Source organism: Mesorhizobium sp. M0772, from assembly GCF_040320135.1.
Classification (GTDB): Bacteria; Pseudomonadota; Alphaproteobacteria; order Rhizobiales; family Rhizobiaceae; genus Mesorhizobium.
In genome coordinates this window covers 1-57,671 of sequence record NZ_JAMYPB010000038.1, presented here as the reverse complement: position 1 = coordinate 57,671, position 57,671 = coordinate 1, and the positions used below count along the sequence as shown (strand labels likewise).

The following is a 57,671-nucleotide window of genomic DNA, read 5'->3' as shown; positions in this document are numbered from 1 at the left end:
ACTGTGTTCGCTTCGACATCGTGTTCGGCCTGAAAGAGCTCGCCCAACTCATCGCGCTCTTGGAAAATCTGCTCATCTGGCCGGTAAAGGCACTCGATCGCCGGCCTGTTCCACCACTCCGGGAAGAATGGACCAGGGAAGGAAACGTCGTTGATCCGGTCGTCGGAAATAGCCGGCACCCCAGCGATGTCATTGATCGGCTGGAAGAACACCGGAAACGCATTTGTGAAGGGTTGGTCGAGGTAGCAGGCCCCCCGCCAGTCGATGGCTAGAGTTCGTCCCGACCGCTGCGCGTAGCGCCAAGCGGCCGCCAACGACCACAGACAATCACCGAACCCCGTACGCCTCCGAGAGACGACGAACCGGCGCTTTTCCAATCCACTAACATGCATTTTCGGAAATCTCGTTTCGGAGAGGAGGTTGCATCCGGTTTGGAATCCTTAGTCGACACTAGTAGACCCTGACGCCGGGCCCTTGGCAGAGGCCGGGCCATAGGGCAGAAGAGCTCACTCAGCACTGCCCACTAATCCCGTGACGCTCGCAAAGCTTGAAGCCGATGCCCTCGCTTGGGGTTGCCCTCGCTTCCGGTTCAGCCTTCTCTACTGGGCCTCCGCCGCATATGTAAAATCTATTGAGTGGATGCCGGCCATCCATGTGTTGGATGCCATGATGAAGGGGCTCGGCTGACGCGGGCCCGGTCAATAGAGCCGAAAGAGCCGGAAACGCTACGACACTGCCTGCCGAAGCGAATCATTCCGTCGACGCCGTACGCCAAGGGTGCAAGGCTGCATACAGCAACCGGTACCGGGCGAGATGAGGTGGACGGCTCGACGCGCCTGGAACCAGCTGATCGACAGAATCCGCAGTCGGCTCCCAAAGTTCTGCACGACCTGTGCCGGATGCTGTGGTGACGGCTCGCGGCCACGAACTTTGTCCTCGCCCCGAACGGAAGCTCGCGCTACGACTCCGGGCCGGCGATGCGCCCCCGCTGCTCGCTCAGACCATCCATTCTGTGGATGCACTTTATCCAAACAATCGATTTCACGGATCCAAACAATTCCCATTAGAAGACGCTGAAGCAAGAAAGAAAGGCGTCCTCACTCGCTAATAGAAGAGCAAATCAGCTGCAAGGTGCTGGGAGTACATGTCGCTCAGGGCGTGAGCTGAGCGGCACTCAGACCGCATGTACGAGTCCGACAGGTTAGCGGCGCGACTCTATTTTTGCTCGTGACTCTAAGCAGAGCAGGTGTGCTCGGCTGGCGGACCGTCAATGACGATCTTCGCGCCGCACCTTGTCGAAGTGCTCCATAGGGCACCGGGCGGGCCGCACATTGTGTCGGCGTGGCGAGCCGGAGCCGAAACTTTAAACTTTAATAGAGCAGGAATAGAATGGGTGATAGCAGGAAAGTTGCTCTTATTACGGGCATAACTGGACAGGATGGTGCCTATCTTGCCCGTCTTCTTCTCAAAAAAGACTACATCGTTCATGGGATTAAGCGACGTTCCTCTTCCTTCAACACCGGTCGTATCGAAGACCTCTACCAAGACCCGCACGAATCCGATCCGCGCTTAATCTTGCATTACGGTGATCTCACTGATTCGACTAACCTCATCCGCGTGGTTCAGGAATCTCAGCCAGACGAAATTTACAACTTGGCTGCTCAGAGCCATGTCCAGGTGTCGTTCGAAACACCTGAGTACACAGCAAACGCGGACGGTATCGGTACATTGCGACTTCTTGAGGCGATTCGCCTCCTCGGTCTGACGGACAAGACCCGCTTCTATCAAGCCTCGACGTCAGAGCTATACGGCCTCGTGCAGTCCGTACCGCAGAACGAAACGACGCCCTTTTATCCGCGCAGCCCTTACGCCGCCGCCAAGCTCTACGCCTACTGGATGGTCGTCAATTATCGCGAGGGCTATGGTATGCACGCCTCCAACGGCATTCTTTTTAATCACGAAAGCCCCCTTCGTGGCGAAACTTTTGTGACGCGCAAGATCACCCGCGCTGCCGCTGCTATTTACCTGGGCAAGCAGGACAAGCTTTATCTCGGCAATCTCGATGCTCAACGCGATTGGGGCCATGCGCGTGAGTACGTGCGAGGTATGTGGATGATGATGCAGCAGGATCAACCGGATGATTACGTGCTGGCTACGGGCAAAACGACTCCTGTCCGCCAATTCGTCGAGTGGGCTTTCGAAGATGTCGGCGTCGAGATCGAATGGCGTGGCAAGGGTGTCGACGAAAAGGGCTATGATCTAGCGAGCGGCAGATGCCTAGTCCAAGTGGACCCACGCTACTTCCGCCCCACGGAAGTCGATCTTCTCCTGGGTGACGCTACCAAGGCGAAGGAGAAGCTCGGCTGGGTGCATGAGATATCCGTGCGCGACCTTGCTGCGGAAATGGTCCGCGAAGACCTGAAGGTCATGCAGACATCTGTAGTCATGAAGGAAGCGTAATGTATGATCTGAACGGAAAAACCGTGTGGGTCGCTGGCCATAAAGGTATGGTGGGCAGCGCTGTTGTACGCCGCCTCGCGTCCGAAGACTGCAAAGTTGTGGCCGCCCCTCGGGGAGAGCTAGATCTTAAGCGACAGACCGAAGTTGAAAACTTCGTGGCAGTGATGAAACCGGACGCTATCGTCATGGCGGCGGCAAAGGTAGGCGGCATTCTCGCGAACGCCACCTATCCGGTCGACTTTCTTTACGACAATCTGATGATCGAGGCCAATATCTTCGCGGCAGCCCACGAAAACAATGTCGACCGCGTCCTCTTCCTCGGCTCGTCTTGCATCTATCCGAAGATGGCACCACAGCCCATTCCTGAAAGCGCGCTTTTGACCGGGCCACTAGAGCGCACCAACGAATGCTACGCCGTCGCCAAGATCACCGGCATCAAAATGGCTCAAGCCTATCGCGAGCAATATGGCCGCGATTACATCTCCGCTATGCCGACGAATCTCTACGGGCCAGGCGACAATTATGACTTGCAGTCAGGCCACGTCGTCCCAGCGCTGATCCGGAAAGCGCATGAAGCTAAGCTCATAAGTGATAAGCAAATCACCATCTGGGGCACGGGCACACCACGTCGGGAATTCATGCACGTCGACGACTGCGCCGACGCATTAGTCTTCCTTCTGAAGAACTACTCTGACCATGAGCACGTCAATCTCGGCTGCGGACAGGACATCACGATCCTAGAGCTGACAAGAGTGATCTGCCGTGTAGTCGGATTTACTGGGGAGATTGCGCATGATCACTCTAGACCTGACGGTACACCGCGAAAGCTGATGAGCGTCGACAAGCTGCGCACTTTGGGATGGGCAGCAAAGATCACTCTCATGGAAGGCATCGAGAGTGCCTATCATGCATTTCTGAACGGGAGCTACACCGAACGGCGATAAATAAAAGGATTTGCTGCGCCTCAGGCCTGTACGCGCTTTCGGGACCCAGAGCTAATGTGGACTGAGACAATCACTCGATGGCGAGCGCTCATGTGAGCCAGCCGCGAGGAGCCCTGCCGGATCTCAAGCCCATCCGCTCCAACCTCGTCGCCATGAAGGTCACGGTGCGCTGCCCACGACGACGCCGACCGCGCCAATCCTCACAAGGGTAACCGTACAGAACCGAACGCGTCTACGCTAACGGAATGTACTTCTTGTTCTCGTCCGAGGAATCTGTCGATGGGCATTCCGGACGAGCTAAGGTTTGAGCATGTCACCTTTAAAAACCAGTTAGCAACGTCGGATTTGGTATGAAATTCGGAACAAGTGGATTACGGGGCCTAGCGACAGAATTGGCAGGGGCCGCCTCTGCCCTATATGCAACGGCATTCGCGACATTCCTGCTGGAATCCGGCCTGGCCAGAATTGGCGACGAGATACTCATAGGGCGCGACTTTCGCGCCTCGAGTCCGGCCATCGCCGCCGTCTGTGCGGCGGCACTGTCGGCGCTCGGCTTCATCGTAGTCGATTGCGGCGCAGTCCCCACCCCTGCCCTGGCACTGTATGCTCAGGCGCGTAAGAGTGGTTGTTTGATGATCACAGGCTCGCACATTCCGGCCGACCGTAATGGAATAAAATTCTATCGACCCGACGGTGAGATCGACAAAGGTGATGAGCGGGAGATAACGCGCATCGCCTTGCAGTTGGAGAAGCGCGGATACGTCCTTGAAGGTGCTGTTGCACGTCGGCAGCACCGGGAGGCCGAATGCAAGGCTTTTTTCATGGCGCGCAATCGAAAGCTTATGGAGAATAATGCTCTAAAGGGCTTAACGGTGGGCGTATATCAGCACAGCACAGTCGCGCGCGATCTCTTGGTTGACATTCTCTCATGTCACTGTGCGACGGTCGTAACCCTGGGACGTTCGGAAGGTTTCATTCCTGTCGACACTGAAGCGGTCTCTGACGAGACTGCTCAACAGTTCAAGCTCTGGGCCAAAGAGCATCGGCTTGATGCGGTCGTCTCGGCAGATGGCGATGGTGACCGCCCACTGGTAGCTGACGACCACGGAGACCCCCTTCGCGGTGATTTGTTAGGCCTGATTTCGGCGAACTTCCTGCAAGCGAAGGCAGTCGTCACGCCGGTCACATCAAACTCTGGTATCGAGACCGCAGGTTCTTTTAAAGTCGTGCGTACCAAGGTTGGATCGCCATTTGTTATTGCTGCCATGCTCGATTTGGTTGCGTCGGGTCACGAGCGCGTGGTTGGTTTCGAAGCAAACGGTGGTTTATTGACAGGCACGGACTTTGACCCGAACGGAACTAAACTGCCGGCGCTACCTACACGCGACAGTTTTCTCCCCATCCTCGCGGCACTTTCCCTTGTTAATACAAGTGGGCAGCCACTGTCGGAGATTGGCAGTTCCTTTCAATTGCCGGCGGCGGCGGCGGATCGCTTGGAAAATTTTTCCGTCGAAAGCAGCACTCGCCTCATGACATACCTTCGTACAGCGGAAACTAACATCGCCGCCTTCGTCGGGTCGATTGGAGTGGTAAGCAAGGTTAGCGATGTTGACGGACTTCGTATCACTCTCGCGGATAAGCGTGTCTTGCATTTGCGTCCATCCGGAAATGCCCCGGAAATGCGGTGCTACGTCGAAGCCGAAAATCGGGAGGATGCGGAGCTTTTGCTCCGGACTGGATTGGATCGAATTCGTAATTGGGCGCAAGGCTAAATAAAAGCCGCATCCCTGCGTATTCCCAGGTGACCCTGGGGGTCGCACAAGCTACTCAAGCGCGATCAGAACGTCCACAGTGTCCCGGCCCTGTCCGCTTTGAAGCGAACCGGAACGCCCGTGGAAACAGCCGATCCGTACCAGCCACGGAGCATCCGGTCGCTCATGGTCAAGGCAGCGCCTTGCGGTAGCGAACAGCCGGTCCCGCACTGACCGCCTGCGCCGCATGTACGATGGCGTTGGTGTCCAGGCCGTGGTGACGGTATAGGTCCGCAATAGTCCCCGTCTGGCCGAACTGCTCGACCCCGAGCGCCTTCACGCGATGCCCGTTAACCCCACCGAGCCACGCGAGCGTCGCCGGGTGGCCGTCGATCACGGTGACAATGCCGCAGTCACGCGATAGCGGCGCGAGCAGCCGCTCGATATGACTCAGGGCGCCAATCGCGCCACGCTGCCGGGCACGTTCCGCCGCCTGCCAGCCCGCATTAAGCCGGTCCGCGGAGGTGATCGCGAGCAGCCCGACATCGCGCCGGTCCTCCGCCAGAAGACCCGTCGCGGCAATCGCCTCCGACGCGACGACGCCTTGATAAGCAATGACGACACTCGCGTTGGGCCCAGGCGGACGCAGCCAATAGGCGCCATTGACGATGTCCCGCGCGAGCGCCGGGTTCATGTCGCGCAGCGGCTGCTCGAGCGGCCGGGTTGACAGGCGAAGATAGACCGATCCTCCGGTCTGATCACGCAGCCACGTCATCTCATCCGGATCCCCCTCGCCATTACGTTGCATGTAATCGAAGGCAAAGCGCATGATCACGGACAGTTCGTCGACGAAGGCCGGTTCGAAGGCGCAAAGCCCATCCTGCGCCATGCCGATCAATGGGGTGCCGATCGACTGGTGTGCTCCGCCCTCGGGCGCTAGCGTCACGCCCGAGGGCGTTGCGACCAGCATGAAGCGCGCATCCTGATAGCAGGCGTAGTTTAGCTGGTCGGCCGATCGGTAGATGAAGGGATCATAGACTGTCCCGATCGGCAGCAGGCGCACGCCATTGATCGAGTGCGAGAGACCGAGTGCCCCGAGCATGATCATCAGGTTCGACTCGGCGATCCCGAGCTCGAGGTGCTGCCCCTTCGGCCCAAATTCCCAGGTAAAGGTCGACGGAATGCGTTCGGCCTTGAAGGTGTCCGCCATGCTCTCCCGGGCGAAAAGGCCGCGCCGGTTGACCCAGCCACCGAGATTGGTCGAGACCGTCACATCGGGCGAGGTGGTGACAATGCGGTCGGCAAGCAGACTGCGCTCGCGTGCGATGTCGTTCAGGATCTGGCCGAACCCCATCTGGGTCGAGAGCGGCTTGCCGGGCTGCCCCGGTGACGGAAGGGTTTCAGGCACCGGCACCGACGGCGCAGACAGCCTCCTACGCCCCTCACTGAAGAACGGCGCCTTTGCGAAGAAGGCGTCAAGTTCCGCTTCCGGCAAGGTGGCGGCCGCCCATTTGTCCCACTCCTCACCCCGCTTTACGCCCATTTGCAGGCGGTAGTCTTCCATCTGCGTGGGCGTCATCTGCCCCGCGTGGTTGTCCTTGTGTCCGGCAAGCGGCAGACCGTAGCCCTTGATGGTGTAACAGATGAAGCAGACGGGACGGTCATGCCTGGACGCCGCCTCGAAGGCTTCGAGGAGGCTCGGCATGTCATGCCCGCCAAGGTTCGTCATCAACGCCTGCAACTCGTCGTCGGAGCGGCGTTCGATCAGAGTGGTGACCGGCCCTTGGTCTCCGATCTCGTCGAGCAGCCGCTTGCGCCAGGCAGCACCCCCTTGGAAGGTCAGCGCCGAATAGAGCTGGTTCGGACAGCGCTCTATCCACTCGAGCAGCTTCTCGCCCCCCGGCTCGGCAAAGGCAGCCTCTTGCAGAGCGCCGTGGCGCAGGACCATCACGTCCCAGCCGAAGTTGCGAAAAATCTGCTCGAAACGCTGCCAGAGGCCCTCCCGGATCACGGCGTCGAGCGACTGGCGATTGTAGTCGACCACCCACCAGCAGTTCCTGAGCCCGTGCTTCCAGCCTTCGATCAGGGCCTCGTAGATGTTGCCCTCGTCCATCTCGGCGTCGCCGATCAGGCTGACCATTCGGCCCTCGGCACGCTCCTTCATCCAGCCGTGACCCGAGACGTAGTCCTGCACCAGCGACGAGAACAGCGTCTGAGCAACGCCGAGACCCACCGACCCGGTCGAGAAGTCGACATCGTCGACATCCTTCGTCCGCGAAGGGTAGCTCTGCGCGCCCTTGTAGCCGCGGAAGTTCATGAGCTTTTCGGGGGTCTGGTTGCCCGCCAGATACTGAAGTGCATGGAAGATCGGCGCCGCATGGGGTTTGACCGCCACCCGATCCTGCGGGCGCAGGACCGAACCGTAGAGCGCGGTCATGATGGTACTCAGCGACGCGGACGAGGCCTGATGCCCCCCGACCTTGATCTCATCGCCCTCGCGGACGTGGTTGGCGTGGTGGATCGTCCAGGCTGCGAGCCAGGAGACGCAGCGCTCGATCTCGTTCAGATATTCCAGTTTCCTCGTCATTCAGTTTCCCGCAAATCAGCTGCCGGTCTCACAGGACCCCCGCCCAAATGGTCAAAGATCGAGTTTCAACACACCTGTCGCGCGCGACACACAGGGGATGAAGCGGTGGCCGCGTGCCTCCTTGGACAGGACGGCATCCCGATGGATCGGCTGTCCCGCCAGCATTGCGCATTCGCAGGTCCCGCACACCCCGTTCTCACACGAGGCCATCAACGGCACACCGGCCGCACGCAAGGCGGCCAGTGCCGTGGTCTCAGCCGAAACCTCAACCACCCTGCCCTCAGCCAGTTCTATGACGAACGGTTCCGGTGGCGCGCCATCAAACTCGGGAGGCTGGAAAGTTTCGAAATGAACAGTACCCTCGGGCCAGTGTTGAGCCGCGCGCCCCACAACCGCCATGAAGCCAGGCGGTCCGCAGTAGTATGTCTGCGCGTCGTCCGAACGGTTCGCCAGCAGCGCGGCGATGTTCTGCCGGGTCTGAGGCTCGTCGTCGAAATGGATCCGCACATTGCCGCCAGGAAGATCGCTCCCGATCGCCGCCAAGAGTGGCGTGAGCGCCCGGCTGCGGGTGAAATAGTGCAACTCGAAGGGCTTGGCCTGCCGGGTGAGCGCGCGCGCCATGGCCAGAATCGGGGTGATCCCGATTCCCCCTGCCAGCAGCAAAGTCGGCCCCTCGCCTGGCTTGAGCGCAAAATGGTTGCGTGGCGCGGAGACAGGCAGTGTGGAGCCGACGGCAATGGTTTCGTGGATCCACGCCGAGCCGCCACGGCCGTCATTCTCGCGCTTCACCGCGATGGTGTAGCGGCCAAGCTCGGTCGGGTCGCCGCAAAGTGAATACTGACGCACCTTCCCTTCAGGCAGATGGACGTCGACGTGAGAACCCGCTTCGAACGCCGGCAGCACAGGTTTGCGTGGGTGTTTCAGGTCGATGACCAGCACGTCGCCCGGCTCCTTGCGGGCGGCGGTCACGGTCAGCTTCATGATGATGCGCGGCGAGGCCATGGCGTTTCACTCGTCGATGGGCAAGATCAGATCACCGGGGCGGATCACGCCCCCGACCTCGATTGTGCAGTTCAGGCCGGAGCGGTTCAGAAGCCCCTCGTAGAGACCCGGAAGCCCGAGCAACTCCTCGATATACTTGCACGGCACATTCATCCGGGCGGCCCTGAGAATCGTTTCCCCGACCCGGAAGCGTTTGCCGACAAGATGGCTAAGCGGAACGCCTCGTGTCGTCAGATTGCGCCGGTGATCTTCGGGTGCGAGCTTGGCCTTGAAGCCCGGAATTCTGGGTTCGCCCTGGGCGATGGCGTCCAAGACTTCAGCTTCGATCAGCGTCACTTCGCGAACGTCAGGACGCGCGGAATAGGTCCCCGTCCCCAGGTAGTAGCGGTCTCCGACAACGCCTTGGCCGGCAATAAGCTGCGCCTGCGCCAGCTCCTCCATTTCATAGGAGGCGGCAGGCGCGATATGGACGTGAAGCAGCTTTCCTCGCCAGGTCATCATCGCTCTCGGAAATTCGTCCGTGGAAACCTGCTGCAAAACTGGCCTGATCAACAGCGCCAGTTGCATGGCATTTTCCCGGTCCAGTTGGCTGTTTGGAAAGAAATACGGGGGGCCCTCGGACCGTTTTCAGCGCCAGCTTTCGGCGTCGCCCCGGCTCAGTTGTTCCGCGCCGGCATCGCGTCTTGCACCTGCTTGACAACCTCTCGCAGGACCTCAACGCCCTTCCCGATCTGCCGAATGCTCAAGGCGGCATAGCCCATGACAAGTCCGACGCGATCGGTGCGGCCTTCGTCCGATGGCCGTTCGTAGAGCGGCGAGATCAGGTGTAGCCCCAGGCCAGCGTCGCGGGCGGATTCGACCAAGGCCGTTTCCCGCGATCGTGGCAGGTCATTGAACCAAACCGCGACGTGCAGTCCCGCATCTGCTCCCTGGACAGTGATGCGATCCCCGAAGCTGTGCTGCAAGGCACCCAACAACGTTTCCCGACGCTCGCCGTTCAGCCTGCGCACACGGCGCACATGGCTTTCGTAGCCGCCGCTCTCGATCAACGATGCCAGCGCTTCCTGTTCAGCGACCGGCGAATGCCGGTCTGCGAATTGTTTGGCGGTTGCGAAGACCTCCTGCAATTCGGGCGGGACGACGAGGTAGCCGATGCGCAGCATCGGCGAGAGCGTTTTGGAGATCGTGCCGAGGTAGATGACAGCCCCGTGGTCCTCGAGACTGTGCAGCGGAGGGACCGGATTGATGTCGTAGCGATATTCGCTGTCGTAGTCGTCCTCGATCACATAGGCGTTGTTGTGCCGCGCCCATTTCAGAAGCTGATGGCGGCGCGCGATCGGCATGACGCCGCCCAGCGGAAACTGATGCGATGGCGTCACATAAGCCAGTCGTGCTCCGATCCCCGCTAGCAACTCGGTCCTCATCCCGTCTTCGTCGACGATGACCGGGATGGGTGAGGCACCCGTACTGGCAAAGACCTGACGCGCCATCCTGTAGCACGGATCCTCGATGACGAAACGGTCGGCGGGATCGAGAAGCAGGCGCGCGCACAGATCAAGGCCCTGCTGCGAACCGTTCACAACTATGATCTGGTCGAGGTCGCAGCTCAGGGTCCGGGCGCGCCAGAGATAGCCCTGAAGCGCCTGGCGAAGCCGGCGCGAGCCGCGAGGATCGTCATAGGCAAGACGCAGCGGGCGCTGCCCCATCGCCTCGTTCATCGCGCGTTTCCAGACCAATGAAGGGAAATCCGACGGCGCGAGGTCGCCATAGCGGAACTCGACCTTCAGCCCAGTCGGCAGATAATCTGGCCAGGGTGACGTCGCGCGCAGCCGCTCGCCATATGCGGACAGGTGGATTGGGCCGACCCGTTGCGCGTGAGTGCGCCCCGTCCCATGGCCCATCAACGAAGACGCAACGCGAGGTCGTGCGCCTTGACGGACTTCGATGAAACCCTCCGCAGCCAGTTGTTCATAGGCGACCGTCACCGTGGTTCGCGAAACGCCGAGGTCATTTGCCAGGGCCCGGGAGGATGGCAACTGACTGCCGGTTTCGTAGACGCCGCCGAGGATTTGCTCGCGAAGGGCTTCGTATATCTGGCGTGCACCCATCGCATGCGAGCGCGCTGCAGACCCGGCACTTGAAGACTGGACCATCTCTTTCATCGCCAACTGGATATTTCACATTGGCCAGGTTGCCGTCAATCTTTCGGAACCCCAAGAGAGATCGCAGAGGCCGAATGACCAGCTCCCATCAATCCGAAACCGATGCTCCCACGGGGTCGCTCAACCGCACCAGCCCCGGATTTGCCACCCGGGCGATCCATCATGGCTACGATCCGGCCGGCTTTTCCAATGCCGTCCAGCCGCCAGTGTTCCTGACGTCAACCTATGGGTTCGAAAGCGTGGCAGCAAACGATGCCGCCGCCGCCCTAGGTGGAAGGCTCTATGCGCGCGAATACAATCCCACGACCGAGATCCTCGAGCAGCGGCTCGCGAATCTGGAAGGAGCCGAGGCAGGGCTGGTTGTTGCCTCGGGGATGGCGGCCTTCGGCACTCTGATCCTGTCGCTCCTGTCCCAGGGCGATGAACTCATCGTCCACAAGACGCTTTATGCGAACACGCTTGCCATGGTCGAACAGGCGGTCCCCCGCTTCGGCGTCAAGGTCGTCGCGGTCGATCTGTCAAATCCTCACAATCTCGATGCTGCGATCACCGAGCGGACGCGGCTGGTTTTCTTCGAGACGCCGGTGAATCCGCTGAGCCGCATCCTCGACATAGCGGCAATTGCCGAGCGCGCTCACGCGCGCGGTGTAAGGGTTGCAGTCGACAGCACCTTCGCCTCGCCCGCGCTCCAGCGACCGCTTGAGCACGGGGCGGACATCGTGCTCCATTCGATGACCAAGTACATCAATGGTCATGGCGATGCCCTTGGCGGGGCGCTTCTCGGCGACGCCCAGACGCTCCGTACGCTGCATGAAACGGGCCTGCGCTACATCACCGGCGCAGCGCTCTCGCCCATGTCAGCTTTCCTAATCCTGCGCGGTCTCAAGACGCTGACGCTGCGTATGGAACGGCACAGCGCCACAGCCCTTGCGGTGGCTCGGGCGCTGGAAGCGCACCCGGCGGTGGCATTTGTGAGTTATCCGTTCCTCGACTCGCACCCTGATCAGGTGACGGCGCGAAAACAGATGTCCAACGGATCGGGCATGTTGGCCTTTGGCCTCCACGCTGGATACGAAGGAGCGCGCCGGATGATGGACCGGCTCAACCTGATCATTCGCGCCGTCAGCCTCGGCGATGCCGACAGCCTCATCTATCATCCAGCAAGCCTCACCCGTGCTCGGCAGCCGATCCGCAAGGATGCCCATTTGGCCGATGGAGTCGGCGAGGATCTCATGCGTCTCTCGGTGGGGCTTGAAGACGCTGATGACCTGATCGCCGATCTGCGGCGGGCTTTGGACGTCTTGTAATGACCTGGCGTGCGGCCACCTCTGCGCTCACACATAGATCTGGAGCCTTGCCATGGCATTCCTGAGCGGTCTTTCCGCGTTCCCCATCACCCCGACCAATCGTGACGGCCGCGTCGATAGCGTTGCCCTGCGCAGGCTGATTGCTCGGCTTGGCATTGCTCAGGTCGATTCCATCGGTCTTCTCGGCAGCACCGGCACATACATCTATCTGTCGCGCGAGCAACGGCGGCGGGCGCTCTCCGAGACCTTGGACCAAACGGCGGGGCAAATGCCGGTCGTGGTGGGTGTGGGCGCGCTGCGCACCGATGAAGCCGTGGGGCTCGCGCAAGACGCCAAGGCCCTTGGAGCAGCTGCGGGTTTGCTTGCCGCCGCCTCCTACACCCCGCTTACTGATGACGAGGTGTTCGATCATTTCTCCACTGTGGCGCGCGAAAGTGGCCTGCCGATCGTCGTCTACGACAATCCAGGAACGACGCATTTCCATTTCAGTCCACCCCTTGTCAGCCGCCTGGCAAAGGTGGCTGGGATTGTCGCCATCAAGAATCCGACAGACAAAAGCGATGCGATCAAGAACCACCTGACCGCCCATAGGCGCACACTGCCGGAAGGGTTCTCGATTGGTTACAGCGGCGACTGGAACGCCGCCGAGGCCATGATCGCCGGCGCCGACACATGGTACAGCGTCCTCGCGGGCATCCTGCCCGAGGTCTGCATGACGATCGTCACAGCGGCGCAACAGGGCGATGCGGCCGAAGCGCGACGGATCAATGCCGCGCTGGTCCCGATCTGGAGCCTCTTCAAGGAGTTCTCGAGCCTTCGCGTCGTCTATGCACTCGCTGAATTGCTCGACGTTTGCAGTGCCGAACCCCCGCGTCCCATCCTGCCTCTGCCCCCAGCAGCGAAGCGCCAGATCGCCGCCGCGTTGAAAGGTTTGCCATCGGATGCCAGCCGGTGAACAGCAAACCCCGTTCGGCAAGTGAAAGGTATTTACCCGCTCATTTCGAGAACTGATCGAAAACAACGCACTCGGCGTGCTGATAGCCATGGCTGGAGCGGTCTCGACGCCAATCACACCCCCTTCGAACTCGACAATCGACTGCGGAGGTACAGACTGCGCAGGGCACTCCGCCCATGCCGCACCGTTCGCCTTCAAACTAGGAATCGGTGGTTTATCCATTGGAATGGCATCGAGCCGGCGCTTTACTTCCGGCCCGGTGCGCGCATTGAAGCCGGTGCCAATGCCGCCGGCGAACACCAGATTTCCGTCCTCGACATTCGCCAGAGCACGCTTCCCGACCGCCGTAACTGTTGCCGGGTTCGCAGCCGATGACGATGAACTCATCACTCAGCACGCATTTTGTCTCACCGATTCTTGGCGCCGGCCGGATCGATATGGACTGACACGCAGCTTGGAGACGATGCCCATCGAGGCCGAACTGGGAGACTTGCGGGAGAATGTCGCTGCCGCCGCTGATCTCGTCGCTCAGAACGATGCCGTTTGGCGGCGTCTCAGCAGGTTAACTAGCGCTTTGCGCCGATCGACGAGTGGCCGATCGCGAAGACCCTCGCCGTCGATCTTGAGCAGGTCGAAGCCGGCAAGCATGGTCCTGACGTCTCCCGCCGCGGCCAAGAGCCCGCTGAAGACTGGGAATGCGCGACAAGCCTTCTGGTCAACGACGAACGCCTCACCGCCTATTATCGCGTCCGAGGCGCCGAGCTCGGCCACCGCCCGGGACGATAGCCGGAAACCTGAGGGTCCAGTCGTGGAGGTTGCGGGTCGAGGTAGGCCCCCATCGATAATAGTCCCATTTCATTTCGTGTAGCCAATCAGGGCCCTGCCGGACGCGGCCGACCAGCGGTCGATGTTCGCGACGACCCGAATGTCCAGTCTCGTGTAACCCAGCCTAAAGCGGCCTGTCCGCCCAAAAAATGACATTCAGTTGCCTCCAGCCTTTCGACACGACCCACTTCACGATCTCGTAACTCGCCAACCTAGCGGCTTGTTGCTTGAGCTGCGCGTTCCTACGGTGTGGTCGATAGGCCTCAGCAACAAGAGCTCGGTTGCCAGGCGGGCGGAGGCTCAACGAGATAGCCAGCTCAGGACAAGGAGAGCAAGCAATGGTCGCTTTTACCCTCAATGGCGAGGCGCGAACACTCGACGTCGATCCAGAGATGCCGCTGCTCTGGGCGGTCCGTGACGTCATCGGACTCACGGGAACGAAATTCGGTTGCGGGCTTGCCCAGTGCGGCGCTTGCACGGTTCACGTTAACGGCATGCCGACGCGCTCGTGCCAGACCGCAGTCGGCGACATCGAAGGAGCCTCGATCACCACCATTGAGGGTGTGTCGGGCAAGATAGGCGAAACGGTCCAGGCCGTGTGGGCCGAGTTCGACGTACCTCAATGCGGCTATTGCCAGTCTGGCCAGATCATGTCGGCCGTGGCCCTCCTTACAGAAACGCCTAAGCCGACGGACGATGATATTGATTCGGCGATGAGCGGCAACCTCTGCCGCTGCGCCACCTATCATCGCATCCGCGCGGCCATCCACGAGACCGCCAACCGGCTGGAGACTTGAGGCATGTCGCAGTTTCTCTCGAAGCATACTGCCGTGCGGCCCACGCGCCGCTGGTTCCTCGTCGGCGCGGGCGTTACCACCGGCGGCCTCGCAGTGGGCTACCGGCCAGTGCTGGCCGCGCCCGACATCGCACAAACGACCCCTGCAAAGGTTCCGGCGAACCCCTTCCAGACCTATGTCGAGATCACAAAGGAGAACCGAATCATCATCCACTCCTCGCAGTTCGAGATGGGACAAGGCTCCTATTTCGGCATCGCCACCCTGGTTATGGAAGAGCTCGACGGCGACTGGGCGCAGGTGGACGTGGTCGGCGGATATGGCAATACCGCGTTCTACGGCAATCTCGCCTGGGGCGGGGCCGCACAGGCAACTGGTGGCTCCACGTCGATGGGCTCGTCGTGGGAACGCTACCGCAAGGCGGGTGCTGCCGCACGGGCCTTGCTGGTGGCGGCCGCGGCGCAGCGGTGGGACGTGCCAGCCGGCGAGATCAAAGTCGCTTCCGGGGTCGTGTCGCACGCCTCAGGGATGCAGGCGCGCTACGGTGACCTGGCTGAAGCCGCAGCGGGAATGCCGGTTCCCGACGACGTGCCGCTAAAGCCGCGCGACAAGTGGGCCCAGATCGGATCGGACAGCCTCAAGCGCTACGATTCCGCCGGCAAGACCAACGGCGCGCAGACCTACACGATCGACCTCATGATGGAGGGACTCCAGACGGCCGTTATGATCCATCCGCCGAAGTTCGGCGCCGAGATCGAGCGCTTCGACGCAACCAAGGCCAAGGCACTCGACGGCATTGTCGATGTCGTCCAGACGCCGCGAGGCCTTGCCGTGGTTGGCAGGGACACCTGGACGGCGCTGAAGGGCCGCGACCTCGTGGAGGTGACCTGGAACGAGGAGAAGGCCGAAGAGCGCGGCACGGCCGAGATCATGGCCGAATACAACAAGGCAGCAGACGATCTGGGCGCGGCCACCGCGCGCGACGACGGTAACACTCCCGCAGCGTTCGCCAGTGCTGAGAAAATCATCGAGGGGCACTACGAATTCCCCTATCTTGTCCATGCTTCGATCGAGCCACTCAACGCGGCCGCCCGAATCAACGAAGACGGCACCATCGATGTCTGGGGCGGACACCAGATGCCCGACCTTTATCAGGCGGCTGCCGCTCAGGTAGGCGGCACCACGCCGGACAAGGTGAGGCTGCACGTGATGAAGACCGGCGGCAGTTTCGGCCGCCGCGCGGTCTTGGATGCAGATGTCATTATCGAAGCTGTTTCCACAGCGCGTGCACTGGGACGCGGCAAGCCAGTGAAGGTGCAGTGGACCCGCGAGAATGACATGCGGGGTGGGCGGTACCGGCCGGCCTATGTGCACGCAGTCAAGGCGGGGCTTGACAAGAAAGGCAATGTCGTCGCTCTCCATGACCACATCGTGGGTCAATCGGTCTTGGGCGGTTCGACCTCTGCGGCGATGATCAAGAACGGCATCGATCCAACCTCCGTAGAGGGCGCCACCAACCTGCCCTATGCGATCCCGAACCTGAAGGTCGAGCTGACCACCACGGACGTGAACATCCCGGTGCTGTGGTGGCGTTCGGTAGGCTCCACCCACACCGCTTACGCGGTGGAAACCCTGATCGATGAGCTCGCCGCCGCTGCGAACCGTGATCCGGTCGACTTCCGCTTGTCAATGCTCGGTCACCATCCACGGCATGCCGCCGTGCTTAAAGTGGCTGCTGAGAAGGCAGGCTGGGACAAGCCTCTGCCGGAAGGCCGTTTCCGCGGCGTGGCCCTGCATGAAAGCCTCTCGACCTATGTCGCCGATGTGGTGGAGATCACCCTCAACGATGAAAATGGTTTCAAGGTCGACCGCGTCGTCTGCGCGGTAGATTGCGGCACCGCGATAAATCCTGACCAGATTCGCGCTCAGATGGAGGGCGGTATCGGATTCGGGCTAGGTGCGATCCTCCAGGAGGAGCTGACCCTGAAGGGCGGTGTCGTAGACCAAGAGAACTACGATACCTATACACCGCTCAGGATCGAGCAGATGCCGCGAGTCGAGGTGCACATTGTGCCGTCCGAGGAGCCGCCCACGGGAGTTGGTGAGCCAGGTGTGCCGCCGATCGGCCCGGCCGTCGCCAACGCGCTACGGGCGGCGACGGGCAAGACTATCCGCAAGCTGCCGATTATAAAGAACATGTCAGGAATGACACCATGAAACAGCCGCGATGAAGATCGCGCCGTTTTCGAACGCCTCCTGACAGGCGCTCATTTCCATGGGTCAAATTCCGGCGGCTGCCCGCTCCAATATCCGGTTTGGAGACGGCACCCCGTGTTCTGAACGACCACAGACGGGCCTTGGCGCCGGTTCCACTGAAGAACCGCTTTCGAGACGCAAATGCGTCCACTCCATGAAGAGCACAACCGTATAGCACCAGGAAGGCTAGCTACCTCCATCGCTTCGGAGACCCAGGAACCCTCAGAAAACCGAACCTCCAGAGCTCAGAGGCGCCCGTGATCACAATCGCGCTGGTGCGTGGATCATTGTTCAAGGGTTTGTCAATAGGCAGGCGAGATGGCCGATCGACATGATCTTCGCCCGATGCCCTACAAACACAATGCCAGCCGCTGTCACGGAGTCGCGAAGACGAAGGCAATGAGGGTCGACGCCGATACTCATCGTTTGGTTGACAGAGCGCTTGGAATGCCATGCGCTTCACATCGGAGTAGCCATCCGGGAAGCCTGAAGCGCTTTGAAAACGCATGTGCTGCGGCTGTTATTCATAGCGTGGATGACTTTGATCAAAACAATCGATTTCATCACTCTTCCGGAATCGTGCATGGACAAAAAAGAGCCTCACGCACCAATCACACGCTGCTCTAACGCGTGACGAAAGCTGCCTTAGGTATAATCCAAAGGAGAAAATCTTCGATGCGCCCTGACGTGCAGTGGAGGTCGTGCCGAGAAAGTGAGTTGCAACTGGCCGACAATGTCGGGCGGTGCGACCATGGTCGCTTCGGAGAATGAAATCGGGCCAGTTCACGGGGGCGGTACTGTTATTCGTCGACGGCCGCCCTTCCCAAGAACAGGCGGCATCGCAAGTTGGTTCTGCCGATGAAAACGACATCGCCGGATACATGTCAGCAGCCGCTCAGGATTGGATGATCCAGCCAAGCTCTCGGCGTGATGGCACTGTAGGCGTCACAGTCGAAGCATCTCATTGATCGTTTATGAGGCTTTCTTCGATGCCGCTGATGCCTGACGGGCGGTCGCAGCTGCAGGCGACAACACGCCTATTTAGTTGGAAACAGTCGAGGTAAGCCAACTTGGCTTCCCGTTACTATTTGGAGAAAGAAATGCTGTGCCTAGGAATCAGCGGCGGACTTGACCAAGTCCATGAAAACCGATTCGAGCGTCCGAACGCCTTTATGCACGATGGCGCCGCGGTGCTCGTCCGAGACGGAAAGGTGATAGCCGCCGTAGAAGAGGAACGCCTCAATCGAATCAAGCACTCGAACAAGCTGCCAAGTGGTTCGATTCAATACTGTCTCTCGACGGCCGGGGTTCAGCTCAGCGACATTGATCGTGTCGCGGTCTACGCCAGCGAGCCCTATGCCAACGCCATGCTTGAAGGTATGTCCGCTTCCCAACCGGACATTCTCTCCACTCCGTTGGATGCTAAAATGTTGGTGCAGAACCTGTTAGCGCGTGAGTTCGGCACTAAGTTGGACAGTTCGCGTATTTCATTCGTAGGTCATCATCAGGCGCACGCCGTGAGCGCCTTTGCAATGTCGGGCTTCGAACAAAGTCTCATTCTAGCGATTGATGGCTGTGGTGATTTCCTGTCGGGCCTTGTGGCGGTAGGGTCTGGCACAGAAATTACGCAAATCGAGGCTTTCCCGGAGGACAATTCTCTTGGGCTGTTTTATCTCGAGACGATCCGCTGTCTCGGCTACGGCATGTTCGACGAGTATAAGGTAATGGGACTCGCGCCCTATGGCGACCCCGCTCCCTATCGCGAGCTCTTCGAGCAGTTGTACGAGCTCTCCGCCAACGGTGGCTACCGTGTTCACCTCGACCGCATCGGTCCGGCGTTGCTCCGCAACATCGAGATCAGGCGAAAGGGAATGCCTTTCACCCAGCAGCATCGAGATGTGAGTGCGTCACTGCAGGAAGCGCTTGAGCGGATCGTGTTCCACATTCTCCGGCACCACCGTGAGGCCACCGGCATGAAGCGGTTGTGTCTGGCGGGAGGGGTAGCCCACAACTGCACGATGAACGGCAAGCTGCTGTATTCAGGGCTTTTCGAAGACATCTTCGTGCAACCCGCGTCTCACGACGCTGGCTGCGCATTGGGAGCTGCGCTGATAGTCTCTAACGAGATGGGCCGCCCCGCGCCGCGTGAGCGACTGCAGGAGGTCTATTGGGGTCCTGATCTCGGGAGCGACCGCGCCGTGGAACAGGAACTGAATGCATGGTCCGGACATCTCGAGGTTGAACGCTCTTATGACGTAGCGAGCAGTGCAGCCCACTGGATCACCAACGGCGCCGTGATCGGCTGGGTGCAGGGTCGTTCGGAGTTTGGGCCACGTGCGCTGGGCAACCGCAGCATTCTTGCCGACCCTCGGCCCGCTGCAAACAAGGACCGGATCAATGCCATGGTCAAGAAGCGCGAAGGCTATAGGCCTTTCGCACCATCTGTGCTGGAAGAGGATGCGAGCGAATTTTTCGACCTCCCGGACGGTAAGCACGAATTTCCATTCATGAATTTCGTCGTTCGCGTGCGTGACTCAAAGCGCGCCTTGTTGGGTGCCATTACGCACGTCGACGGTACGGCTCGGCTGCAAACAGTATCGCGCGATGCCAACCCAGCTTACTGGGAGGTCATCAATGCCTTCAAGAAGCGGACAGGCACTCCAATTCTGCTCAATACGTCCTTTAACAACAATGCTGAACCGATCGTGGATACGGTTGCAGACGCGATTGCCACATTTTTGACGACAGAGCTGGATGGACTTGTGGTCGGGCCCTTCCTGGTAAAAAAACGGGCTGCAACGCTGCAGGATTGGACTGCGCTTGCGATTTCATTGCCTCCCTCAGTCTCCCTCCATCAAACCCGTGCTTACACAGCGCGAGATCATCAGGAGACTGTCTGCGAGATTATTCCGAACCACTCCAGCATTGACAGTGTGCGAATTTCAAACGACTTGTTTAATCTACTGATGCGGATCGATGGCGAAGCCGTGTTGCGAGATCACCTCAATATGATTGAGCCGGATCAGGCCAGGCATGCAGCTCTAATGGAGGGCCTGCGAAGACTGTGGGAGCAGCGCCTGGTTCGGTTGCATCCCTCACAAGCTGGTCGGATGGATCATGGGTCCGATCAAACGCTGGACCAGCCCAATAAGCAATCAGCCTGATAGAGATGCACCTCAAGCTCGGCCAATCAAGGGTGTTTGTCGACCCCGCCTGCGAGCTCCCGCTGTGATTACGGGGTCGTCGCCTACGCGGCGGCGCCCACCAACATCTCCATCAGTCGCTTCGGCGACAAAGCCAATCATCTCCCGTAAGAGCAAGTGCTTTCGGGCAAGGTCTGCAGGTTCAAGGAGTTCGTTGAAGGCGCCGCCAGCTGGAGCTGCGTCGAGCGCATCATCGCGCATGGTCGAGCTCGGCGCCCAAGGGAAATCGCCCAATTCGACACGCGTGCGTTTGCGCCTCATTCAAAACCGCTGCGCGGGTGGTCGAGGTGAAATCGGAAGTCCGTCTGTGCCAGCCGACGACGTTCCCGCAGCGCATCCTGCACATCGCCCTCGATCGCATTCCTCAACTCGCGACATACGACGGGGCGCAGGCGCCGGAAACGAACCCGCCCACCGCAACCTGCAAACTCCCGCCTGTCCTCACGACGGAGCAATCCTGTCGCCTGACCAGGCGCGTGGAAAAGCATCACAAGGGTGACCACAGCGTCGCTTCAGGCCGTCAAACGCTATTGCCGTGCGTCAAGGCGGACTAGGTGACCCGTCGGGAAGCCGGCACCAGCGGCTTTGTCGGGACAAGACACATGCTATTGGGATTTGACCGCCGCAGCCGCGAGCATCGCTTCTCCCATCGCAATGGCCCCTTGGGCACGCAGCATTTCGCCAGGGTTCTGAATGTCGCGCAACTCTTTGTTCTGGCTGAGTTTTGATTTTCCAACCAGGCCGGTGATCTCGATCTCCAAGGCGACGATTGCCCTGACCATCGTGTCGATGAAGTCCTTCGGCGCGTCGCCCATCTTCCATGGGACCGGCTGCGAGGCTTCTTGCATGTGAGTGAGCTTCGCCACGTTGCGGCGCACATACCGCTCATCATCCCGGACAGTGATGCGTCCGTGGGCATGGACGACGAGATAGTTCCAGGTCGGCACCTGCTTGTGGAATTCATGCTTGCTCGGATACCAGTTCGGCGAGATGTAAGCGTCGGCCTCACGGAAGATTACGAGAACCTCATCGCCATTGGCGACTTCCTCCCAGACTGGGTTCTTGCGAGCGACATGGCAATTGAGAACGCCCTTGTCTCCCTTCGAGCGGTCAAGCTCGAAAGGGAGGTGGTTCGCGTCCAGCGTGCCTTTGCTTTGGGTGACGAGGATACCCAGCGGGTGTCTCTCGATAAGGTCAAACAGGGCGTTCTGATCAGGGACGGCAAAATGAGGCGGAACGTACAACGGTTTATCTCCTGTCGCGAATGTGCGGTTGTTAGTAATCGGCGGGGCCTTACGGAACGTGCCCCTGAATCTTCGCTGCCGTCGACGAGTGCCCCGGATTTCGGTGTCCACCACGCTCAAGCACCGCCATCGTGAAGTGGGCGGGCACATCAGATGCCGCCGCATATGAGTGAGGTTGGTCAGTGACAAGCCGCGCACTCTCGCCTTCGCTTAAAATTTCCACGTGGGTACCTACCACAACGCTCAGGGCACCCTGACTGACCGAGATCAGCTCGCGCGTATCCGGACTATGAGCGTCCGCGGAAAACACATCGCCCGGCATCATGACCCAGCTCCACAGTTCGAACATCGTGCGTCCCGAGGTCGACGAATGCAGTTGCGCAGAGCTTCCCTTGGCGCTCGTCCAAAGCCTCCTGGTCTCTGTCCGCTCGATGGGAAAGCGCACCGTGGAAGGGTGCTCGTTCAACAAATCGGCCACCGAGAGCGAAAACGCCGCCGCCAGCCGACACAGTATGCCGATACTGGGGTTCGCCCTACCCTGCTCCAGCGCGACCACGGTTCCCTTCGATAGGCCACTTAGTTTAGCCAGGCGATCCAGGGTCAGGCTTTGGTCACGCCTCAAGTCTCGGATCCGGGCTGCTATCGCTTGCCCAAGCGCTTGCTCGGCATCAAACGCTTCCGTAACATTGGTCATTATATTGACTTGGGTCCTCGGCTCACGTATTGCGGTCAGTATAATGACCGGCACGAAATTGCAACTGCCCGTTAGGAAGGAATAACCGATGCGTTTTGAGACGAAGGCGATCCACTGCGGCCGAGGTGTCGACGCGTCCACGGGGGCCGTATCCATGCCGCTGCACACCAGCACGACGTTCGAACGAGGCGCCAACGGGTCATTTCCGTCCGGCTTCGAATACACAAGGGATGGAAATCCGACACGCAATGCGTTCGAGGCGGCCATGGCGACGCTTGAGGGAGGGGGAGACGGCATCGCCTTCGCTTCGGGCATGGCCGCAATCGCTGCAGTTTTCGAGAGCCATCCGTCGGCGGGTCGGATCGTTCTGCCGGATGACATGTATTTCGGCATTCGTTCGCTGATCGAAGAGACCGACATTGGGTCTCGCTTCGACTTTGCCCCCGTCGACATGCGCGATTTGGACGCTTTGCGCGCCGCGGTGACATCGAAGCGGACTGGCCTCGTCTGGGTCGAGACGCCGTCAAACCCGATGATCCGCGTTGTCGACATTGCGGCCATCTGCGCAATCGCGCACGAGGCAGACGCCTTGGCGGTGGTGGACAATACGTGGGCCACCCCAGTGCTTCAACTGCCACTCGAAATCGGGGCAGACGCGGTGATGCACTCGGCGACAAAGTACATTGGCGGCCACTCGGATTTGATGGCCGGTGTCGTCATTGTCCCAAACGCGTCACCCCTCGGTCGCCCATTGCGGATGGTCCAGAAACACAAGGGCAGCGTCGCAGCGCCCTTCGACTGTTGGCTGGCGTTGCGGGGCCTGCAGACATTGCCGGTCCGCATGCGCGCCCATTGCGAAGGCGCCCAGAAAGTGGCCGAGGCCCTGGCGTCTCATCCGCGCGTCGAAAAAGTGCTCTTTCCTGGTTTGCAAACTGATCCGGGACACGATCTTGCTACGCGGCAAATGAGCCATTACGGAGCGATGCTATCCTTTATCGTCGAGGGCGGAGCCGATGCTGCAATGGCCGTGGCCGGCCGCCTGAAGATTGTTGTCCGGGCGACAAGCCTTGGCGGGACGCATTCTCTGATAGAGCATCGCGCATCCGTTGAAGGTGCGAAGTCCGAAGCGCCAGGCGGATTGCTGCGAATTTCTGTAGGGCTTGAACATCCTCAGGACATTATAGATGACCTGATGCAGGCCCTAGGCGAAACCTGCAAAGCGGGAGTCCAATGACGGGTGCAAGAACTCTGGCGCCGCTTTACGTGACGGCTGGCGCAGCCGACGATCGGCAGAACAATGTTCCTGCTGAGTAGAACGCACGTCCTCTGGTGAACCGCTACCGCCGTGTCGCATTGTCTCGGGCGTGGTGGTCGCCTGGGTGATGAACGTCTTCGGGTTTCCGGACGATGGCCACGCGCTCGACCGGATAGCGGAAATACCCAGATTTGCCGTTGACCTACTGCTGCTCGACCTCGTCGGAGATCGCGGTCAACAGATGGGATGGATGTGCTGGCACTACGGCAGTTTGACAAGCCGGCCATCGGGGCGCTAGCACCGTCCAAAGCCAAGAGTCGCAGGGCAGAACTGACCGCACCCAGCGGGCTGCGGGACCCATCAGCTAACGGCCAGGTTGGTACCTCAAGGCGCATCAGCACCATGGATGTCACATTGTCCTTGTTGCGAGCGCGATTTCGGAACTTCGTTGTGACGCAGTCTGTGCACAGAGCGCACCGCTGTAAGCAAATGAGCGGACGAACGACACCCAGTGGAGGAGAGAAGTGATGCGGCGTCAAGATCCTCCGCGCTTTGCGGCAAACACACTGATCCCTCTTCACAACCCGGTCTTTCGTTCTATCTGGACAGCCACGCAGATATCCAGCCTTGGCTGGCTGGTGCAGAGCGTGGCTATAAGCTGGCTCATGGCGACGATTTCAGCCTCCGATCTAATGGTTGCGCTCGTACAGGCTGCATCGACACTGCCCGCGTTCTTCTTGTCGATCCTTGCTGGAGCCATTGCAGACAGCTTCAGCCGCCGCGGCGTGATGCTTGCCGGACACTGCCTTATCGCACTGGCATCCACGGCGCTGGCACTCGCTGTGGGACTGGGCTTTGTTAGTCCATGGCTGATCCTGGGACTGAGTTTCTTGGCCGGATGCGGCTTTGCCTTGAACGATCCAGCATGGCACGCGTCGGTAGGCGATATCCTGGAAAAGCGCGACATACCCGCCGCAGTGACGCTGATGTCGGTGGGCTACAACGTGGTTCGGAGCATAGGACCGGCGCTGGGCGGTGTAATCTTAGCTTTGCTAGGCCCCCTTACGGCTTTCGCCCTCGCTGCGCTGAGTGACTTGGTCCCGTTGAGCGCTGTTCTGCGCTCAAAGTGGCAAGTTCGCTTTTCGCCTCTTCCGCGCGAGCGGATGACTACGGCCATTCATGATGGCATGCGATTCACGGCAATATCCTCAGAGATCAGAGTGGCGATTGTGCGTGCAACCCTATTCGGGCTGTCAAGCATCTCGATCCTTGCTCTGCTCCCCCTCCTGGTTCGCGACCAGCTGGCGGGAGGGCCAATTGTTTACGGGGTGCTATTGGCTGGCTTCGGCACAGGCGCCTTCATAGCCGGCATTGGCAGCAGCTACTTGAGACGCATTACGTCCCAGAACCGATTGATCACGCTCGCATCCGTTGCTTGCGCAACGTGTTGCCTTTTGATGGCCCTCACATCGTCGGTGGCTGTGGCGGCGATCGCGCTTGCAATCGGTGGCGCTGGCTGGGTTGTCACCTGGACCGGAACCGACGTGTGTGTGCAGTTGGCAAGCCCAAGGTGGGTCGTTGGTCGGACCCTGTCCATCTATTACGCCCTGACCTACGGCGGCATGGCAGCGGGCAGCTGGATCTGGGGTGCTGTCGCGCAGTACTATTCGCTGACGTGGGCTTTGGAAGGTGCTGCCGCGGCACTGTTGCTGGTCGCGGCTGTGGGAAAGCTATTGCCAGTGCGGCTATGGGAGGAATCGGATCAAGCGGCCGTCGACTTCAGGCCACCAGAACTGGCCCTCCCTTTGAAACCCAGGAGCGGTCCGATCGTGATCAAGGTGGAGTACTCGATACCCGAGGAGAGTATCGATGAATTTCTGAGCTGCATGCGCGAAAGGCGGCGCGTTCAGAGCCGCGCCGGTGCGCGGGACTGGACCCTCCAGCGCGACCTTCAGAAGTCGACGCTTTGGACCGAGACATTCCGCACGCCGACATGGACGGACTATCTTCGTCTAAACCATCGGCTGACGGTGAATGACAGGGAGGTAGGCGAGCGCCTTGCCGCTCTGCACATGGGTGATTCTCCGCCTCGCATCTCACTTTCAATCGAGCGGTCGACAAGCCCCGCCCCCGGCAGCCAAGTCCAGCCTGTGCCTTTTGTATCGCGCCCGTGAGATAACCAAGACTTGTCTGGGCTTGGACACGGAACGAGCTACTCCTTGATTTGTCGAGCCTGCCCGGATTGCAAATCGTTCCGGCCGGTTAGGCGAGCATGAGAATTCGCGCGGCAATTATGTCAATCACGGGTCCCATGTTCAGCCCGCCCCCCCTCTGCCGCCAGATCGGCTTGAGCACGGATTCAGGTCGCCCGTCCTTTGCATAGCGGCGGGCAACGAATAGCAAGGGGGCGGAGGGTATCCCCGTCTGCGAAGCGGGCAGAGGAGGAATCCGCAAGGCGGGTTGCTGGGGAGAGGGGTCGCGCGCCTCTTTCCGCCTCACTTAGAAAACGTGCGGCCAAGCACGTTCATGTCGGCCGTGGGCGGCCGCAACAATTGCCTACAAGGCGCAAGCGTCGTCACATATTAAGCGTAGCCGCGCGACAACCATCCGTGGTCACGCGCAATCCTGCGAATTGTCAAGCGGAGACAACGATCGCGGCACCAAGCAAAGTGGCGAACCCGATTCTGCTCGGGAGATCCCAAAGCTCTCCGAACCCTATTAGATCCATGAAGCGAAACACGGCGCCCTGAAGCAGGTAAAGCAGCAGTGTGCTCTGACCAAGCTCCACCGCAACAAAGCGAGCTACGCGAGTTGAATGGCCAACTCTCCAGCATAGGAACATAAGCTGCATTGTGACTGCAGAAGTTGCTACGGAGCCAATGAACATCAGCAACACTTGTCTCGCCGACTCTCCGTCGTAGATCGAAACGAGATTGTTGTAGACGTAAGTCTCCCTTCCCCAAACAAGAAAGCACACTCACGGCGTGCCGAGCAGCTTGGCCAAGGAGCCGCACTGGGGCCTCCGGAGTGAGTGTTATCGCTCAAGCAGCCACGTCGGCGCGGCCTAAAATCTTCGATGAGCGCGTCAGGAGAGCGTCGATCTCCACATTTCTTCCAGGAGATCGTCCCCACATCATCATGGCCACGGCTCTAACGGGCTGGTGCCCTCCCTTTCCCGTTTTTTGTCTCGATGCTCGGTTGCGCCGCCCGCCGGGGCAAGGCAAAAAAATCGTCGAGGCTGAGCCCCCACTGCGGCTTCGGCGAAATATTCATCCACGGGTTCGCATCACCGCGGGCAGCGGGCGAGTTCGTCGATAGGAGTGCGGATGGAAGTAGGCGATGCACATCGTCACCAGCGGCTCAGATTGTGTGAGGTCCACGGCTCGCTGGTTTCCGCCGACGACGGCGCGGACGGCATCGGTATGCGCAGAGCGGGTCCGTCGGCTTGGCGTCAGTTTCGGGGCAAGGGGCTATTGCTGGTCGCGCGGCGCTGAGTTGGGCGGAAGGATCGACGGCGCAACCCGGGGCTCCCGCGCGACGAGCAGGTTTTTCTCCCGGTCTGACCTGGCCTCGACTCCAGATGTCGCGATGACCGACGTGGCCGGCGCGATTGAACGGGTCTCATGCCCAAAGCTGCCTCGGTGCCCAGTAGCGGCACCGCATGACCCACCCGGCGCTGCTCGAAGTAAACCGCGGCCAGCCAACATCCGAAGGTGCGCCAGACCCGATGTCGCGGCGGCCTGATGGCTCCGGCGCCGTGCCGCGGCAGAAAGCTGCCGATCTCGTCTGGCATGGTCGCTGACCGCATCGTCACCCGGGCCATCGCAGCGACTTTTCTCCGTTACAAAGTCCCCGCGGGACGGACTGTCAGTTCACGCCAGGGCCAACAGCACCCGCAGGGGCGACCGCCGCGTCTGCCGGTCCTGCGAGTAGAATAAGATCGGGAAGTGCGGCTTCATCCTCGATGCCAGAGCTCGCTTCGCCGTACCGCGGCCGCCATAGCCCCTTGCGCTATCACGAGTCAGCCCACCTTTCTAGCTGGCAGCCATCGGGAGCCGATCCGCAACCACAGGGCGGCACCTGTCGGCCCGGCTTCCGTGTCAACGCAGAACATGATGCATATTCCCAGCGCTTTTTGACAGAGCGAACTACAAAATGCAGAACACTGACTCTCCGCCAAATGAATGCTGCGAGCAAGCAGCAGGCGGAGGAACTCCGTCTGGGCTGAGTACCTGTTTCAACGTGAACAAATAAATTGTAGCCAGTTCACGAAACGCCAGGCCCGCTCCTCTGCCGTCCGATCGTCCAGGAAATCCCCTCGGCGCGCACCACGCCAGACACCTCCTTGCCGATATGATGCTCAAGCACCGGCCGCCAGGGCACCAGCGTGAACTCGCGCGATTTCTCGATGACAGCGTATTTTCCGCCGGCGAGCTCGACGCAGCGGCGCAGCGTACCGTCTATTGGATTGCCATGCTGCGCTTCAGAATACGAGAGCCCGAGTTCGTCCGAGAGCTGACTGGCAACACGGTTCAGCTCTCGTTGGCGCAGCATTGAAAGCATGTTGGCGCGATAGATGACCCGATCCTGCGCATCATGGGCAAGACCTTGCGCGATCAGCCACTGCTGTCGGCGGGCCTGGACCTGACGTACTTCTCGACCGAAGCCAGAGTCGCGCAAGGACTCAGGGTGGGCTGATACCAGCTCCTGGTCGATCCAGGTGGCGCCGTCAAAGCCTACTTGGCTCTCCAGCGGCATTGATGAGAGCTTGTCGACGACAACAGGCTGGGCCCTCGCTCGTTGACGCTCGTAATCCGCGACGCGGTTGAGATGGTCGGGCGCGACTGTCCATGTGCCGTCCGGCTCGCGCTCGACGCCACCGGTCGCACGGCGGATCGCCTCCAGTCGCCGCACGTGCGTTTCGGCAAAGCGTTCGGTGGCCGAGGGGTCATGCTTGAGATGGATATCGATGCTGTAGCGCCCGTCGTTGACCGTGGCGATGCCGGCAATTGTGCGGTCGACTTTTCTTGGCCCGGTGTCCCTCGGCCTGATCCGCACTATGCAGCCTTCTTGTGTCGGTTGGGTGGCCTCGCCTTTGCCGATATCAAAATAGTGGCTTTTGCCGTCCACGCCGTCGACGACGAGGTAATGGCGGTCAGTGATTTCGTCGGCCAGCCCGCGCCCGACGACACGTCCGACCACGGTTTGGGCCGACCCGTCGGATCGATCGTGGATAAGATAGTCGGCGGCACTGCGGACGAGCCCCTTGCCGGTCAGCTCGCGATGGATGGTCTTGACAATGTCGCCGCGCTCGCCGATGCGGCGTAGCGTGGCTTCGAGATCATCCTCCAGGCGCCAGCGACCCGAAGGCATCTCCTCGGCGAGGCCCATCCGCTCGAGCTTGCGCAGGCGGCCCTGGTGCAGCGTCTGGCGAAAGGTGTCTCGGCTGGCTGGTGAGACATGCCCCTCGTCGCGCATGCGCATCAGCTGCCGGTCGATGCTGGTGAAGCGTTCCTGCTCCATCTCCTGGCGCAAGCGCTGCTCGATCTCGCGGTCGGTGCGCGGGCCAAGGTCGAGGCTAACCAGTTCGGCTGCGCGCTCGCGCAGGCCAGAGGAGATGTAGTCCCGCGCGATGACGAGGTTTTCGCCGTGATCGTCCCTGCCGCGCACGATGATGTGGGTGTGAGGATGGCCGGTGTTGAAATGGTCGACGGCCACCCAGTCTAGCCTGGTGCCGAGGTCTTCTTCCATTTGCGCCATGAGGCGCCGGGTGAGCAGCTTCAGGTCATCATACTCGATACCGTCTTCAGGGGCGACGATGAAGCGGAACTGATGACGGTCACCGTTCGCGCGATCGAGAAAGGCCCTGCCGTCCGCGTGGTCTTTGTCGGCAGCGTAGAGCTCGCCACGCTCGCCTTCCCGGGTGACGCCGTCGCGCTGGAGGTAGCGGAGGTGCGCACGAGCTCCGTCGACTCCCTTGCCGGCCAGCTTGACGATGCGTGCCTTGACGACTGCGCGCCGCTGCCGAAACGCCGCGTGGCGGTCGCGTGCTCTAAGAACGGCGGCAGCAGCCCCGCCGCGCCCCACCCGGCTTCCGATGAAGCGGCTGCCGCGTCCGCTCCTGCCGCCTGCTCGGTTGACCGCGGCCTGGACCTGGCCAGCGTAGCGTTTGACCGCCTTCGAGCCGCGCGAGCCAATTTTGCCGAGCCTCGGCGTGAATTCGTCATCCTGCATGCGGCCTCCGATGAACCAGCAGCAAAATCAGAGGCTTGCGCGCCAGACCCTCCTGGACCCGCAGGCAACCTCCCGGGAAAACGATGTGCAGACAAACACTTCGCCGCCTCAGGAGGCGATGCCTTTATCTTGCCTTCCGCGGACCTGCCTCCCTGCCCCCCGCCCGAACCGCGGTAGCCGCTGCCCTCACCTGCGATCCGGCCGGCCTGACCTTGCTCGCTCCGATCCGAGCGGCACCAGGAGGTGGCCATTCGGGCCGGTCACGGAAACACCGTTTCGGAGGAAAAACAGCGACTGCCCGGAAGGGATTCCCGGCGCGCTTTTGGAACGGGATTTGTCGGTGAGCGCGTCCATATCGGCGGCCGAAATGCCCGCCGCCTTGACCTCTTCCAGATACGAAACCGTCTCGCTGGGCAGTGGCCGCCCACGCTGCAAATGCTGTTCGTAGCGCTCCGGCCCGGCGTTATAGGCTGCAAACAGGCCTGGAAATCCGAAGCGGTCATACATGGCGCGCAGATAGGCAGTGCCTGCCAGAATGTTGTCGCGAGGGTCGTGCGGGGCGGCTCCCAGGCCAAGCTCTGCGCGCAACTCCTCGTAGGTGCCTGGCATCACCTGCATCAGGCCAATGGCACCGGCGCTCGACGTGACCGGCCGTCCATTGAGCCTTGTCTGCCCCCGGCTTTCGGCATCCATGACGGCATAAATCCAAGTCTGTGGAATGCTGAAACGCCGGCTTGCTTCGGCTACGAAGGGCTGCCATCTTGCAAGCTGCGGACTATGGGAGATGACGACCGGCTTCGTGTTGGTCGCCGCGGAACAGGAGCATGGTGCGAGAGACACCATGCCCAGCATCAGGAGGGTCACTCGGTCCATAGCGGCACGAGCCTCCCGATGATATTTTCGGTCGGCACCGGCCCGAAATAGCGGCTGTCGAACGAGCGATTTTTGTCGCTGCCGAGTAGGAAAACCTCGGCAGCGGCGAGCTTTCGGCAGGCATTCCACCAAGGCAGCGGACGGTGCTGCGTGTCGGTTGCAAGCCGGCGCGCGACAATCTCGCCGCCGATGATGATGGCGTCGCCGAAGGCGCAGACATGCTCGCCAGCCAGCGCGGCAAGGTGCTTGACCAGCGGCACGTTGCTGGGCAGATAGAAGCGTTCGGCGGCCAGATAGACGACCGGTTTTGGCGGGCGGACGAGTACGAGATCACCAAGAGCCGGCGATCCGGACGCGACGCGATAGAGGCCGACCGGCGCACTCGCCGAGGCGTTCCAGACCAGCCAGGGCGATGGTTTGCCGAAGGCGGCGAAGCCGATCAGGGCAAGGCCCATCGTGGCCATGGCGATCGTCTTGCGCGCCCGAATGCGCCGCAGATGGCTGCCGATCAGATGGATGGTGGGACGCCGGCTCATCAGCGGCCTCCCTCGCCGGCCGAGCCGGAATCGTGCCCGCCGTCCTCGGGCCCGGTCTCCTGCGCGTGCCCCTTCGACCAATCGTCGAGTTCGTCGATGTGATAGCGGACATAGCGGCCGTGCTTGCGGAATTGCGGGCCGCCGCCTTTGAGGCGCATCTTCTCCAGCGTGCGCTGGGACAGCCCGATATAGAAGGCCGCCTGCGCGGTATTGAGAAACGGACTGCCCTTCTTGGCGCGGGCTGCGCGTTCGTTTTCGTCGTCCATGATGATCCTCGTTTCGCTACGGACAAGCGAAGGCGAGGATCGGCGAGCGAGATCGTTTTGGGGACGGGCGAAGAGTGGGGGGCGAGTTTTCGCCGCCCCCTTCGGCGGCCTCACGGGTCCTGAGAGAGGACCCCGCGCCGGTGGCGGCGCGGGGCTTTCCGGATCGGCCGGTTAGTCGACCGGGTTCCAGATGATGGCGTAAGTGTCGTCGTCATCCTGGCCGGCGGCGCGGCCGAGATTGGCGTAGAGCTTGCGGGGGCCAAACTCGGGGGCGGCAATCGACAGGCTCACATAGTCCTTGCCGGAGGTCTCGCCGGTGCGGATCCAGCCCGCACCCACTTCGACCCCTTGCGTCAGCACCCGGAAGTCGGGATGGGTGTCGGCGCTCTTTGCCTGATTGGGCACGATATCGATGTCGGCGCGGACGCTGAGCGTCTTGAGCTGGCCCTTGTAGCCGCCGTTTTCCTGTTTGGTGACGTATCCGATCGCGGTCATTTCCAGTCTCCTCTTGGTGCTCGCAAGGGACCATTCCCCTGCGATGGCGGACCGTGATGGGCGCGTCCGGACCGCCGGAACCGGGACGGCCGCAGCGATAGCGGAGGACCCGCGCGGGCAGCTTTTTTGAAGCGAAGCGGCGCGAGGAAGCCGCCGCAGGCGGCGGGGAAAAAAGCTGCCGGCGAGGGTTTCGGGCGGGCCTGATCCGCCCATAGGTCGACAAGCCAGCCGCAGGGAATGGTCCCCGAGACACAATGGAGACAGGTGGCGCGATCGGTGACACAAGAAGCCGGCCGCAATGCAGAGCGCCGGCTGCGCGGGCTCTGTCGGCAACCGGATCGGACAATTGGCCCCATGGGCCTTTGGCGCCTCAGCAAGCAACCCGGCGCGGTGCGGGGCTGCCGAAATGGGGCGAACTGGCGTCGGAATTTCTCGCGCGCGGCACTGGCTCGACAAGACGCCCAATCGGCAGCCGGCGTGGCCCGTAGCGGCGCGCGCGACCTGAGCGGCGGTAATCGAGAGAACCGCCGCTCGGGCCCTGATCGACTATTCGCGCACGAACAGCGGCTGCACTTGTGTCCACTGATCGGCGGTGCGGAGCCGCTGCGGCTGGTGTAGCTTTCGGCCGGGAATTTCATCCAGCGCGGCAGCCAGGTCTCGACCCAGGGGCGGCCATTCTCGCCCGCCAGGAAGTCGCGGATGATGTTCTTTTGCGTCTTGACCTTCTCGGCGACATTGCCGTCCGCGACCAGCTTGCCGCCGACGTCGGCCAGCATCGAATTGGCGATTTCCTTGTCGCGCAAGAGGTCGAAGAAGGCATCGTCCGGTTGCCACCATATGCCCATGTCGACGTTCAGGTGGTTGCCGAGCGCCTCGACGACGGCGCTGCCGGCTGCAAGCGTCTCGGCCATGACAAGGGTGAGAACGCGCATGACATCGTCGTCGCAGAGCGCCAAGAGGCGCGCGAACACGCCGGCGATAGCAACGGCGTCGCCATTGCCGCCGGCGACCAAGCTATCCTCATCCGGTGATCCGAGCAGGGCCAATACCTCGCGCCGCTTTTTGCCGAATGCGGCTTCAGCCTTGCAGCCGGCAAGGCTGGCAGTCACCGTCTCGTTGGCTGCGCGCTGCGGCTCAGGCCGCACCTGCCACAGGCCCGAACCGGTGATGGCGTGCGCCACCACGAGGCGCAGCGCCACGGCGGGATGGTCGAGCATGGCCGCGCGCACGGCGGCATGGCGATGCAGATCGATATAGTTGTGCATCGGGCCGGTGACTTCGGGGCGGGGCAGCTTGGCGGCTGTTTCTTCTTGCTCGCCGCCCTCGCGGGCGCGGCGGGCTTCCTTGCGTGACAGCCAGCCCTCGTGACACTCGACCTCGCCGCGATGCGAGACAGTGATGACGATCTTGCCGCCCTTCTTCTTCGGGGTCTTCTCGTGGTCCCATGCGTGGAAATACTGGCCCGGTTCCAGCGCACAACCTCGCTCCAGCCCTCGTTGAGATAGGTGTCGCGTTTGGTGGCAATCGCTTCGTTCTGCTTTTGCCAGAACAGGTCGGCATCGGCGAAATAGCTGTCCTCGCCGAACAGGTCCGAGGTGATCAGGCCGGGATACTCCTCGATGGCAAACAGTGCCACCTTGGTGGAAATCGACTGGCCGCCGAACAGCCATTGCTTCAATTGATAGCCACGCGGCGCGTATTGATCGGGATCGGCACAGAGTGCCAGCCAGTCCTTCTGCTGCGCCTTGGAAGACATTGTGAGATGGCGCACCGGCTCGGTGTCGATCTCCTCGCGCCGATAGGCTTCGCGGATTTTGGGCAAGAGGTCGCCAAGCGCCAGAATGCGTTTGACCTTGAGATCAGTGATGCCGAAGGTCACAGCGATGTCGAGAACGGTGCGGCCTTGCCTGACAAGCCGCGAAACGTCTCCCATTGCCATACTTCGTCAGGATCGAGGCGGGCGAGGTTTTCGATCAGGAAGCTTCGAGCGCATCGGCGTCGTCACCGTCCTCCATGATGGCGCAGGCAAGGGATCGCCTTCACCGCGCTCGTCGGCAAGCGATTTCGCGGCGAAATAGCGCCGCCTGCCGGGTTGTCCCCGCCGCGGAGGCCGAAGGCCGCCGCGGCGGGACGGGTTTTGCGCCTATCGGCGCGGCTGTTCCGCCGTGTCGGGCGGAAGCTCGGAATGGGGCTTTGATAGGGCGTCTGCTGCCTGCCGCAGCAGTCGCTCGGCCTCGGTGACGTGGCCGCAAAATGCGGGCGGCTTCGGCATGGACGGAGATCGGAAAGCGCGCCTGGAAATGCAGGTCGCGCTCTATGCCGAGGCCAAGCGGCCCTTTTACGGATGCAAGCTCGGCCAGACTGACGCTGCCAAGTTCGGGGAAGCCGAAGCCGAGATCGCAAAGACCGAACAGCGTGTCGCCATCGGCGTCGAGTTCGCTCAGAAGCGAGGTCGGGGCACCTGTCGGATCAAACAGTTTCACAACGGGAAAATGGTCGATGTCGGCGCCGGCGGCGCCATGGGCGAGCAGTCGTGCGCGCAGTGGATTGGTGATCAGGATCATGGAAAGACTCCTTGTCAGAACGGGTCGCGTTGACTTCTTGCGTCCGGCGGGAGAAAGGTTCACCGGACCTTCCTCTGATCCGCCTCCCCATTAGAGACCGACCTCGAGCAGCTTTGCGCCGCGCGCGGACACATCGGCGCGTCCATCAGGAGGGTTTGCCCTCGTGGTGATCGGCTGGACGCCGGGAATGAGCGTCTGCTCCTTTGCGGCGTCGGCTCGGTCGCGGTCAGTTGAGGATCGCGCATCGTCATGCCGCAATCCCTTCTTGCGCCTCGCCTTCCGCATCGGCCGGAAGGCCAAACAGGAAATCAGCGGCCTTCGAAGCTAGGCTGGCGGCACGGAATATAGCGCGGTTGTCCTCGCGCAGCACCTTCAGCCATGAGCCGATGTAATCGGCGTGACGCACGGTCGGCTCGATGCCGAGATTGCTGCAGACGAAGGCGGCAGTGATTTCGGCGACCAATTCTTCACGCGCGTAGGCCTTGGAGCCGAACGAGCCGGAGAGGTCGCGAGCAAGCCGCGTCGGGTGGCCGGTCCAGTGGCCTAGCTCGTGAAAGCAGGTCCGGTAATAGTCGATCTGCTGATGGAACGCTGGCTGCGGCGGCACCTGAATGTGGTCGCTGCACGGCATGTAGAAAGCGCGATCGCCGCCGACCCTGAAATCCGCACCGCTGGCGAGAATGAGCGTCTCGGCCTGCGGCACGATCTCGCACTGTGGCAGCGGCTCGGCAGGGGCATGGAGGTGTTCCGGAAGATTGTCGCATTGCGCGACATTGAAGACGGTAAAGCGCTTCAGAAAAGGCACGGCCTGTGGTGCATCGCCCTCGTGGCGTGCGCGCTCCTTCTCGTTCTTTGGGACAAAGCGGTCGGCATGCACGATCGTCGTGCCGCGCTCGCCCTTCCTGACATTGCCGCCCAGGGCAAGCGCCTGCCGGAAGGTCAGCCAATTCTGGCTGGGATAGCTGCGCTCGATGACGGCGCCCCACAGGATGAGGATATTGATGCCGGAATAGGTGCGCCCCGTGGACGCATTCCTCGGCAGGCCGAGGCCTGCTTTTGCGCTGCCCCATGGCTTGACCCATGGCACGGTGCCGCGCTCCAGCTCGGCAATGATGCGGTCGGTGATCTCCTGATAGAGGCTTGCGCCTGGGCGCCTGCCCTTGCCTGCGCCAGCCTCTCCGCTGGTGGTACGCTTGCTGTTTGCACGCATGTGTTATCCTCCGCTCGCCAATCGCCGCGCCTTTCCCCGGAAGCGGGGTGGGCGGCGAGTCGCGACCGGAAAGGCCCGCCGTGGTAGGCGGACCGCATCCGAAGGACCGGAACGAAGAGGAGGACCCTGAGCGGCACGCGAAGGGTTGCGGGCTGCCGCGGCGGGTCTAGAAGGGAGTGCCGCCCGCCCCGCGCCACCGGGAAAGGCCAACAGACAAACCGCGCCGCCCGCAAGGGCGGCGGCCGTCACAGCCCGAAGGGCTGCCCACGCCAAGGGGCGAAGCCGAATGGCCGAGACCGCCTGAGCTTGCCGAAGAAAAGCGGGCTCGGTTCACGAGCACCTGGTGCGCGTCGTCAGGCGCGCGGGCGCCCGCCAAGTTTTTTCGCACATGGTCAGGCGCCGCAGTTACGTCGAGAACCAAAAGGCATCGGCGCCGTGCGCGCGGCTTCCTCCGAAAACCAGCGCTCGCCTTTCAACAAATTGAGGCGTTGTCCCACTCAATATTCCTGTCCGTGATCATGATAGATGCGGCGCGCCCGCTAGGACCGGAGGCTGGAGAGAATCTCGCACGGATCAGCGTCAAGGGCCGCAGTTATGTCGAGAAACTCGATGACATCGAGACGCCGCTCTGCGCCCTCGTACTTGGCCACGAAGGATTGGGGACGACCAAGCTTGTCAGCCAGCTGCTTCTGGGTCAGGCCTTTGGCCTTGCGCAGCAAAACCAGCCGGGCCAGGAACCGCTGGTGGCGGGGCGATCGAAGGGATTTGGGCATGGAGGCGAACCGGTCGGGTAAAGACCGGATCAGCGACTAATCCCGGTTTCGGATTATCCCATTTTGGGATATACTGCCTGCGCTCACAGGCGAGGTTCGCAGGCATGAATGGACCAATGGGAACAGATGAGACTCGAAGCTCAAGTTTGAGCGATGAAGTCCCCTGGTCGGAGAACCTCACGAGCTACGACAGGGAGCATTTCACGATCTACCTGCGGATCCTGGATGCCTGCGCCGAGAATGCCAGCGAAAAGGAGATGGCCGAGCGCATCCTCGGCATCGACCCGTCCATTGACCCGGTCCGCGCCCGCAAAGCTCTTCGCAGCCATATCGACCGTGCGAACTGGATGGTGACGACCGGCTACAAGGAACTGTTCGCCGGCTGATGCACAGCGCCCAATGCCACGTGTTTCGAGTAGGCAAGTCTCTGTAGCCAAATTCGGCAGCGCACGGCCGCGACAGCGGGCGCTGCGGGAGCGGTCACAACTGGTTCGCGTACTGTTTGACTGCCATTTCCAGTGCTTGCATCAAAGGCACAGCCTTGGAGAAGAGGAAGCCTTGAGCGGTTCGGCAACCAAGCTTGTGCAGGGTTTGCCGATCCGCCTCTGTTTCGACGCCCTCGGCCATGACCTCGATCCCGAGCATGTCACCGAGTTGGATGACCGATTTGACAAGCAGTCGGTCCTCTCGGGACTTGGCCAAGCCGCGAATGAAGCCTTGGTCTATTTTCACCTTGCGTATCCGACGGTCCTTGAGAGATGCCAAGGTAGAAAAGCCGGTGCCGAAGTCGTCGAGCGCGATGGAAATACCGGCATGCGAAAGCCGTCCGAGCTTTTCATCCACTCTGTCCGGATCCACCGGCGATTCTTCGGTAATCTCGATTTCGAACATCGTCGCAGGCAGGCCTCTTGCGGCCAGACCATCCAGAACCATGTCGTCGATATCGCCGGCTTCCAGTTCGCGCGGGGAAACATTCATCGCCACACGAATGTTACGACAGTCAGCTTTCACCAAGCCGTCGATAAAAGCACAACAGTCGGCGAATACGGTTTGCGTCAGCAGCTGAAGCATTCCGGTTTCGCGTGCGGCTGTGATGATTTCGGGTGGAGAGATGGCACCATGTGTCGGATGGGACCATCTCAGCAAGGCTTCAAAACCGACCACGGCCTCGGTGTCGAGTTTCACGATCGGCTGGAACCAAGGTTGCAATCTTCCCGTCTTTATCGCCGAATGAAGGTCCCGTTCGATGGACTGGCGGCGTTGGAGTTCCCGGTCGAGTTCGGCATCGAACAGGCAAAATTCGTTCCTGCCATGGCGCTTGGCCGTATAAAGGGCGATATCGGCCCGCAACAGCATTTCAGTCAGGCTCGACGTCTGCGCCAAGTATATCCCTATCGATGCCCCGACGCGCACGGACGCGACCCCGATATAGGGGCGAGCAATTTTGGCTATGATATTGGAGGCGAGATCACTGGCAGAAAGCGAAGCTCTCGTTGAGGGAAAAACCAGCACGAATTCATCGCCGCCGATACGAGCTAGCGTTGAGCCTTCCGGTGCTTCCTGCTCTATGCGGCGGGCGATCATGACAAGCAGTTCATCACCGGTCCTGTGACCGTAGGTGTCGTTGACAGATTTAAAGCCGTCCAGATCAATCAGCATTGCCACGAAGGGGCCATCCGCGGTCTTGAACCGACCGATGGCGTGTTCAAGGCCCCGCCTGTTGAGAAGGGCGGTCAAATGGTCCTCCCTGGAGTTGCGCTCCATTTCCGACGCAAGTCGCTCTGCCTCATGTCTCAGGCGGCTTGCTTCGCGGAAGCGCGCCTGCCCAACAAACGAAGCTCGGACCAAGCCGCCCATGAAGAGCAGAACGGTGAAAGCCAGAATGTAGCGTTCAAAATTGCCTTTCGCCAAAAGGCACGCCACCGTGATGAGGAGTGGAGGTGTGATGAAGCTGGTCGCCGCCGCGGCATACGAACTGCCATATGTAACCGCACCAGCTGAAATGCCCGCCAGTATGACCAGATGCATCGGTGCTTGAGGTGTTGTGTATCCAACAGTCAGCACGGCCGGGAAGGACCAGGCAAACCCTGCCAGAAGGGCAAGGACGCCAAACATGCGAAGGCGCGGCAAAACGCCAAGCAAATCCTGATGGCGCCCCGTTTCCTTTAGCTGAAAACGGGCGAGTGCAAGCCGGGCGGCATTTAGCGCATTGACGACCAGGAACCAGCTTGCAGCGGCAAAGCCGCCGCCAGAAAGGGCCTGCACCCCGCAAATCAGGCCTGACAGGATCGCGCTTATCGGCATCGACACGAAGAGCCCGGCCCTCAGGTCAGCAAGCTGATCCTGACGGATTTTGGCCTCCAGCGATTCTTCTTTCTTTAGGGGTGCCATGAATGGACCAGCTTGCTTCCGTCATTGTTCGCGAGGACCAAACCTATGCAAGCCCACTGAAGGACGGGTTAACTACCCAGCGAGGGTAACCAGTGCGCTCACCATGCTTCGGGTCACACCTTTGGCTTAGCATTGCCGAATCATCAAGGTTTCGCCCGCGCGCGTGCCTTGATCCGAATCATGCCATGATCGGCAACGTCACCAGGAAGCAGCCTTGCCCGCGACGCTGCGAGCCAGCAAGACAAAGAAGCCGCGCCGAGACAGCGCTCCAGAGCGGTAGCGCTCTGTGCGATTCACCGCCTGAGCATGGCCGAAATGCCATGGCGGACAAAGGGAAGATGTTGGGCAAAGCGGAGCCCAGCATGTCTTGCAAGCCGTGCCGCCGGGTGCTCGCTTGAGTAAAGACCGACAAGCATGTTGGTGGCATGATAGAGCGGCGCCGCCGACAGCCGCAGCCGGCTTTCGTATCTGCCGAGCATGTCGGGATCGGCAATGTCGCGGCGGGCGCGACATGCTGTCAGTATTTTATGAGCGAGTTGCTTCTGGCCGCTGAGGCCGATGTTGAAGCCATGCGCGGTCACCGGGTGCATGCCGATGGCAGCGTCTCCTATCAGTGCCGCACTCGGTGCCGAGAACTTGTGAGCCCAGGTCGTGACCAGCGGATAGGCATGGCGGGTGCTTGCCAGGGTCATCTGCCCGAGGCATCCTCGACACCGGTTCATCAATTCCATGAGGAACAATTCGTCATCGAGAACAGACAGTCTATCGGCCTCGATTGAGCGCAAAGTCAGAAGCAGCGACGACACGCCTTCCATGAGCGGCAACATCGCTATGGTCTGGTGGTGGTCGAACCATTCGACCGCGATCTGGTGATGGAAGCGCTCGTGCCTCACTCGGCAAATCAGCATTGAGTGGCCAAGCGGATGGATGTTGGCGCCAATGCCGAGCAGGTCGCGCATCGCGGACAAACGCGAATCCGCTGCGACGAGCAGCCGAGCGGCCAATTGCCTGCCATCAGAAAGCGTTATGACCGCCTCGTCGTCGCTATTTGTTGCATTGACGACCGAGTTGCCGCACAGCACCGGGGCATGATCCTGGAAGTAGACAATTTTGAACAGGGCATCGCGAATCCGACAATTTGGGACCAGAAATCCGAGTGGTTCCCCAGATCCGCTGGGAGTATCGAAGCACAGGGCGAAAGGGCTCGATCCGTTGAGCACGCGCGCGCCATGAAGCGGTGATTTGTCCGATGCGGGGATGGCATCCCAGGCGCCGAGCTCGCGAAGGATTCTCACTGATGCGTGGGTCAGCGCGATCTCGCGACCGTCGAAAGCCGGATTCGCGAGGCTGTCGAGCGACTGCCGTTCAACCACAGCTACCTTGAGTCGGCTCCGGGCGAGCGATGCTGCGAAGGCAAGTCCGACCGGCCCAGCTCCGACGACAATGATGTCGAATGTCTCGACAGAGCCGGCCATCAGCGTGCCGCCATAGCGGCTATCTGCGATACGAAGCGCTCTTGAAGCATCGCAATCACCCACGGTTTGCCGCTCATCTCCCCAGCGTCGATAGACATGCGTTCTCCGTTGGAAGCCTGGTCAATGAAACCATGCCGATGAAGAGATAACGCTGATCTGGATCAACCAGGCTCGACAAACCCGGCAACTGCGGGTTCACGGTCGAGTGGTCGATTGCCGCGAAAACGTTGCATGTCTAGTCATTCTGAATGGTCGGCTTCCCAATCGCGTGCCTCTCCTACCCAAAGGTTCGGCAACGTATTGCCGGCTGATCCGTTCTTCGCACGCGCGGCGATATCGTCATAACGCGGGCGATCGCCAGCTAAAGATTCGGTCGATGACGACCAGCATCCGCACAGTCCTTGGCGCCGCCAACCGGTTCAGCCTCGCGGCTCTTCCCGATCGATAAGGATCCGCTGGGCGGAGCCGTCGAGATCTTCGTATTGGCCGCTCATCAAGATTCACAGGAAGCCCCGGTCCAAGCCCCACCAAAACAGGCAGCGGCCATCGCATTCCCTCAGGACGGGCGTCTTCGCTGACGACAGCGTGCTCGCCAACCATGACGGGCGCTATACGCTGAAGGAACTCGCCGACGGCCTCATGTCCAAGTGATGTGGGAAGGGAGCAGAACCAAAGGGACTCTGCTTGGCGTCCCCGCTTTTTCCGCAGCTATGGAACCGTCACCGAACGGGTCCCTACTGAGGAGGAGGCCGTCCTTGACTTGCCCGACGCCGGCAACCTTCTCAGCCGCAACCATCGCTGCCTTCCGCTGACGCTCATCGACAATCGCCCCCTTCAGTTCTACAAGGCCGTCGCTGACCCTCACATCGATCAAGTCACCACCGCTCCAGGTTTGTGACTGCAGTTCGGCAAGGATAGCCTTGCGGATCAGGTCGTCATCGGGTGGCGTGGTGCCCTGTTTCGGCATGGCGCGGATCAGGACAAGCAGCAAATCAGTTCGCGTGATGATGCCGACGACCCTGTCCCGATCGACAATCGGAACATTGTTGATGCGATGTTGCATCATCAGGTCGACAATATCTGCAATCGGGGCGCCAGGAGGCGCCGAGATGACGGGTGTGGTCATCACCTGATGGATAATCCGTCCATTCGAGCGCGCATAGTCATTGGCGGTTGTGCCCGGGCCAAGATCAAGCTCCAGCCAGCGCGGACGCACACGCTGGGTCCCGAGTTCCTCTCGGCGCAAGAAGTCGCTTTTGCTTACAATGCCGATCAGGGTGCCGTCGCTGTTCGCTACCGGCAGGCAGCTGACCTTTTTTGAAAGCATGAGCTCGACCGCTTCGGCTATCGTCGCGTTCGCATGCGTCGTGATGACTGGCTTCGTCATTATGGATTCGGCTTGCATCCTCTCCTCCTGATCTTTCGTGACGACGATAGGACATCCCGACCCGCGGCGCGTTGATCTGAGTCACTTGGAACGAGGAGGATTCTATCGCGGTCGATAAGAATGCGCTCCGCCGCGCCATCGAGATCGTCGTACTGGCCGCTTCTCAACGCCCACAGGAAGCCGGACAGGCCGAGTGCGCCAAGGAATAGCGCCACCGGAATGAGATAGGCGAGCGTCGTCATGAGGATTGGGCCAAGGCGCCGGCCCGCGCGGGCCTGTCCTGCCGCGCAGTTTCGGACGACGCAGCCGTTGCGAAGCCTTGCAGACGCATGGCATTTCCAATCACAAGCAATGACGAGGCAGACATCGCGACCGCCGCGATGAGAGGCGTAACATGACCCAGAATGGCGATCGGCACGGCCACAGCATTGTAAACGATCGCAATTGTTATGTTCTGTCGGATCAGGCTTCCCGCCTTGCGCGACACGTCCAGCGCCAGCGGGATCGCCAAGAGGCTTTCGCGCAGAAAAACGAAGTCGGCTGCATTGCGGCCAATGTCGGCCGCCGTGGCGGGTGCGATCGAGACATGCGCGGCGCTCAGCGCTGGTGTGTCGTTGAGCCCGTCGCCAACCATCAAAACCTTGTGCCCGTCTCTCGCCAGGCTCTCGATGCGTTCAACCTTGCCGGACGGTAGCAGGCAGGGAACGAAGTCATCGACACCAAGCATGTCGGCAACCTCGGCGCAGGCTTTCGCAGTATCGCCCGACAGCATTTCCACGCACATACCAGCGTTGCGCAGTTGATCGATCGCTGCCCTGGTGTCGAGGCGCAGCGCATCCTCGAAAACGAAGGATGCGACAATCATGCCGTTTTTCGTCAGGACTGTTCCGCCGTAGCCATGTTTGCCTTCGCCGCCGGTTCGAGCCTTCCAGCCAGCCCATCCGCGTCTACCCAGCCGCCAGGTGATACCGGCGGCTGTGGCTTCGATCCCGAAACCCGGGTGCTCGGTCACCGCGTCGAATTTGTGCTGGCTGCTGCTGACGGAAAAGCTGGCAATGGCCTTTGAATATGGATGACGCGAATGCGCGGCCAGGTCGGCAGCGATTGCCAGCATGGCGGGATCAATCGAAGCTGCGTTGACGAGCCGTGGCTTCCCAAGCGTGAGCGTCCCGGTCTTGTCGAACACGGCTGTATCGATCGTCGCCAGGCGCTCCATGGCCGAGCCATCCTTGACCATGATGCCGTTCTCGAACAGGCGCCGCGCGGCGACTACCTGAACGATTGGGACGGCGAGGCCAAGCGCGCACGGGCATGTGATGATGAGAACAGCGATGGCGATCGTCATCGCCCGGTGCCAGTCGCCAGTCACCGCCATCCAGCCCAGGAAGGTTGCCAAGGCGGTGAGATGAACCACGGGCGCGTAGAGTGCCGACACGCGGTCGGCGATACGGCGATACCGGGCGCGACCACCTTCGGCGGCCTCCATCAACCGAACCATTTCCGCCAGGAATGAATCCTTGGCGGCCGCTGTCGCCTCAATCGTCAGCGGACCGGTGAGGTTGAGGACACCGGCCTGCACAATCTCCCCTGGCGCGACGTTTCGCGGCGTGCTCTCGCCAGTGACCAGTGAGCAGTCAAGATCCGACGCCCCATGAACGATCGTGCTGTCGACGGGGATTCTCTCGCCGGCTGCAATGAGCAGTTGCATCCCCGGTTCGATTTCGCCCACCGGCAGATAGTCCCGAGCGCCATCGCCGCGCAGCACCATGGCACCGCGTGCGGCCAACTGTGACAGGTTCTTTACCGCGGTCCGCGCGCGTTCCCGCATCACGTGATCGAGCGTGCGACCGATCAGGAGAAAGAACAGCAGGGATACCGATGCGTCGAAATAGGCGTGGTCGCCATGGGTGATCGTCTCATAGAGGCTCATGGCGTAGGCCAGCGACACGCCGACGGCTATCGGCACGTCCATGTTCATGTGGCCGTGGCGCAGCGCATTCCACGCCGCCTTGAAGAAGATGCCGCCGGCGAAGGCCAGCGCAGGAATGGCGATCAGGGCCGAGACCCAGTGGAACAGGTCGCGGGTGGCGCCCTCGGCGCCGGACCAGACCGACACCGAGAGCAGCATGATGTTGCCCGCAGCAAAGCCGGCAACAGCGACGGCGCGGATAAGCTCCGAAAGCACCTTGTCCTTTGCATCAATCTCGGCTTCGAACAAATGCGCCTGATAGCCGAGCCGGCCGAGCACAGCGACCAAAGGTGGAGCCTCGTCGCCGCGCCAGCGGACTGAGACCCGCTTGGTTGACAGGTTCACGCGAGCTGCCTCGACGTGACCGAGTTTTCCCAAGGCCGTCTCGATCGTCTGGATGCAGGCGCCGCAATGAACGGTCGGCACCGAAAGGTCGGTCTGATGAAGGTCGTCGCCAAGCGATCGGCTGGCCAGCCTGACCTCCTGGCTGGACGGCAGAACTGAAGTGGCGCTGACAAGATCCAGCGCGACTTCCGCGCCCGGTGCACAGCAGCTCATTTTAGCGCTCCATTGGAAATCATGACCCTGCGCACGTCGCGATAAGGTTTTGCCAGGCCGGCATCGGCGTCGATTTCGACAATCCACACTCCGTCCCTTGGCACGTGTTGTGCTGCAAACTCCTGGCCAGAGACGAGGACGAGCGTGACGGACTCATCCTCTTTCTCGTAAGCCGGATGGCGAAACAGCACCTTCACGCCATGCAGGGAAACCGGTTTGCCCGCGGCGTCGATGATGCCATAGCGGACTTCGTCCCATGCGATGGTCAACTGGCCGGTCCAGCCAAGCGCTGCCTGCGCACGGCCTTCCTCGGCCTTCTTGTTGAACTGCTGGCTCGCCACATAGGTGTTTTCGACGACAAGGCCGGTCCAGCTTGTGTTGGCAAGCGTCGCCATCGTCAGATTGACCGCGATGACCACGCCGAAAAAGGCAAGGATGGTGGTCAACATGTGCCTGCCGGTGAACTCGCGGGGTTTTCGCGTGGTGGCGTTCATCTGGCGATCTCCGGTGCGTTGAAGGTGGCGGTGTATTCGTTGGACTCGAAGCTGACCTTGTCTTCGACCCGGAATGTGAAGGTCTGCGCTTCGCCGTGGATCTGATCGGCAGGCACGCGCACGAAAATTTTCAGCATCTTCAGCCGGTCGGGTTCGACCTGGACTGCAAAGGAGCGATCGGCGGGGAGATGGACGCCAACGATGCTCATCTCCGCGCCTGGCAAACCCCCGAGGGTGACGATAATCGTTCTCGGTTCGGGGATCATGTTCAAGAGCTTGACGGTATAGCCATTGCGGATCGAGCCGTCCGAGAGCGTCACGAATTGCGGGTTGCGGTCGTGTAGGACATTGATTTCGAGCCGGTCGCGCGTCAGCAGCGAAAAGAGCAGGCCCAGCCCGATCAGCGACCACATGGCCATGTAGACATAGGTTCGTGGCCGAAAGATCTTGCGGATATGGAAATGCGCCACCCTGTCCGAAAACAGGCCGTCATCCGTCCTGACCAGTGATGGATCGACCGAGCTGGGGCCGCCTGCGGTGGCCAGCATCATGTTGGCGTTGTAGTCGGAGAGCGTCGCGTAGGAGATCAGTCCTCGCGCTTTGCCGAGCTTGTCCATGACGCCGTCGCAGGCATCGATGCAGAGCGCGCAGGTGATGCATTCGAGTTGCTGACCGTCGCGTATGTCGATCCCCATCGGACAGACGGCGACACAGGCATTGCAGTCGACGCAATCGCCGACGGGATGCCCTGCGGCAAGAACCTTCTTGGCGTGACGCGTGCGCGGTTCGCCGCGCCAGTCATTGTAGGTGACGGTGAGCGAGCTCTCGTCGAGCATGGCTGCCTGGATGCGCGGCCATGGGCACATATAGGTGCAGACCTGTTCGCGCATCAGCCCGCCAAACGTGTAGGTCGTCGCCGTCAGGACTGCGACGGTGATGTAGGCGACAGGCGCTGCCGTGCCGGTGAAGAATTCGCCGAGCAGCGTCGGCGCATCGGCGAAATAGAAGATCCATGCGCCACCAGTCGCTGCGGCTATGACCAGCCAGATGACGTGTTTCGATGCCCGCAGCACAAGCTTGCGGGTGGTCCAGGGACCGGCATCGAGCTTGATGCGTGCGTTGCGGTCGCCCTCGATCGCGCGCTCGACGACCAGGAACAGATCGACCCATACGGTCTGTGGGCATGTGTAGCCACACCAGGCACGGCCAACAGTCGACGTGATCAGGAAAAGACCGACGCCGGCCATGACCAGAAGGCCGGCGACATAGTAGAATTCCTGGGGCCATATCTCGATGAAGAAGAAGTAGAAGCGCCGGTTGACGACATCGAGCAGCACCGCCTGGTCGGGGGCAAACGGACCGCGGTCCCAGCGCAGCCACGGCGTCAGATAGTAGATGCCGAGCGTGATCGCCATCACGATCCATTTGAATCGGCGAAAGCTGCCCGAGGCCCGCTTCGGGAAGATCTTCCTGCGCGCGGCATACATTGGCTGGCGCACCTTGGCGGAGTTGACCGTCGTGGGTTCGATCCGTTCTATTTGCGTGTTATCGAGCACGAGAAGCTCCAGTCACCAGCGACGATTTCGCCGGAAGCCGACTCATCGGTTCTGGATGATGCCGAGGCCCGGCTTGCGCCGGGCCTCGTCGCTTGGCGGGAGGGGGAGGACGAGAATAGGCTGCTTTCCTATTCTCCGCCGCCAAGCGAATGGATGTAGACCGTCAGTTCCTTGACTTTGATCTCGCCGAGGCGCGCGCCCCAAGCCGGCATCACGCCGTGTTTCGGTGCGGTTACCTGGGCGGCGATGGCCGCTTCGCCTGACCCGTAGAGCCAGATGGCGTCGGTCAGATCTGGAGCGCCGAGTTCCTTGTTGCCTTTTGCATTGTCGCCATGACAGGCCACGCAGTTTTCGGCAAAGACCTCTGCGCCCGGCGCGACCAATGCTTGATTGACGACGGCCCCCGACAGACTGGCGACGTAGGCGCTGACCTGTTTGATCTGGTCGGCGGTGATGATGTCGGCAAAGGCGGGCATTTCCGACAGGCGCGTATCCGGATCGGTGGCGAAGCGAATGCCATGGGTGATCGTCTGCTGGATCTGGTCCGCCTTGCCGCCCCACAGCCAGTCGTCGTCGTTAAGGTTGGGGAAGCCCTTGGAGCCCTGGGCGCCGGAACCATGGCACTGCACGCAATTGAGCTTGAACGCGGCACCGCCGGCGGCGACGGCGAATTTGCGCAGCGTGTCGTCCGCCGCGATCTCCGAAACACTTTTCGCTTCTATCGCGGCGACATATTTGCCCTTGGCCGCTTCAGCCGCGGACAAATCGTTCCCGACATCGTTGCGGCTGGAGTAGCCGAGCACCCCCTTGGTTGCCGTGTGCAGCAGAGGCCATGCCGGATAGGCGATGGTGTAGCCGATCGCCCAGACTATGGTGATGTAGAACGTCCAGATCCACCAGCGCGGAAGCGGGTTGTTGAGCTCCCGGATGCCGTCCCACTCATGACCGGTGGTTGAGATGCCGGAAACCTCGTCGATGTGATCGCTGCTCATGATCAGTCCTCCTTCAGAGGAATTTGAGCTGCTTCGCCGGCTTGCCTGCGGCTTCCGGGACGAACTGCAAAGGCAACGGATCCGATGAAGAAAAGAGCCATGGCAAGTAGGCCCCAGCTGTCGGCAAACTCCCGCATGAAATTGTACGTCATGGCCATTGTCCTCAGCGGTAGCCGGCGGTCTCATCGTAGTTCTTGAAATCGACCAGCGTGCCCAGCATCTGGAGATAAGAAACCAGCGCGTCCATTTCGGTGACTTGCTGCGGGTAGCCGTCGAAGTCGCCGATCTTGGCCTTGGGGTAGCGGGCCTCGAGGCCGGATGTGTCAGCGTTGGGATCAGCCTGCGCCATCAAATCGGCATTGGCGTTGGCGATCATGTCGTCGGAGTAAGGGACGCCGACGCGCCTGTTGGCGACCAGATGCGTCGAGAAGTCCTTCACCGCGATCGGCTTGTCCTTCAGGAAGGCATAGCTCGGCATGATCGATTCCGGCACCACGGACCGTGGATCTGTCAGGTGATCCACGTGCCACAGGTTGGAATACCGGTCGCCAACGCGGGCGAGATCCGGTCCGGTGCGCTTCGATCCCCACTGGAAGGGGTGGTCGTATATCGACTCGGCCGCCAGGCTGTAGTGGCCGTAGCGCTCGACCTCGTCACGGAACGGCCTGATCATCTGGCTGTGGCAGAGGTAGCAGCCCTCGCGGACATAGATGTTTCGCCCGGCAAGTTCGAGCGGCGAGTAGGGGCGCATGCCTTCCACCTTCTCGATCGTATTATCGAGATAGAAGAGCGGCGCGATCTCGACGATGCCGCCGATTGTCACGACCAGCAGCGACCCGAGGAGGAGAAGTGTAGCGTTCTTCTCGATGACCGCGTGTCTGTTCATCAACCTCATTTTCTGTCTCATCATCGCGCAAGCTGGAGGGCGGGGGTGGAGCGCGGCATCGGATCCTGCTCGCGCCGGTAGCCGAGGATGGTCATGGCGATGTTCCAGGCCATGATCAGGGTGCCGGAGAGGTACATGGCCCCACCGATGGCGCGCATGATGTAATAAGGGTGCATAGCGGCCACAGTTTCGGCGAAGGAGTAGACCAGGAAGCCCTGCTCGTCGTATTCGCGCCACATCAGGCCCTGCATGATGCCGGACACCCACATGACAGCGGCGTAGACAACGATGCCAAGCGTCGCCAGCCAGAAGTGCCAGGTAACGAGGCGAAGCGAGTAGAGCCGTTCACGGTTCCACAGCTTCGGCACCATAAAGTAGATTGCGCCAAACGAGATCATGCCGACCCAGCCGAGCGCACCGGAGTGAACGTGGCCAATGGTCCAGTCGGTATAGTGCGACAGAGAATTGACCGTCTTGATCGACATCATCGGGCCCTCGAAGGTGGACATGCCGTAGAAGGCGATGGCCATCACCATCATGCGGATGATCGGGTCAGTGCGCAGCTTGTCCCAGGCGCCCGACAGCGTCATCAGGCCGTTGATCATGCCGCCCCATGACGGCATCCACAGCATGATCGAGAACACCATGCCAAGCGTCTGCGCCCAGTCGGGCAAGGCCGTGTAGTGCAGATGATGGGGCCCAGCCCAGATGTAGAGAAAGATGATTGCCCAGAAATGGACGATCGACAGACGGTAGGAATAGACCGGCCGGTTTGCCTGCTTGGGCACGAAATAATACATCATGCCGAGGAAGCCGGCGGTGAGGAAGAACCCGACGGCATTGTGGCCGTACCACCACTGCGTCAGGGCGTCCTGGACTCCGGAAAATGCGGAATAGCTCTTGGAGCCGAGAAAGGAGGCCGGCATCGACAGGTTGTTGATCACATGCAGCATCGCGATGGTCACGATGAAGGAAAGGTAGAACCAGTTGGCGACGTAGATGTGCGGTTCCTTGCGCTTCAGGATGGTGCCCAGAAACAGGATCAGGTAGCCGACCCAGACGATGGTCAGCCAGATGTCGACATACCATTCGGGTTCCGCATATTCGCGGCTCTCGGTGATGCCGAGCAGATAACCTGTCGCGGCCATGACGATGAAGAGCTGGTAGCCCCAGAACACGAACCAGGCGAGATCGCCACCGAACAGCCGGGCGCGGCATGTGCGTTGGACGACATAGAGAGACGTGCAAAGCAACGCGTTGCCGCCGAAGGCGAAGGCGACGCCCGAGGTGTGCAGAGGCCGCAAGCGGCCGAAGTTGAACCAGGGCTGGATGTTGAGATCGGGATAGGCAAGCTGCAGCGCGATGACCACCCCGACCAGCATGCCAACCACACCCCAGAACATGGTGGCGATGGCGCCGTAGCGGATTGGACCATCCATGTAGGCGGACGGGTCGATCGGAGCGGCAGGCTTGAACTCAGTGTTACGCAGTAGGATCGCAGTGAAGCCAGCCAAGGCGAAGAACAAGACCCACATATGCTGGCGAAAGGGTTCATCCACCCCAGCGCCAGCCGCCACCAAAGCCGCGAATGCGAACAGGCTTAGAAGCACGATTTCTTTGCCGAATTTCATCGCAAGCCCCGATTTCCAATTTCGGCGGATGCCAAACCGCGGTGCCTTATTGCGCAGCCGTCGCCTGCTCGCCCTGATCCATGTCAGAGCCGCACCATTTTGCTCGAGCAGCATCGAGTTCGGTGCGATCAGACTGCGACGATCGAATGTGGAAGCGCACCACCGGCCGCCCGTTTATGGATGGGGCCTGGCGTCCCCGGTCGGGCCCCGGGTGCGGAGGCGACCGCGGGCGTGTGGGGGAGCGCACCTTCTGCGACGCTGGAAAGCACGTCGACGCCTTACCGAACCCGCGTTCAATGCCTTGGAACAGCCAGCGCCAGCGTTACGCTGCCGTCGTGACATTCATGGCTTGGGGAGACGGCGATTTTCCCCTGCGGATGAGGCGTATTGACTTCGGCCAAGTGTGGATGCTTCGCCGACGAGCCGAAAGGCAACTGGCGCATACGATCGGATGGAGAACGGGCTGTCGCTACGCGACTTCTTCTGAGCCCAACGCGAGCATGCCCTGCCCCGAATGAAGTAAGTGACGGGGGCCATGCAGCTTCTGCGTCATTCAAACGGCTGTAGCGCCTCGGCCGCCGCAGCGCCGTTCCAGCCGGCTCATGCTGTCCACGGTGACGCGGCGGTTGTTCTCGATCCGAATCACGCCGTCCATTCTCAGGCTGGTCAGCTGACGGCTCACGGTCTCGTTTGTGATTCCAAGGAAATCAGAAATGTCGGCACGCGTCATCGGCAGCTCGAAGCACGTCGAGCTAGCCGTCGGGTCAACATTGGAGTCGATGTTCCGGGCAATCATGAGGAGAAAGCTCGCCACCTTCTCTGGTGCGGTCTTGCGCCCCAGAGTCACCATCCATTCGCGTGCCTCGTCAAGTTCGTTCAGCGCCTGCTTGAGCAGGCGATGCACAAATTCGGGTGACTGCTTCATCATCCGTTCGATGGCCGCTCTGGGAAACGAGCATAGCGAGACAGCTGTTGCCGCTTCCGCATTGATCGCACTTTTCATCTTGAAGGGCCGACCCAGAAAATCCGGGGCGAACTGCAGGCCGACAATCTGTTGGCGTCCATCTGACAGGCTCTTCGTGAGCTTCACCACGCCTGAAAGCACGTTCGAATAACAGTCGACCGCCTCGGCGTCGCCGATCAGTTCGACCCCCGGCTCGATATTGTGCCGCGACGACGTCTTGGCGAGCTGAGCCAAATGGTCTGGCTCTAGCGCGCCACAGACACCGCGGCGCCGTGCCTCGCAAGACAGGCAAAGAACGGGGATGCCGGAACTGTGAATATCCTGCCGTAATGTCATTCGATCGCTCTAACGGTCCGTGCGGGCAGGATAGCATCCACGGTAGAAAAATCCTTGCGGCAGTTTGTCCGTGCTGAAGGTTGATCGAAATCAGGGCTTAGGCTCATCCAAGCATCCACAGTTCGGGCGACGCAAACACGGTGGACCACGACATGCGACAAAAGCTAGTTGCCAGATTTGGCGAGAACGTCCCGCGCTACACGAGCTACCCGACCGCGCCGCATTTCAATGCAAGCGTTGACGCTACCGTTTGTCGTGGCTGGCTACAGCGGCTCGACGAGGGCGACGAAATCTCGCTCTATCTGCACATCCCATACTGCGACAAGCTTTGCTGGTTCTGTGCCTGCCATACCAAGCAGACACGCCATTACGAACCGGTGACCACATATCTGCGCTCACTGCATGCCGAGATCGCCACCGTCGCCAGTCTTGTCGCAGGCAAGGGTCGCGTCCGTGCCGTCCATTTCGGTGGCGGTTCGCCGACCATGCTCAAACCCGAAGATATGGTGGCGCTGGGAACCGCCCTGCGCAACAGCTTCGGCTTTCTTCCCGGCGCCACGATCAGCGTTGAAATCGAACCCAACGATATGGACGATGCCCGCCTCGATGCGCTTGCCGAAATCGGCATGACCCGTGCGAGCCTCGGCGTCCAGGACTTCGATCCGAAGGTTCAGAAGGCAATCAACCGCGAGCAGAGCTTTTTGCAGACCAAAGCGGTAGTCGACGGTGTTCGTTCGCGCGGCGTCGAATCCGTCAATCTAGACCTGCTCTACGGCCTGCCGCACCAAACCAGGGCGAGCGTTTCCTCAACGGTCGCGCAGGCACTGACCCTGGAGCCGGACAGGATAGCGCTTTTTGGCTACGCCCATGTGCCGTGGTTCAAGAAACACCAGACGATGATCGACGAGGCATGGCTGCCCGGTCCCGCGGAGAGATTTGCTCAATCGCAACTGGCGGCGCGGGCGATCGTGGACCAAGGGTACGAAGCAATCGGCCTCGACCATTTCGCCAAACCCGGCGATGCCCTGGCCCTTGCCGCCCGCGCCGGAACACTGCACCGGAACTTTCAGGGTTACACCGACGATTGTTGCGAAACCTTGATTGGGTTAGGCCCATCGTCCATCAGCCAGTTTCGGCAGGGCTATGCGCAGAACATGCTTTCGACCAGCGAATATCGATGCACGGTGGATGACGGCGGGCTGGCCGCTGTTCGGGGTATCGCACTTTCCAACGACGACCGCGTTCGCGGCTGGATCATCGAACGTTTGATGTGCGACTTCGCCTTCTCGGCCATCGATCTGGTGGAACGCTTCGGCGAGGCCGGCCAGAGGCTCCTCCTTCAGTCAAGTTCCATGGCCCTCCACGATCCGGTTCGATTGCTTGAACTTGATGGCGACAGATTCGTTGTGCCGGCTGAAAGTCGCCCTTTCGTCCGAAGCATCGCGGCCAGGTTCGACAAATATTTCGAAGCTGGAACGGCCAGGCACTCGGCGGCAGTCTGAGCACTCAGAGGAATGGTCATGCCTCTCAGTCGATCATGGACCGCGGTACGTTTGTTGATCGGCGACCGTCTATCGAGACAAGATTCTGAGCGGACCAGACGCGTCTTGGCGCAGCGACGATATCGTCCGCTCGAGCCCTGCCTGTCGGATCATGGTTGTCGGCGACAGCTCCCTTCGACCTGAACCACCCGTTCACCCGAATTCTGCCGGCGCAGTTCCAGTGGAAAGGGCCTGGGCTAGACGGCTCTCTTGTTACCCCAGAGCACAACGTGCAGCTGCGGTAGCACGCGGGCCTCGAACCATCTGTCGCGGGTCACGCTGTCAACCAGCCACTCCATGCGCTTCAATATTCCGTCAAGGTCGACAGGCGCGTCATCATTTGTGGGGTGTGGCGGCGTGTGATTGCCGGGCTGCAGATAGATCGGAAGTTGCGGAAATTGCGCAGCGGCGTCTTTCGCGTAGGTGTAGTCCCTTTCGTCGAAAACAATGAGCTTGAGCACGACTTGGGGCTTGCCTTGTGCCGCCTGGAGGCACGCCTCGACAGCGGCCCAATCTGTCGTCATTTGGCTTGACGGCGGCTTTGGGCTGAGGATCAGCACGTCAAGCTGCGCAAACCAGTCCCTGGCAAGCGACCCTTGGGTTTCCAGCGCAAAACGGTAACCGTCACCATGGCCCCGGTCGATGAGCGCGCCGAGCGGCTGGATGGCCGGATTGCCGCCTGATAGCGACACCATCAGCGGGCGGCCACCGGAAAGGGCAAGCACATTTTTCCACACCGCGCCAACGGACATCATCTCCCATTCATGGCGGAATTGATTGTCCACAGCATGGAGGCTGTCGCACCAGGAACAGCGATAGTCACACCCGCCGGTTCTGACGAAGATCGTCGGCAAACCTATGAGCACGCCCTCGCCCTGGATCGTCGGCCCGAAAATCTCGCTAACGCGGATTGCGGGATGAGTATTCGTCATGGCCGGTATTCCGCCCAGGTTTTCGGCGTTTCGCTCACCCGCACGGCCGCGGTTTCGCTCAGGCGTGCCTTGCACCAGTCGTAGAAATGTCTGGCCAGATATTCCGCCGTGACTTGCTCGTGTCCCAGCACGTCGTTGAGATGCCGGTGGTCGAAGCTCTCGTCGATGTAGCGTTTGAATGGCGCCAAGTCGTGGTAGTCGCGCACGAAGCCGTGATCGTCCAGTCCATCCGCTGAAAGCTCCACTTCGACGATGTAGTTATGTCCGTGCAGGCGCGCGCATTGGTGATCGGGTGGCAATGAGGTGAGCTGATGCGAGGCTGAGAAGTGGAATTCCTTGGTGATGCGGAACATTACGCGGTGGTCCTTCGCAGCGCTCCGAGCCAGAAGTCGGAGTCCTCATACTCGGTTGGGTCCGGGTGCCCAGCGATGTGAAACGCCTCACGCCGCTCGACGCAGGTCCCGCACCTCCCGCAATGACGCTCGGCGCCCTTGTAACAGGACCAGGTCTGCGCAAACGGCGTGCCGTATGTGGCTCCATCCGTAACAATGTCCGCCTTCGTCAGGTTCACATAGGGTGCATAAAGGCGAATCTGCGCGTAGCCGTCGAGCGCGTGGTCCTGCATCATCTGGAAAGCGTCGATGAAGGCCGGACGGCAATCGGGATAGACAACGTGATCCCCACCATGCACGGCCGTCGCCACTGCGTCAGCGTCTTGCGCTGCGGCGAGGCCGAAGGCAATGGCCAACATGATGGCGTTCCGGTTGGGCACCACCGTTATCTTCATAGTGTCTTCGGCATAGTGCCCGTCGGGCACGTCCACATTGTCGGTCAGCGCGGAGCCGGAAAGGCCGCCGCCGATCTCGTGGATATCGATGATTCGCTGCGGGACACTCAGGCGCTCCGCGCAGAGGGTGGCGAAGCCCAATTCCTTCCTATGCCGTTGGCCGTAATCGAACGATAGCAGGCCGGTAAGCTGGTGCTCCGCTGCCACCTTGTGGGCAAGAGTAACGGAATCCAATCCGCCGGAGCAGACGACGAGAGTCTTCATCGTTGGGTCCTTGTTTTAACCGGGTAGGCTGCGACCGGAGATTTCTCTGCGCTCCAGTACTTCAGGAAAACCATTTTGTGAAGTGAACGGAGACCAGTTCGTGCGCTTGCGTGCGATGCGCAAAAAGCCCTCGCGGTGAGCTGCAAGGACACGGACTGGCGAGACGTCACCCTTCAGCGGAATGCTCAAAGTCGAACGCTTCTCGGGGACAAAGTTCTCGACGAGCAGAGCCTGGCGGTCCCGAGCGCCGAGCGACGCCATTGCAACGGTTTCGGGGTAGAAAGCCGAGATGGGCTTGCCGCAAACAGCTCACTTACCAGGGATGTTCAGCGATGCCGAAATCCAGATATCGGGATGGATTATGAGGTCAATTGTCGCGACAGCTTTGGCTGGCCTGCTCCTCGCGTTTCGTAGATGCAGCGCATTCCACTTCAGGATCATTTTGATGAGCGCGCCCTCGATGGATGACCGGCGAACCCTGAATAACCGGTCGTGAGCCGACATCTGTGAACAAGCGGTGTGGTCGATTGCAATCACCCATGTCTTGCGCACAGGTACCTTATGGCAGTGGATGAACTGAACTTGATGGTTTTACAGATGGCAGTCGAAAGCGTCCGCTCGCTCTCGTTGAGCTTCGCTGAAAAAGCCGCCGAGATAGCCACCAGGAGCCGCGGCAGCCTGCTTTTCGACGTGCGGATCGACGGTGACGCGCAGGTCCAGCGGGTCGCAGCCATCCGATATCACGGCGGCCAGTTCGGCGTGCTGGCGTTAGACGGACACGGCCTAGTTACCCACTATTGCATCGTTAACGGTATGTTCTCACATTACATTGCGGCCTTGGAGAGCTGGCACAGGATGCCCCTGTCGATGCAGGCCAAGATGGATGCCAGCGGCAATGCCCGTCTCTTCGTAGCGGCGTTGCGGGACGCCGGACATATGCTGGGCACCTAGCATTTGGCCAGAATGCATCTCTGAATTTGCAAGTGCATCACTGCGATGGCGCCGGCATGATCGTCATGCTCGAAAAGGGCTGCGGCGGCCGCGGCAAAGCGGTCGCCGCGATGGTGGTGTCAACGGCGTTGCATCGATGCGAGCGTTTAGAACAGAGGTCTCCTCCTGGCATCGAGCGCATGCAAGGAGCTACGCAAGCGCAAATGTATCAAGTATTTTGAAGGGACGACCCCTCATGCATACTTAGCTGCGATGCTCGGGCGGCATAAGCCTCGTTGCCATCTAGCCGCCTTGATGCACGGCGATAAGCTTTGACGGCCTGAAGCGACGCTGTGGTCGCCGTTGCGGTGCTTTTCCACGCGCCTCGTCATGCGCCGGGATTGCTCCGGCGTGATGGCAGGCGGGGGTTCGCAGGTTCCGGTCGGCGGTTCGGTTCGGGGCGTCTGCGCCCCATCTTTATGTCGCGAGTTGGGGGATGCGATCGGGACGATGCGCAGAATACGCTGGCCGGGGCAGAATGTCGGCAGGTGCAGGCGGATTTGCGATTTCATCTCGACCACCCGCGCAGCGATTTTGATGAGGCGCAATCGCAGCGTGTCGAATTGGGCGACGGCAAAGCTCGAGAGCCTCGGCATCGCGGCGCGCAAGCCCCACATCAACCAGTAAGCACCGGCATGCAGGAATAGCCGGAACTGGTTGGCCGTCGCTCTGGTGCAGGATGTGCGGTCGGCGGCAAGATGCGCCTTCCACGACTTGATGTGGTTCTCGGCCGCGCCGCGCCGGCAGTAGACATCCTCGTAGAGCGCCTTCGCCTTCCCACCGGCAACGTTGGTGACGACGAAGCGGATATCGCCACCGTGGGCGCCGACCTCGACCCGCGCGATGATGCGCTCGACGCGGCTCCAACTAGCGGCGCCGTCAACGAACTTCTTGAACCTGCGGACCTTGCCTGTCTTGGCCGACGCTTCGAAGCGCGCGGTCGTGCTGGCCTCCAGATCCGCGACATGCTTGCGCAGGGTCGTGGTGGGCGCGAGGCCAAAGATGAAGTCGACATCGTTGGCGCGGCACCAGTCGATGACCTGCGGGTTGCAATAATGGCTATCGCCGCGGAGCAGGATTCGAATGTTCGGCCAGTTGATCTGGATCGCCCGCACCAGACGGCGCAGGTGGGGGCGGATCTCAGCCCCACTCGGCCGCTTGGCCGGTCGGAGGATCGCGCTGACGAACCGTCCCGCACCATCGAATACGACGATCGGCTGGAAGCCGTACTTGTCATGGTGGGCATTGAACAGGCGAAGCTGTTGGCCTCCGTGCACAGCGTCGAAGGTGTCGTCAATGTCGAGTACGATCCGCTTCGGCACTTGCCGGAACGAGGCGCAATAGAGATCGACCATCGCCCGTCCCATCGCGACCAGCTCCCGCACCCCGGGTAGGTTCTCCAGCCGGCACAGCGTCGATTGCGACGCCAGATCCCGACCCGACGGCAGCGCATCCTGGGCCGTCTTGAAGACCGGATCGCGGCGCAGCCGGTTGGCGTCGTTGCCGTCCTCGTAGCCGGCGGCGATCATCTTCATGCGAAAGCCGATCATGTCCGCCAGGCTGTGGACGACCTGGTCCGGGCAGCGCGGATCGTCGATGCAACGCGCCAGACGCTCGGCCACCCGCAACCGCTTTTCCATCTCGGCCTAGGCCAAACGCCGCTGTTGGACGACAGCATGCCGCCGTCGAAACCGGCGACGACGGACTTGCCGCCGACTGATGACAAACCGCTCAGCGGCAGCGCAAGATCGTTCATGGTGGGTGTGGTCTCGGGAAATGGTTCGGATCGGCTTAAGTAGCAAATCCTACGTCATTTCAACGGGCTTGCGCCACATCCACCAACCCCCATGGCTTTTTCAGGCTAGCAGAGAGGGTGCTGCGGTGCACTCACTGACACGAGATCGCAAATGGAGGCGCGTGACCACCAGAACTGGCGACACCCATGGTGGTCCGCTGGACCCGCAGGAGGAACCACAAGGTGTCAGCGGGCAGAGCGCAAGCGAGTGCCTACTTCGATCTTTCTAGAAGCGCCGCCGCCGCCCGGCCCGCGGGGCTTTGGGGGCGACAGACCGCCCGCCCCCCACGCCCAACAGGCCCCCCATTTGATGGTTTGAGAGCCCAAAGCCAA

46 protein-coding genes and 4 pseudogenes (1 of these 50 running past the window's edge) are annotated in these 57,671 nt (G+C 61.0%); 14 read left to right on the top strand and 36 right to left on the bottom strand.

The window, feature by feature from the left end; genetic code table 11:
- Positions 1-392 carry the beginning of a nodulation protein NodZ gene (locus NKI06_RS22410; RefSeq protein ID WP_352987194.1) on the bottom strand. It extends 595 nt beyond the left edge of the window, so 392 of the gene's 987 nt are visible here — the first part of the coding sequence; it begins with the start codon at positions 390-392; the stop codon falls past the left edge of the window.
- A gap of 997 nt (positions 393-1,389) precedes the next feature.
- Between NKI06_RS22410 and gmd the strand changes: the two genes are divergently transcribed.
- The 3 genes from gmd to NKI06_RS22395 all read left to right on the top strand — a co-directional run bounded on the left by gmd (position 1,390) and on the right by NKI06_RS22395 (position 5,176).
- Positions 1,390-2,460, top strand: coding sequence for a GDP-mannose 4,6-dehydratase (gene gmd / locus NKI06_RS22405; RefSeq protein ID WP_023672397.1), 1,071 nt, complete (start codon positions 1,390-1,392; stop codon positions 2,458-2,460).
- On the top strand, positions 2,460-3,404 hold the full coding sequence (gene fcl / locus NKI06_RS22400) for a GDP-L-fucose synthase (RefSeq protein ID WP_023697834.1): 945 nt from the start codon (positions 2,460-2,462) through the stop codon (positions 3,402-3,404). The genes gmd and fcl overlap by 1 nt, the downstream gene beginning before the upstream one ends.
- 350 nt (positions 3,405-3,754) lie before the next feature.
- A complete protein-coding gene (locus tag NKI06_RS22395; RefSeq protein ID WP_352987191.1) occupies positions 3,755-5,176 on the top strand; it encodes a phosphomannomutase in 1,422 nt (473 codons plus the stop codon).
- 169 nt (positions 5,177-5,345) lie between these two features.
- Here NKI06_RS22395 and NKI06_RS22390 read toward each other — a convergent pair whose 3' ends face one another.
- The 4 genes from NKI06_RS22390 to pdxR form a co-directional block, all read right to left on the bottom strand.
- Positions 5,346-7,742, bottom strand: coding sequence for a transketolase (locus tag NKI06_RS22390; protein ID WP_023697832.1), 2,397 nt, complete (start codon positions 7,740-7,742; stop codon positions 5,346-5,348).
- 51 nt (positions 7,743-7,793) lie between these two features.
- Complete coding sequence (locus NKI06_RS22385; protein WP_023697831.1) at positions 7,794-8,744, bottom strand: PDR/VanB family oxidoreductase; 951 nt, start codon at positions 8,742-8,744, stop codon at positions 7,794-7,796.
- A gap of 6 nt (positions 8,745-8,750) precedes the next feature.
- Entirely contained in the window at positions 8,751-9,242 is a 492-nt protein-coding gene (locus NKI06_RS22380; RefSeq protein ID WP_023704114.1) for an MOSC domain-containing protein, read from the bottom strand.
- Positions 9,243-9,400: 158 nt separating this feature from the next.
- Entirely contained in the window at positions 9,401-10,906 is a 1,506-nt protein-coding gene (gene pdxR, locus NKI06_RS22375; protein WP_023697829.1) for a MocR-like pyridoxine biosynthesis transcription factor PdxR, read from the bottom strand.
- Between the two features lie 74 nt (positions 10,907-10,980).
- On the opposite strand from pdxR, the gene NKI06_RS22370 reads away from it, so the two are divergent.
- From NKI06_RS22370 to NKI06_RS22350, 5 genes are all read left to right on the top strand, one after another.
- Positions 10,981-12,213 (top strand): trans-sulfuration enzyme family protein, encoded by a 1,233-nt coding sequence (locus tag NKI06_RS22370; protein ID WP_352987188.1) that lies wholly within the window; start codon positions 10,981-10,983, stop codon positions 12,211-12,213.
- Positions 12,214-12,265: 52 nt separating this feature from the next.
- On the top strand, positions 12,266-13,168 hold the full coding sequence (locus NKI06_RS22365; protein WP_352987186.1) for a dihydrodipicolinate synthase family protein: 903 nt from the start codon (positions 12,266-12,268) through the stop codon (positions 13,166-13,168).
- A 1,163-nt stretch (positions 13,169-14,331) separates the two neighbouring features.
- The gene (locus tag NKI06_RS22360; RefSeq protein WP_023689394.1) at positions 14,332-14,790 is read left to right on the top strand and encodes a (2Fe-2S)-binding protein; all 459 of its coding nucleotides are present in this window, start codon (positions 14,332-14,334) and stop codon (positions 14,788-14,790) included.
- Between the two features lie 3 nt (positions 14,791-14,793).
- The gene (locus NKI06_RS22355; RefSeq protein WP_023697827.1) at positions 14,794-17,004 is read left to right on the top strand and encodes a xanthine dehydrogenase family protein molybdopterin-binding subunit; all 2,211 of its coding nucleotides are present in this window, start codon (positions 14,794-14,796) and stop codon (positions 17,002-17,004) included.
- A gap of 1,139 nt (positions 17,005-18,143) precedes the next feature.
- On the top strand, positions 18,144-20,207 hold the full coding sequence (locus NKI06_RS22350; protein WP_023697826.1) for a carbamoyltransferase family protein: 2,064 nt from the start codon (positions 18,144-18,146) through the stop codon (positions 20,205-20,207).
- Positions 20,208-20,851: 644 nt separating this feature from the next.
- Here the strand turns inward: NKI06_RS22350 and NKI06_RS22345 are convergent.
- Together NKI06_RS22345 and NKI06_RS22340 are read right to left on the bottom strand one after the other, a co-directional pair.
- Positions 20,852-21,490, bottom strand: a complete 639-nt coding sequence (locus NKI06_RS22345; protein ID WP_023672382.1) for an FMN-binding negative transcriptional regulator — start codon at positions 21,488-21,490, stop codon at positions 20,852-20,854.
- A gap of 49 nt (positions 21,491-21,539) precedes the next feature.
- A complete protein-coding gene (locus NKI06_RS22340) occupies positions 21,540-22,184 on the bottom strand; it encodes a helix-turn-helix domain-containing protein (RefSeq protein WP_032934626.1) in 645 nt (214 codons plus the stop codon).
- A gap of 88 nt (positions 22,185-22,272) precedes the next feature.
- Here NKI06_RS22340 and NKI06_RS22335 point away from each other — a divergent pair, with 88 nt between their 5' ends.
- Together NKI06_RS22335 and NKI06_RS22330 are read left to right on the top strand one after the other, a co-directional pair.
- Positions 22,273-23,418 (top strand): trans-sulfuration enzyme family protein, encoded by a 1,146-nt coding sequence (locus tag NKI06_RS22335; RefSeq protein ID WP_352987183.1) that lies wholly within the window; start codon positions 22,273-22,275, stop codon positions 23,416-23,418.
- Positions 23,419-23,966: 548 nt separating this feature from the next.
- Positions 23,967-25,613 (top strand): MFS transporter, encoded by a 1,647-nt coding sequence (locus NKI06_RS22330; RefSeq protein WP_023704122.1) that lies wholly within the window; start codon positions 23,967-23,969, stop codon positions 25,611-25,613.
- Between the two features lie 408 nt (positions 25,614-26,021).
- Here the strand turns inward: NKI06_RS22330 and NKI06_RS22325 are convergent.
- The 11 genes and pseudogenes from NKI06_RS22325 to NKI06_RS22270 all read right to left on the bottom strand — a co-directional run.
- Positions 26,022-26,416, bottom strand: a pseudogene (locus NKI06_RS22325) (nodulation factor fucose acetyltransferase NolL); the annotation flags it as partial.
- 1,289 nt (positions 26,417-27,705) lie between these two features.
- Positions 27,706-29,673, bottom strand: a complete 1,968-nt coding sequence (gene rlxS, locus NKI06_RS22315; protein ID WP_023697821.1) for a relaxase/mobilization nuclease RlxS — start codon at positions 29,671-29,673, stop codon at positions 27,706-27,708.
- A gap of 186 nt (positions 29,674-29,859) precedes the next feature.
- A complete protein-coding gene (locus NKI06_RS22310; RefSeq protein ID WP_348531817.1) occupies positions 29,860-30,516 on the bottom strand; it encodes a lytic transglycosylase domain-containing protein in 657 nt (218 codons plus the stop codon).
- A gap of 17 nt (positions 30,517-30,533) precedes the next feature.
- A complete protein-coding gene (locus NKI06_RS22305; protein WP_023697819.1) occupies positions 30,534-31,082 on the bottom strand; it encodes a S26 family signal peptidase in 549 nt (182 codons plus the stop codon).
- Entirely contained in the window at positions 31,082-31,348 is a 267-nt protein-coding gene (locus NKI06_RS22300) for a helix-turn-helix transcriptional regulator (protein ID WP_023697818.1), read from the bottom strand. Before NKI06_RS22300 ends, NKI06_RS22305 begins: the two co-directional genes overlap by 1 nt.
- Positions 31,349-31,519: 171 nt before the next feature.
- The gene (locus NKI06_RS22295) at positions 31,520-31,843 is read right to left on the bottom strand and encodes a DUF736 domain-containing protein (protein WP_023672372.1); all 324 of its coding nucleotides are present in this window, start codon (positions 31,841-31,843) and stop codon (positions 31,520-31,522) included.
- On the bottom strand, positions 31,840-33,060 hold the full coding sequence (locus tag NKI06_RS22290) for a hypothetical protein (RefSeq protein ID WP_352967478.1): 1,221 nt from the start codon (positions 33,058-33,060) through the stop codon (positions 31,840-31,842). The genes NKI06_RS22295 and NKI06_RS22290 overlap by 4 nt, the downstream gene beginning before the upstream one ends.
- Positions 32,949-33,776 carry a hypothetical protein gene (locus tag NKI06_RS22285; RefSeq protein ID WP_352987179.1) on the bottom strand — a complete coding sequence of 276 codons (828 nt, stop codon included), beginning with the start codon at positions 33,774-33,776 and terminating at the stop codon, positions 32,949-32,951. The genes NKI06_RS22290 and NKI06_RS22285 overlap by 112 nt, the downstream gene beginning before the upstream one ends.
- A 210-nt stretch (positions 33,777-33,986) precedes the next feature.
- Positions 33,987-34,407 (bottom strand): annotated as a pseudogene (locus NKI06_RS22280) (DUF2958 domain-containing protein).
- A 247-nt stretch (positions 34,408-34,654) separates the two neighbouring features.
- The gene (locus NKI06_RS22275; protein WP_023697813.1) at positions 34,655-35,617 is read right to left on the bottom strand and encodes an ArdC family protein; all 963 of its coding nucleotides are present in this window, start codon (positions 35,615-35,617) and stop codon (positions 34,655-34,657) included.
- Positions 35,618-36,156: 539 nt separating this feature from the next.
- Complete coding sequence (locus NKI06_RS22270; protein ID WP_023708050.1) at positions 36,157-36,390, bottom strand: helix-turn-helix domain-containing protein; 234 nt, start codon at positions 36,388-36,390, stop codon at positions 36,157-36,159.
- A 104-nt stretch (positions 36,391-36,494) separates the two neighbouring features.
- Between NKI06_RS22270 and NKI06_RS22265 the strand changes: the two genes are divergently transcribed.
- Positions 36,495-36,776, top strand: coding sequence for a DNA -binding domain-containing protein (locus NKI06_RS22265; RefSeq protein WP_081731646.1), 282 nt, complete (start codon positions 36,495-36,497; stop codon positions 36,774-36,776).
- Between the two features lie 94 nt (positions 36,777-36,870).
- On the opposite strand, the gene NKI06_RS22260 is transcribed toward NKI06_RS22265, so the two are convergent.
- The 13 genes and pseudogenes from NKI06_RS22260 to NKI06_RS22200 form a co-directional block, all read right to left on the bottom strand.
- Positions 36,871-38,781: a putative bifunctional diguanylate cyclase/phosphodiesterase gene (locus NKI06_RS22260; RefSeq protein WP_023708051.1), complete on the bottom strand. Its 1,911-nt coding sequence runs from the start codon at positions 38,779-38,781 to the stop codon at positions 36,871-36,873.
- 293 nt (positions 38,782-39,074) lie between these two features.
- Positions 39,075-40,256, bottom strand: coding sequence for a 5-demethoxyubiquinol-8 5-hydroxylase UbiM (ubiM, locus tag NKI06_RS22255; RefSeq protein WP_023708052.1), 1,182 nt, complete (start codon positions 40,254-40,256; stop codon positions 39,075-39,077).
- Positions 40,257-40,675: 419 nt separating this feature from the next.
- On the bottom strand, positions 40,676-40,750 hold the full coding sequence (locus tag NKI06_RS22250) for a cbb3-type cytochrome oxidase assembly protein (RefSeq protein ID WP_352987198.1): 75 nt from the start codon (positions 40,748-40,750) through the stop codon (positions 40,676-40,678).
- 143 nt (positions 40,751-40,893) lie between these two features.
- Positions 40,894-41,661, bottom strand: a complete 768-nt coding sequence (locus tag NKI06_RS22245) for a CBS domain-containing protein (RefSeq protein ID WP_352987176.1) — start codon at positions 41,659-41,661, stop codon at positions 40,894-40,896.
- An 86-nt stretch (positions 41,662-41,747) separates the two neighbouring features.
- A pseudogene (ccoS, locus tag NKI06_RS22240) lies at positions 41,748-41,885 on the bottom strand (cbb3-type cytochrome oxidase assembly protein CcoS); the annotation flags it as partial.
- Entirely contained in the window at positions 41,882-44,170 is a 2,289-nt protein-coding gene (locus NKI06_RS22235) for a cation-translocating P-type ATPase (RefSeq protein ID WP_352987174.1), read from the bottom strand. The pseudogene ccoS and the gene NKI06_RS22235, both read right to left, overlap by 4 nt.
- Positions 44,167-44,664: a FixH family protein gene (locus tag NKI06_RS22230; RefSeq protein WP_352987172.1), complete on the bottom strand. Its 498-nt coding sequence runs from the start codon at positions 44,662-44,664 to the stop codon at positions 44,167-44,169. Before NKI06_RS22230 ends, NKI06_RS22235 begins: the two co-directional genes overlap by 4 nt.
- Entirely contained in the window at positions 44,661-46,220 is a 1,560-nt protein-coding gene (ccoG, locus tag NKI06_RS22225; protein ID WP_352987170.1) for a cytochrome c oxidase accessory protein CcoG, read from the bottom strand. Before ccoG ends, NKI06_RS22230 begins: the two co-directional genes overlap by 4 nt.
- 128 nt (positions 46,221-46,348) lie before the next feature.
- A complete protein-coding gene (gene ccoP / locus NKI06_RS22220; RefSeq protein ID WP_023708059.1) occupies positions 46,349-47,212 on the bottom strand; it encodes a cytochrome-c oxidase, cbb3-type subunit III in 864 nt (287 codons plus the stop codon).
- A gap of 2 nt (positions 47,213-47,214) precedes the next feature.
- Positions 47,215-47,364, bottom strand: a complete 150-nt coding sequence (locus NKI06_RS22215; protein WP_023690689.1) for a CcoQ/FixQ family Cbb3-type cytochrome c oxidase assembly chaperone — start codon at positions 47,362-47,364, stop codon at positions 47,215-47,217.
- A gap of 11 nt (positions 47,365-47,375) precedes the next feature.
- Positions 47,376-48,107, bottom strand: a complete 732-nt coding sequence (gene ccoO, locus NKI06_RS22210) for a cytochrome-c oxidase, cbb3-type subunit II (RefSeq protein WP_023708060.1) — start codon at positions 48,105-48,107, stop codon at positions 47,376-47,378.
- Positions 48,108-48,118: 11 nt separating this feature from the next.
- Positions 48,119-49,729: a cytochrome-c oxidase, cbb3-type subunit I gene (gene ccoN, locus NKI06_RS22205; RefSeq protein WP_023708061.1), complete on the bottom strand. Its 1,611-nt coding sequence runs from the start codon at positions 49,727-49,729 to the stop codon at positions 48,119-48,121.
- Between the two features lie 553 nt (positions 49,730-50,282).
- Positions 50,283-51,029 carry a Crp/Fnr family transcriptional regulator gene (locus NKI06_RS22200; RefSeq protein ID WP_023708062.1) on the bottom strand — a complete coding sequence of 249 codons (747 nt, stop codon included), beginning with the start codon at positions 51,027-51,029 and terminating at the stop codon, positions 50,283-50,285.
- 152 nt (positions 51,030-51,181) lie between these two features.
- Here NKI06_RS22200 and hemN point away from each other — a divergent pair, with 152 nt between their 5' ends.
- The gene (hemN, locus tag NKI06_RS22195; protein ID WP_352987196.1) at positions 51,182-52,531 is read left to right on the top strand and encodes an oxygen-independent coproporphyrinogen III oxidase; all 1,350 of its coding nucleotides are present in this window, start codon (positions 51,182-51,184) and stop codon (positions 52,529-52,531) included.
- Positions 52,532-52,767: 236 nt separating this feature from the next.
- On the opposite strand, the gene queE is transcribed toward hemN, so the two are convergent.
- From queE to NKI06_RS22175, 4 genes are read right to left on the bottom strand one after another with little or no spacing between them, the layout of a single operon-like run.
- Complete coding sequence (queE, locus tag NKI06_RS22190; RefSeq protein WP_023713158.1) at positions 52,768-53,502, bottom strand: 7-carboxy-7-deazaguanine synthase QueE; 735 nt, start codon at positions 53,500-53,502, stop codon at positions 52,768-52,770.
- A complete protein-coding gene (queD, locus tag NKI06_RS22185; protein WP_023673552.1) occupies positions 53,499-53,855 on the bottom strand; it encodes a 6-carboxytetrahydropterin synthase QueD in 357 nt (118 codons plus the stop codon). Before queD ends, queE begins: the two co-directional genes overlap by 4 nt.
- A complete protein-coding gene (gene queC / locus NKI06_RS22180; protein WP_352515443.1) occupies positions 53,855-54,553 on the bottom strand; it encodes a 7-cyano-7-deazaguanine synthase QueC in 699 nt (232 codons plus the stop codon). Before queC ends, queD begins: the two co-directional genes overlap by 1 nt.
- Before the next feature lie 15 nt (positions 54,554-54,568).
- Positions 54,569-54,814 (bottom strand): hypothetical protein, encoded by a 246-nt coding sequence (locus NKI06_RS22175; RefSeq protein ID WP_352559082.1) that lies wholly within the window; start codon positions 54,812-54,814, stop codon positions 54,569-54,571.
- Between the two features lie 300 nt (positions 54,815-55,114).
- Between NKI06_RS22175 and NKI06_RS22170 the strand changes: the two genes are divergently transcribed.
- Together NKI06_RS22170 and NKI06_RS22165 are read left to right on the top strand one after the other, a co-directional pair.
- The gene (locus NKI06_RS22170; protein ID WP_352987166.1) at positions 55,115-55,504 is read left to right on the top strand and encodes a hypothetical protein; all 390 of its coding nucleotides are present in this window, start codon (positions 55,115-55,117) and stop codon (positions 55,502-55,504) included.
- 56 nt (positions 55,505-55,560) lie between these two features.
- The gene (locus tag NKI06_RS22165; protein WP_352544215.1) at positions 55,561-55,725 is read left to right on the top strand and encodes a hypothetical protein; all 165 of its coding nucleotides are present in this window, start codon (positions 55,561-55,563) and stop codon (positions 55,723-55,725) included.
- Positions 55,726-55,960: 235 nt separating this feature from the next.
- Here NKI06_RS22165 and NKI06_RS22160 read toward each other — a convergent pair.
- Positions 55,961-57,299, bottom strand: a pseudogene (locus tag NKI06_RS22160) (IS1380 family transposase).
- Positions 57,300-57,671 lie beyond the last annotated feature (372 nt).

Coding starts and splice junctions, on each gene's coding strand:
- gmd (WP_023672397.1), top strand. CDS start 1,390: ATGGGTGATAGCAGGAAAGTTGCTCTTATTACGGGCATAACTGGACAG.
- fcl (WP_023697834.1), top strand. CDS start 2,460: ATGTATGATCTGAACGGAAAAACCGTGTGGGTCGCTGGCCATAAAGGT.
- NKI06_RS22395 (WP_352987191.1), top strand. CDS start 3,755: ATGAAATTCGGAACAAGTGGATTACGGGGCCTAGCGACAGAATTGGCA.
- NKI06_RS22390 (WP_023697832.1), bottom strand. CDS start 7,742: ATGACGAGGAAACTGGAATATCTGAACGAGATCGAGCGCTGCGTCTCC.
- NKI06_RS22385 (WP_023697831.1), bottom strand. CDS start 8,744: ATGGCCTCGCCGCGCATCATCATGAAGCTGACCGTGACCGCCGCCCGC.
- NKI06_RS22380 (WP_023704114.1), bottom strand. CDS start 9,242: ATGACCTGGCGAGGAAAGCTGCTTCACGTCCATATCGCGCCTGCCGCC.
- pdxR (WP_023697829.1), bottom strand. CDS start 10,906: ATGAAAGAGATGGTCCAGTCTTCAAGTGCCGGGTCTGCAGCGCGCTCG.
- NKI06_RS22370 (WP_352987188.1), top strand. CDS start 10,981: ATGACCAGCTCCCATCAATCCGAAACCGATGCTCCCACGGGGTCGCTC.
- NKI06_RS22365 (WP_352987186.1), top strand. CDS start 12,266: ATGGCATTCCTGAGCGGTCTTTCCGCGTTCCCCATCACCCCGACCAAT.
- NKI06_RS22360 (WP_023689394.1), top strand. CDS start 14,332: ATGGTCGCTTTTACCCTCAATGGCGAGGCGCGAACACTCGACGTCGAT.
- NKI06_RS22355 (WP_023697827.1), top strand. CDS start 14,794: ATGTCGCAGTTTCTCTCGAAGCATACTGCCGTGCGGCCCACGCGCCGC.
- NKI06_RS22350 (WP_023697826.1), top strand. CDS start 18,144: ATGCTGTGCCTAGGAATCAGCGGCGGACTTGACCAAGTCCATGAAAAC.
- NKI06_RS22340 (WP_032934626.1), bottom strand. CDS start 22,184: ATGACCAATGTTACGGAAGCGTTTGATGCCGAGCAAGCGCTTGGGCAA.
- NKI06_RS22335 (WP_352987183.1), top strand. CDS start 22,273: ATGCGTTTTGAGACGAAGGCGATCCACTGCGGCCGAGGTGTCGACGCG.
- NKI06_RS22330 (WP_023704122.1), top strand. CDS start 23,967: ATGCGGCGTCAAGATCCTCCGCGCTTTGCGGCAAACACACTGATCCCT.
- rlxS (WP_023697821.1), bottom strand. CDS start 29,673: ATGCAGGATGACGAATTCACGCCGAGGCTCGGCAAAATTGGCTCGCGC.
- NKI06_RS22310 (WP_348531817.1), bottom strand. CDS start 30,516: ATGGTGTCTCTCGCACCATGCTCCTGTTCCGCGGCGACCAACACGAAG.
- NKI06_RS22305 (WP_023697819.1), bottom strand. CDS start 31,082: ATGAGCCGGCGTCCCACCATCCATCTGATCGGCAGCCATCTGCGGCGC.
- NKI06_RS22300 (WP_023697818.1), bottom strand. CDS start 31,348: ATGGACGACGAAAACGAACGCGCAGCCCGCGCCAAGAAGGGCAGTCCG.
- NKI06_RS22295 (WP_023672372.1), bottom strand. CDS start 31,843: ATGACCGCGATCGGATACGTCACCAAACAGGAAAACGGCGGCTACAAG.
- NKI06_RS22290 (WP_352967478.1), bottom strand. CDS start 33,060: ATGCTCGACCATCCCGCCGTGGCGCTGCGCCTCGTGGTGGCGCACGCC.
- NKI06_RS22285 (WP_352987179.1), bottom strand. CDS start 33,776: ATGGGAGACGTTTCGCGGCTTGTCAGGCAAGGCCGCACCGTTCTCGAC.
- NKI06_RS22275 (WP_023697813.1), bottom strand. CDS start 35,617: ATGCGTGCAAACAGCAAGCGTACCACCAGCGGAGAGGCTGGCGCAGGC.
- NKI06_RS22270 (WP_023708050.1), bottom strand. CDS start 36,390: ATGCCCAAATCCCTTCGATCGCCCCGCCACCAGCGGTTCCTGGCCCGG.
- NKI06_RS22265 (WP_081731646.1), top strand. CDS start 36,495: ATGAATGGACCAATGGGAACAGATGAGACTCGAAGCTCAAGTTTGAGC.
- NKI06_RS22260 (WP_023708051.1), bottom strand. CDS start 38,781: ATGGCACCCCTAAAGAAAGAAGAATCGCTGGAGGCCAAAATCCGTCAG.
- ubiM (WP_023708052.1), bottom strand. CDS start 40,256: ATGGCCGGCTCTGTCGAGACATTCGACATCATTGTCGTCGGAGCTGGG.
- NKI06_RS22245 (WP_352987176.1), bottom strand. CDS start 41,661: ATGCAAGCCGAATCCATAATGACGAAGCCAGTCATCACGACGCATGCG.
- NKI06_RS22235 (WP_352987174.1), bottom strand. CDS start 44,170: ATGAGCTGCTGTGCACCGGGCGCGGAAGTCGCGCTGGATCTTGTCAGC.
- NKI06_RS22230 (WP_352987172.1), bottom strand. CDS start 44,664: ATGAACGCCACCACGCGAAAACCCCGCGAGTTCACCGGCAGGCACATG.
- ccoP (WP_023708059.1), bottom strand. CDS start 47,212: ATGAGCAGCGATCACATCGACGAGGTTTCCGGCATCTCAACCACCGGT.
- NKI06_RS22215 (WP_023690689.1), bottom strand. CDS start 47,364: ATGACGTACAATTTCATGCGGGAGTTTGCCGACAGCTGGGGCCTACTT.
- ccoO (WP_023708060.1), bottom strand. CDS start 48,107: ATGAGGTTGATGAACAGACACGCGGTCATCGAGAAGAACGCTACACTT.
- ccoN (WP_023708061.1), bottom strand. CDS start 49,729: ATGAAATTCGGCAAAGAAATCGTGCTTCTAAGCCTGTTCGCATTCGCG.
- NKI06_RS22200 (WP_023708062.1), bottom strand. CDS start 51,029: ATGACATTACGGCAGGATATTCACAGTTCCGGCATCCCCGTTCTTTGC.
- hemN (WP_352987196.1), top strand. CDS start 51,182: ATGCGACAAAAGCTAGTTGCCAGATTTGGCGAGAACGTCCCGCGCTAC.
- queE (WP_023713158.1), bottom strand. CDS start 53,502: ATGACGAATACTCATCCCGCAATCCGCGTTAGCGAGATTTTCGGGCCG.
- queD (WP_023673552.1), bottom strand. CDS start 53,855: ATGTTCCGCATCACCAAGGAATTCCACTTCTCAGCCTCGCATCAGCTC.
- queC (WP_352515443.1), bottom strand. CDS start 54,553: ATGAAGACTCTCGTCGTCTGCTCCGGCGGATTGGATTCCGTTACTCTT.
- NKI06_RS22175 (WP_352559082.1), bottom strand. CDS start 54,814: ATGGCGTCGCTCGGCGCTCGGGACCGCCAGGCTCTGCTCGTCGAGAAC.
- NKI06_RS22170 (WP_352987166.1), top strand. CDS start 55,115: ATGGCAGTGGATGAACTGAACTTGATGGTTTTACAGATGGCAGTCGAA.
- NKI06_RS22165 (WP_352544215.1), top strand. CDS start 55,561: ATGATCGTCATGCTCGAAAAGGGCTGCGGCGGCCGCGGCAAAGCGGTC.